This is a genomic window from Pseudomonas sp. Z18(2022), from assembly GCF_036346535.1.
Lineage (GTDB): Bacteria > Pseudomonadota > Gammaproteobacteria > Pseudomonadales > Pseudomonadaceae > Aquipseudomonas > Aquipseudomonas yamanorum_A.
On record NZ_JAOTOA010000008.1, the window covers coordinates 112,527 to 165,803 of the forward strand.

Sequence of the window (53,277 nt, forward strand, 5' to 3'; positions counted from 1 at the left end):
CTCAGGCGCCAGGCGAGGGCGGCCTGGCGCATCACGGGCCAATCTTTTTCGGCGGCGATGCTTTGTTCGCGGATGCCATGATTGGGCAGCGTGCCCTCGGTGTGCAGATGGGGCAGGGCGCCGGGCTGGTCGCCGAGGTGGCGTTGGGCGGCGGCCAGCAGCGACTTGGAAGTCGGGTTCGACGTAGCGGGCTGGCAGGCGCTCAGCATTTGGGGCGCGGCAAGGGCGGCTTGGGCGACCGAGGCGAGCAGCGCGGTCAGAACCACGGTTTTCAACGGGCGTTGTAGCATGCGGTTTCTCAGGAATGGGTTGACCGGATCGGGGCGCAACCACGCTACCATGGCCGTGATGAGTATTTGATGAAATACCCGCCGGCCCTCTATCCTGGCCGGCCTTGCCCGGTCGAGAACAGGACGCCCCATGACCTTGCAGTTCGTGAAGATGCACGCCCACGGCGATGACTTCATCGTGATCGACCGGCGCGGCCAGGCTGACCCGATCACCGCGCCAATCGCCCGCCGCCTGGGTGACCGCCATCGTGGCATCGGCTTCAATCAGCTGGCCGTGGTGCTCGATTGCGAGGATGCCGCCGCCCGCGTCAAATTCTGGAACCCCAATGGCACCCCGCTCGACACCTGCGGCAGCGCCACTCGCGGGGTGGCGGACATGTTGATGCGCGAAGCCGGCACCGCCTCTGTGCTGCTGCGCACCAACCGTGGCCTGCTGACCTGCGTGCGCGCATCGGGCCAGCGGGTTTCGGTGGACATGGGGCCGCCGTCATTGGGCTGGGCAGCCATTCCGCTGGCGCAGGCCGTCGACACCGAACGCTTGCCCCTGGAAGGCAACCCGGCGGCGTGCAGCATGGGCAACCCGCACTGCACGTTCTTCGTCGAGAATCTGGCGGCCATCGACATCGCAGCCATCGGCCCGGCGCTGGAAACCCATCCGCTGTTCCCCAGCAAGACCAACGTGCATTTTGTGCAGGTACTCGACCGCGGCCACATCCGCCTGCGCATCTGGGAACGTGGCGGCGGCATCCCCCAAGGCTCGGGTTCGTGCTGCTGTGGTGCGGTGGTCAACGGGATTCGTCGCGGGCTGCTGGATGACGCGGTCGATGTGCAATGCGACGGCGGTACGGTGACGGTGCACTGGGACGGCATTGGTGGTGTGGTGCTGACCGGCGCCGTGCAAACGATTCTTCATGGCACGATTGCCGATCATTTTTTCCAGGCGTGATGACAAACAGGGTGGTTATCAGGACATGCTGAAGTTTCCAAGACGACAATCGCTGGGCGCGCTGCTGATCGTCCTGCTGGGATGGTTATGCCTCTCATCGGCATATGCTGAAGACACTGCGCCGCCCGACCTGGTCAAGGTCCCCCTGGACCAGCGCGTGATCGACCTGACCAACACTCTCGACTCCGCCAGCAAGTCGCGCATCACCACGCAACTCGCCGGCCTGGAGCAACGCAAGGGCGCGCAAGTGGCGGTGATGCTGCTGCCAAGCACCGGCGGCGCGAGCATCGAGGAGTTCGCCAATCAACTGTTCCGGGCCTGGAAGCTGGGGCGCAAGGACGTCAACGACGGCATCCTGCTGCTGGTGGCCAAGGACGACCGCAAGGTGCGCATCGAAGTCGGCTACGGCCTGGAGGGTGTGGTCACCGACCTGGTGGCCCACCGCATCATTGAAGAACACATCACCCCGGCGTTTCGCCAGGGCGACTATGCGGGCGGCGTGCAGCAGGCGGTGGACGACCTGACGGTGCTTGTGGATGGCGGCGACTTGCCCGACGTCGCCGGCGCCGGGTTTCCCCCTGAAGCTTACGCCGTGCTCCTGGCGTTCATGTTTGGCGGGGTTGTGGGGGTGTTGATGGGGGCTGAAAAACTCCCTTGGCGCCGTGCGCTGCTGGCGGTGGTGGTTGTCACCGTGGTGCTGGTGGCGGTAGCGGGCGGAAAAAACTGGCCGGTGTATTTGCTGTTGCTGCCACTGTGCATGTTGATTGGCGGCGCCACGTTCGGCGCGTTGTGGCAGGCGAGGGCAGCGTTTTATGCCGTGCTGGGGCTGTTGAGTTATATCGCCGGAGTGCTGTTGGCGGACCACTTCTTGGTGCGCGACCTTTCCCTGATCCACTGGCTGGCGTATCCCATGTCCGGGTTGCTGATCCTGGGCCTGTACTTCGGCCTGTTCCTGGTGATGAAGGGCATGTGGCAAGAGAGCCAGGGTGGATTTCTTGCGCGGCTGGTGGCAGTGCTGGTGGTGTATGGGGTCGCGGGGGCGTTGATCGACAACGGCACCACGGGATGGCTGCTCGCGTTTCCATTCGCGTCGTTCGCGGCGCTGTTCATCTTTGCCCACGGGATCAGCGACGGGTCGGGATCGGGGTCGGGCGGCTCGAGTTCCTCTGGTTCGAGTTCCAGTTCGAGTTCCAGCAGCAGCTCATCGGGTGGTGGCGGTTCCAGCGGCGGTGGTGGGGCGTCGGGGAGTTGGTAAGACTCCCTCGAAGGTTAGGCAATTGCGCAGATGTGCAGTTGTGTTAAAACGTTGCCCTTTCTGAATTCAAGAGCGCCTATCGAATGCTCCCCGACATCCTTATCCGCGAGGCACTGGCTGAAGACGCCCTATGTATTGGCGTGCTGGGCATGCAGGTGTTTCTCGACACCTACGCCACCGAAGGTATTCGCGACGCCATCGCCGCCGAGGCGTTGCAGGCGTTTTCGCCCCAGGCGATCTCCACGCTGATTGCCCAGCCGGGCACGGCCATTCTCGTCGCTGAATCGAACGCGCATCTGGTGGGGTTTGCCCAGGTGGCGATGGATGCCGGCCATGCGCTGATCTCCGCGCCGAACGCGGCCGAGTTGCAACGGCTCTACATCCAGGAACGGTTTACCGGCCTGGGCCTCGGCTACCGTTTGCTGCAAGCGGCAGAGCAGCGCGCCGGGGAGGGCGGTGCGTCGTTATTGTGGGCGACGGTGTGGATTGGCAACGAGCGGGCGCTGGGGTTTTATCCGCGCCGTGGCTATGAGCTGTTGGGTGCGCCGACTTACACGTTTCAGAATGAAACCCATGAAAATCGCCTGTTTGGCAAAAAGCTTGGGGTTTAGCCGTCAGAGGGTCTTGCTCAGGAACACACGGCTGCTGCCTTGCGGGTTGCAGGGGATTTCACCAAATCGCACCCAACCATTCTTCTCGTAAAACTCCGGGGCCTGGAAACTGATGGTGTACAGCACCGCCGAGCGGCAGCCTCGTTGACGGGCTTCGTCTTCGAACGCCTTCAGCAGCGTTGTACCCAGGCCTGAGCCACGCAGTGCGTCGGGCAGATGAAACAGGTCGAGGAACGCCATCCCTAGACTGGTTTTGCCGGTGATGCCGCCCAGCATTTCACCGGTGTCGGGATCCTTGATCAACACCGTCAGCGGGCGCCGATCATTGGAGCCGGTGATGTGTTCGTTGAAGGCGGCAAGGCCGCTGCCGAGGATGCGCTCGGCCTCGGCGTTCGGCTGGTCACCTACTTCAATCAGATGCGGTGTCATTAGGCTCTGTTTCCTATCACTTGGACATACCCGATTGACTCTGTCCCGGGGGGCAGACTTTATGCTTTTTCCTCAGCGAAGGAGGAGGGTTTTCTTCCCGTGAAAAGGAGAATCGGCATGTTATGCCTGGTGACTGGAGCGAATGGGCACCTTGGAAAAAATCTGGTCAGGGCGCTGCTCGAACAAGGCCACACCGTGCGCGCCGGCGTGCGCGACACAAACAATCGCGCACCGTTCGCCGGTGGCGGTTGCCTGGTTTCAGGAACGCTGGGCGCAATGGACGGGAAGGCCGGCGCAGTTGCTGCTGAGCCAGATTCGTAGGTTTTGGGGTATTCGCCAGGAGTACAGCATCCTCAAGGCAAAAGCCGAGTTGGGCTTCAACCCTCGGCCGGCTGAGGCAGCATTGCGGTCGGCGTTTGCTTACCTGCAACGTCGAGCGGATCAAACGCGAGGCGCCCGCTAGCGAATAACCTGTGGTGAGGGAGCTTGCTGTGATGGGGAGCTTGCTGTGGCGAGGGAGCTTGCTCCCGCTGGGCTGCGAAGCGGCCCCAATCACGACACCGCGGTTCTCCAGATGTAAACCGCCGCCAGGTTTTGGGGCCGCTACGCGACTCAGCGGGAGCAAGCTCCCTCGCCACTGCTACTGCGCGATCTTTTCCTGTCAGCTTGGCGAGTCGTCCGATGAACATCCTTGAAATCCTTTTGAAAAAGTGAGCGCTGGGCAAAGGCTCAAAGCCGTTCCCGCACCATCCGCATCAGCCGTTCACCTACCTGATCCACGCCTTTGTTTTGCGCAACCACCTGGGCACCTTCCATCAAAAACGTCAGCTCTTGGGCCAGCTCCTCGGGCTTGATCGCCTTGAGCTGCGTGCACAGCAGCTTCACGCGCTCAAACTGACGTTTTTTATGCGCCTGGATCAACGCCCGCGCCGGGTGATCCACCTCGGGAATCTCGGCCAAGGTATTGGTAAATGGGCAACCGCGATAACCCGCGCGCTCCAGGTCTTCGACGATAAAACCGGTAAATCCCAACAGCTGTTCCCTGGGGCACTCGGGATATTGCTGCGCGAAGTCGTCCAGCACGTCGCTGTAGCTTTCCGTCAGCCGCTCCAGCCATTCCAGCACCAGCGCATCTTTATTCTCGAAATGCCGATACACGGTCATCTTGGTCGATGCGGCCAGGGCAGCAATGGCATCCACGCTGACACGGGTGATGCCCTGTTCGACAAACAGCGTCTGCGCCGCATCGACAATCCGTTCGCGCGGCGGCAATTGAGGTGTCCGTTGCGCACGCATGCACATTCTCCACTTGACAGTGATACCCATGAGTATCGCATGATACTTAACGGTATCGTTCGATACCGAAGAGTATTCATCATACCCGTTTGGAGAGTTTCATGTACCTGTCTGAATACGCCGATCAGGACGCTACCGGCCTGGCACGCCTGATCCACACCCACGCTGTCAGTGTCGACGAGGTGCGCGCGGTGGCCTTGCAAGCCATTGCAGCCATCAACCCGCGAATCAACGCCCTGGTGGAAACCTGGGACGACGAGCCGGTGGCGGCCCAAGGCCCATTCCATGGGGTGCCGCTGCTGCTCAAAGACCTTGGCATCAGCGCCGCGGGACGCCGCAATGAACTGGGCAGCGCGCTCGCACAGGGCTGCACCGCCGATGCCGACTCAGAGCTGATGACCCGTTTGCGCCGCGCCGGCCTTATGCCGCTGGGCCGCACCACCACACCCGAGTTCGCCGCCAGCACCACCACCGAAAGCCGCGTGTCGGGCCCCACTCGCAACCCGTGGGACGTACAGCGCAGTGCCGGTGGCTCCAGCGGTGGCTCGGCAGCGGCGGTGGCGGCGGGGCTGGTGCCGGTGGCTCACGCGACAGATGGCGGCGGCTCAATCCGCGCGCCCGCGTCGATGTGCGGCCTGTTCGGCCTCAAGCCCAGCCGTGGTCGCGTGCCGATGGGGCCGGAGGTCGACGAGGTCTGGAGTGGTTTGGCGGTGCACGGTGTATTGACCCGTTCGGTACGCGACAGCGCCGCCATGCTCGACGCGATCCATCGCGCAGCACCCGGAGATCCGTTCCATATTGCACCGCCCGAAGGCAGCTTTTCGGCCCTTGCCCAGCGGGAGCCCGGCTCGTTGCGCATTGCGCTCCAGCGTCTGCCTTTAAACGGGCAAGCGCTGCATCCGGCAGTGGAACAGGCGCTGCTCAATAGCGCCAAACAGCTGGAAGCACTGGGTCATCAGGTTGAGGAAGTCCAGCCGGATATTGGCGTGAGCTGGGAGGCGTTTGTCGAACTCAATGCGCGCTTCTGGTCATCGAACACGGCGGCCTGGATAGAGGCGATTGCCGGCGCGACAGGCCGCTCGATCAGCGCCCAATACCTGGAACCGGCGACACTGGCGCTGTATCGCCTGGGCAAGTCATTGCAAGCGACAGACCTGTTGGGCGCCCTGTGGGAGCGCAACATCGTCGCACGCCATATGGGCAGCCTGTTCCAGCGTTATGACGTGCTGCTGTCCCCTACGTTGCCCGGGCTGGCACCGCTGATCGGCGACTACAACCAGGGCCAGGCGCAACTGGACGGGCGAGGGTGGATGAATCGTGTGTTTGCGCATTCGCCGTTTACCGCGCTGGCCAACGTCATCGGCGCGCCCGCGATGTCGGTGCCGCTGGCTCACGATTCACCGAGCGGGTTGCCGATCGGCCTGCAGTTCATGGGCGCGTTTGGGCAGGAGGGAATGTTGCTTGGTCTGGCGACGCAACTGGAGCTGGCGATGCCCTGGGCGGCACGTCGCCCGGATGTGTGGGCCGGGGCAAACCGATGACCCAAGGCAACTGGGTGAGTGTGATGGCTAGATATCCATCACCATCTCATGCCACGCCATACCGCCATGGTCAGATGCTGACGGCTGCACATAGCGATAGCCCATGCGCGTGTACAACGCCACATGCTGGTCCTTGCACATCAGGTGAAGGGTCTTCTTGCCCATCGCCTGCATGCGCTGCACGAACTCCGTCATCAAACGCGTGGAGTAGCCCTTGCCTTGCTGGGCGGGGTCCACCACCACCGACATGATCACCCCATTCGGCGCGTCGGCTGAATGCCCCACCAACTCCTTGAAGGCCTCATCCGACATCACCACTTTGTCGGCGCAACCGCAGTTGATGAAACCCACCACAACGCCATCCGCCTCCAGGATCAGAAAACCTTGCGGGTACAGCGCGATGCGCGTGGCGATCTTTTCCAGGGTGGCGGCTTCGTCGCCTTCGTAGGCCGAGATTTCGATCTCGTAGCAACGGTTGGCGTCTGCGGGGTTGGCGTTACGGAAGGTGAAGGCGGGCATTGGGTTACCAGGGAAATTGAACGACAGCCCCCATGATAAAGAAAGAACACCCCGACAGCACCGCCGAACACAAACCCCACCAACCCCGCCGATCCCCTGTGGGAGCCGTCGAGCTTCAGCGAGGCCGCGATGGCGGCCGCATTAACAACACCAATACCCGCTACTCACCCACTTCGTAGCAGCTGTCGAGCCCCGGCGAGGCTGCGTCGGCCCCAACTTGGTCCGTCGTCCGGCTCGATAGTGGTGGTGCGCCCCACGTAGCCTCGCTGGCGCTCGACAACTGCTACGGCAGGCCTGTTTTCGTGCGGATACAAAAACCAGAAAACCCGCCAAGGCGGGTTTTCTCATAACCGGGCCAGGCTTTACTCAAACCCCACCCACCAACTTCCCCCCCTCCAACCGACGCTTATACGCACTGTCCCGACTCGCCAACCAGAAATACAGCGGCGACGTCACCACCAACCCCACCAACCAGGACAAATCCGCCCCATTGATGTGTGCCGAAATCGGCCCGACATACAGCGGCGTATTCATAAACGGAATCTGCACCACAATCCCCACCGCATACGCCAACAGCGCCTGTGGGTTGTAGCGCCCGTAGATCCCGCCATCCACCCGAAAGATCGAACCGATGTCGTACTTGCCCTTATGGATCGCATAGAAGTCGATCAGGTTGATCGCCGTCCACGGCACCAGTACCACCAGCAGCACCAGCACCATGTCCACGAAGTGCCCGATAAAGTCTTTGGACGCAAACACCGCCGCAATCGAGCAGGCCGCCAACACCAGCACCGAGATCACCGCACGCGCCTTGGCGGTCGGGATCCAGCGGTAAGCAAAGGTCTGTACCAAGGTGATCAACGACAGCACCGCGCCGTACAGGTTGAGTGCGTTGTGGCTGATCACGCTCAGCAGGAACAGCAACAGCATCAGCGGGCCAATGGAGCCGGTCGCCAGCTTGACCGCGTCCATGGTGTCCATGCCCACTGGCGTGGCCAATACCGCAACCGCACCAAAGATGAACGACAGGCTGGAGCCCAGTACGGTGCCCAAATAGGTCGTCCAGAAGGTCGACGCCACCGGCACATCTGCCGGCAGGTAGCGCGAGTAGTCCGACACATACGGTGCAAACGCGATCTGCCACAGGGCAGCCAACGACACGGTCGCCAACCAGCCGGAGATGTTGAAGTTGCCGCGCGTCAGGAAGTCAGCGGTCTGCACATGGGTAAAGATGTAGCCGAAGCCCAGCACGATGCCCGCGCCCAGCACCCAGGTGCCGATGCGGTTGAGCACGTGGATGAAGCGGTAGCCGATGATGCCGATGATGCCCGAGCCGATGGCGCCGATGACGATGCCCACCGGCACCGGGATCACGTCCACCACGCCGTGCAGGGATTTGCCCGCCAGCACGATGTTGGAGGCGAAGAAGCCGATGTACATCACGCCGGCGATCACCACCACCAGCAGCGCACCAAGGGAGCCGAACTGGGCGCGGCTCTGGATCATTTGCGGGATGCCCATTTGCGGGCCCTGGGCCGAGTGCAGCGCCATCAGCACGCCGCCGACAAGATGCCCGACGAGGATCGCGATGATCCCCCACACCAGGTTCAGGCCGAACAGTTGCACGGCCAGGGCGCCGGTGACGATGGGCAACGGCGCGATGTTGCCGCCGAACCACAGGGTGAACAGGTCTCTTACCTTTCCGTGGCGATCTTCCGGGGGCACGTATCCAATCGTGTGTTTTTCGATAAGCGGGGCGGAGGATGTTGCAGTGGTAACCATGACGAGCTCCAAGGCAAGGTGAGTACGTTGACGTACTTCGCTGGGCGGCGCGTGTGCGTCGCCTTTGTTGTTGGAGTGATCATGTGCAATGGTCACAGGGAGGTAAATTAGTAAGTTTGTTGCTATAGACCTTAAAAATAATATCTCGCGGTGGTTTTTGCTCCGGTATGTTGCATGTACTTGAATCAGTGTGAAAAAGCCGATTTCCACGCACTTGTTTGGGGCGAAATCCCACGTTTCTGGAGGTCCCGATGGCTGCCTATAATCTGCGCCAGCTCAAATATTTTGTAACCACCGCCGAGTGCGGCAGCGTGGCGGAGGCCTCGCGCAAGCTCTATATCGCGCAACCGTCGGTGTCGACGGCCATCAAGCAGTTGGAAGACAGCTTTGGCGTGCAGCTGTTTATCCGCCATCACGCCCAAGGCGTGTCGCTGACGCCCAGTGGTGCACGCTTTTATCGCAAGGCCCTGGAGTTGCTGCGGGTAGCCCATGAATTCGAGCAGAACGCCCTGGCAGACAACGACGTGGTGGCGGGGCAGATCGATATCGGGTGCTTCGAGACGGTGGCGCCGCTGTATTTGCCGCGTTTGATTGCCGGCTTCAAGCAGCGCTGGCCAGGGGTGGAAATCCGCTTGCGGGACGGTGAGCAGCAGGAGCTGGTGCAGGCGCTGACGGCCGGCAGTATTGATGTGGCGATGCTGTTTGAGCATGACCTGGGCAGTGGCATCGAGACCACGCCGTTGATGCCGCCGCAGCAGCCGTATGCGTTGTTGCCGGCGGATCACCGCTTTGCGCAGCAGGCCAAGGTGTCGCTGACAGATCTGGTGCTGGAGCCGATGATTTTGCTGGACGTGCTGCCGAGCCGGACGTACTTCGTGAGCATCTTTGAAGAGCGCGGGCTGACGCCGAATATTGTGTTCAGCTCGCCGTCGATCGAGATGGTGCGCGGGATGGTGGGGCGCGGGTTCGGGTTTTCGATTCTGGTGACCAAGCCGTTTTCCGAATACACCTATGACGGGCAGAAGCTGGCGTGCGTGCCGCTGGCGGAGACGGTGACGGGGTCGGGGTTGTCGGCGGTGTGGTTAAGGCGGGCGCCGTTAACCAAACCGGTGCAGTTGTTTGTGGAGTATTGCCGGGAAGAACTGGCGCAGTTGTTGGGGTAGATACAGAACCAAAAATGTGGGAGCCGGGCTTGCCCGCGATGGCGGTGCATCAGTTTGCAAATTTGCTGGCTGATACACCGCCATCGCGGGCAAGCCCGGCTCCCACAGTTGATTTGAGTTGTTTGGGGAATCAGGTACGGATCGAGAGCAACATCCGCTGCAGCATATCGTCGCAGCCGTTCAGTTGCTCCATGCTCACAAACTCATCCGGCTTATGCCCCTGATCCATGCTCCCAGGCCCGCACACCACGGTCGGAATCCCCGCCGCATCAAACAACCCACCCTCAGTCCCGAACGCCACGGTGCCAAATTCCCGTGAGCCCGAAAATGCGGCAATCAACTCCGCCGCCTGGCTACGCTGGTCAGTGGCCAACCCCGGATACGCCGACAATTCACTGAAACGAATCGAACTCTGCCGGCTCACCGCCTGCATCCGCGGCAACACCTGTTGCATCGCGTAGGCTTGCAGTTCCTCAGCCACTTCACCCGGGTCCATCGAGGGCAAGGCGCGCACTTCAAAGTCGAAGCGGCAGTCCGCCGGGACGATATTCAACGCCTTGCCCCCGGAAATCACCCCGGTTTGCACGGTGCTGAACGGCGGGTCAAAGCGCTCGTCCTGATGCGCCCTGAGACGCTGGCCAATCCGTCCCAGCTCACCGATCAACTGCGCCGCATATTCGATCGCGTTCACACCCTGAGGCGCGTACGCCGAGTGGCACGCCTCGCCATGCACATCACAGCGCATCGCCAGCTTGCCCTTGTGGCCCAGCACCGGCTTCAACTCGGTGGGCTCGCCGATAATGCACAGCAACGGTTTCACCGGCCATTGCTCCAGCACCTTGAGCAACGAACGCACCCCAAGGCAGCCGACTTCTTCGTCGTAGGACAGGGCGATATGCACCGGCATGCGCAAGTCGGCTTCGACCAGCGCCGGCACCAGTGCGAGTACGCAGGCGATATAGCCCTTCATGTCCGCCGTGCCCCGGCCATACAGCTTGCCGTCGCGCTCGGTGAGCGCAAACGCCGGCAGTGTCCACGGCTGGCCGTCCACCGGCACCACATCGGTGTGCCCCGACAGCACAATCCCGGGCACCTGCGCCGGGCCGATGGTGGCGAACAGATTGGCCTTGCTGCGCTCATCGTTGTAGATCAGTTCGCTGGCGACACCGAAACCCGCCAGGTAGTCGCGCACAAACTCGATCAACATCAGGTTGGATTCGCGGCTGGTGGTATCAAACCCCACCAGCGTCTGCAGCAATTCGCGGCTGGTGCTCATCGGTCGTCTCCGGCCACGCCGTAGCCCGGCGAACGGTCCGGGGCGAGGGCGCGGTCGATGTAGTCCTGCACCTGTGGGCGGTAGGCGTCCCAAAGCTTTTGCAGCTCGGCGATCGGCTGCTCATCGGCCCAGTCCACCCGCAGGTTGATGATCGGCCAGGTCAGCTCGCCCACTACCACCAACGCGGCGGAATGCACCGGCCCGGCTTCGCCCCCGGCGGCGATGGCCGCATGCATCGCCGCCAGCAGTCGGTCTGCCAATTGGCCTTCGCCTTGTTCAAAGGCGTTGACCATCGCCTCGATCACCGCGCGGTCAGCGAGCATGTTGCCGGCGGCCACGCACTGTTCACCCGACACGGCGTTATGGGTGCCGAGGGTTTCACTGCCGCTGAAATGCACGGTGCGCCCCAGGTGATCAATCGCCGTCAGTTGTCGGTATTGGCTGTAGCCATTGCGGGTCAGGGCCTTGTCCACGGCGTCGGCCGGTGCGAGGCCTTGTTCCAGCAGGTCGAGCACCTCCGGGCCGAGGGCCGGCAGGGTGATGTTCTGGGTCGAGACCGCACCCACGCCGGGCCGCAGCCAGGGGCAACGGGCGCCCACGGCAATGCTCGATGAACTGATGGCAATGCCCATCTGGCCGGTGTCCGCGCAACGGGCGACGATTGAAAAGGTCATGTGCGGCTCCTTATTCGGGGATGACGGCGATCACATCGATTTCCATCAGCCATTGTGGCTGGCCCAGTGCCGACACCACCAGCCCGGTGGAGATCGGGAACACGCCCTTGAGCCACTTGCCGACTTCCTGGTACACCGGCTCGCGGTAGCGCGGGTCGATCAGGTAGGTGGTGGTCTTGACGATGTGGCTCAGGTCGCTGCCGGCTTCTTCCAGCAATTGCTTGACGTTTTTCATCGCCTGTTCGGCTTGCGCGCGCGGGTCGCCAAGGCCGATCAGGTTGCCGTCGAAATCGGTGCCCACCTGGCCACGTACATACACCGTGTTGCCGGCACGTACGGCCTGGCATAGGTCGTTGTCCAGGCTCTGGTTAGGGTAGGTTTCCTTGGTGTTGAACATGCGGATACGTGTATGAGTAGGCATCAAAAAAACTCCGAAAATAAGTGATCAGGCGCTGACAGGCGAGGTGTGAACAACCGGTGCGGGTTCGCGGTACTCAAGGTATTGGCGCTGGATGGCGATATGGTCGGCCACGTACTTGGCGTCATGCCACACGCCCCAGATAAACGACGAGCCCCGGCGCGACTGCCATGGCAAACCGAGGAAGTAGATGCCCGACTCGCTGGCCACGCCGCGCTGGTGCTGCGGCTTGCCGGCGGCGTCAAACGCATCGACTTTCAGCCAGCTGTAATCCACGGCAAACCCGGTGGCCCAGATGATTGACGTGATGCCGGCCTTGGCCAGGTCCAGTTCAAGGATCGGGTGCTTGATGCACTCTGCATCGGGAAACACGCGGCGCGCTTCGGGCTCTACCGGCAAGTCCAGGCCGTTGCGCTCGATATAGGCATCCGCCGCATCCAGCAGGGCCAGGTAGTTCTCGTCGCCGCGGGCCAGGTTTTCCACCAGGTTGGGTTGGAAGCTCGCAACGCTGCCGTTGAAGGATTGGGTCAGGCCGACCAGGGTCATGCCTTGCTGGGCCAGCTCACGGAAGTCGATGGTCTTGCCGCCGTGGGCGCCGCTCACCGCAATGGTCACGTGCTCGCGGCCGGGTTTCATTGCGGCCTGGTCCCATTCACCCAGCACGCCCAGCCACCAGCAGAAATCGCGGTTGCGATAGGCACGCGGTGGGCGGTCGTGGGCGCCTACCGACAGGTACACCTGGCGACCGGAGCGTTGCAGCTCATCGGCAATCTGTACCCCGGAGGAACCGGCACCCACCACCAGCACGGCGCCGGCCGGCAGTTGCGCAGGGTTACGGTAGTCGGCGGAGTGGATCTGGTGCAGCGCGGTTTCTTTAGGTGCAATCGCCGGAATCACCGGCTTCTGGAACGGCCCGGTTGCCGCCACCACGCGGTTGGCTTCGATCACGCCTTCGCTGGTGTGGATGGTAAAGCCTGGGCGACCGACATTGCGCACCACGGAAGTCACCTCCACGCCGGTGCGAATCGGCGCATTGAACTTTCGTGCATAGGCTTCGAAGTAATCCGCCACCCGCTCTTTCGGCGCAAAGCCATCGGGGGCGACGTTATCGAAGGCCAGGCCCGGAAAACGGTCATGCCAGGCCGGGCCGTTGGCGACCAGCGAATCCCAGCGCCCGGTGCGCCAGCGCTCGGCGATACGGCTGCGCTCCAGCACCAGGTGCGGCACGCCTTGCTTGCTCAGGTGCTCGCTCATGGCGACGCCAGCTTGACCTGCTCCCACCACCAGCGTGTCTGTTTTTGTTATTGCTTGAGTCATGTGTCTGTCCTTGCGTAATGCAGTTGGATTCAGCTTGGGCATGGCTTCAAGGCTAGGGGGAGGGCGGTTTTTAATAAAATATTATTAAGCTGGGAAGTGAGCATAAATAACTGATGCAGAGCGGTGCAGGATGGCCGGCGGTGCTGGTAGTCTGCCCCTCAGACCCACACACATCCTGGTTCAAACCCATGCATAACATCCGCACCATGACCCTCGACGACTACGATGCCGTCACCGACCTGATGCAAAACACCCCCGGCATCTCCCTGCGCGACGCCGATTCGCGCGAGGCCACCGAACGTTACCTGGAGCGCAATCCCGGCATGAGTTTCGTGGCCGAGGTGGAAGGGCGGCTGGTGGCGTGCGTGATGTGCGGGCACGATGGCCGGCGCGGCTATTTGCAACACTTGCTGGTGCTGCCCGATTACCGGCGCCAGGGCATTGCGAATGCCCTGGTGGAGCTCTGCCTGAACAGCCTTGCGCAGTTGGGCATCCGCAAATGCCACCTGGATGTGTTCAAGACCAACGACAGCGCTGCCCGCTATTGGCAGGGCCAGGGCTGGCAGTTGAGAACCGATATTGATCGCTATTCGTTTACCCGACCGGGTGACGAGAACGCCTGACGTCCATGGAGGGACCCATGCTCGAGATAAGACGCGCCACGCTGGACGACGCACAGGCTGCTTTTGATATTCGCCTGTTGGCGATACGTGGCCAATGCATTGGCGCCTACACGTCGGAGCAAATGATGCTGTGGACCCGGGGCTGCGCCGAGGATGGTTATGACACGCTGATGGCCAAGCATTTTTACCTGGGATGTGTCGATGGTGAGCCGGTGGCCACCGGCATGCTGGATCTGACGAACCACGAAATCGGCGCGTTGTTTGTGCTGCCCGGATCTATCGGGCGTGGGTTTGGCCAGCAGATGTTGGCGTACCTGGAGGCGTTGGCGCGGGAATTGGAGATAGAGGAAGTGATCCTCGACGCGACGTTGAATGCGGCGGATTTTTATCGGCGGTTTGGGTATGTGGGGACTGAGCAGGCGATCTACCATTCGCCGTCGGGGTTGCAGCTGGCCTGTATTCCTATGCGCAAATACCTGTGCTGACATCCCAAAAAAACGACGGCGAGGGAGCTTCCTGTGGCGAGGGAGCTTGCTCCCGCTGGGCTGCGAAGCGGCCCCAATAGGCCTGATGCAATCTGACTGAAAGAACGCGCTGACTTTCTTGGGGCTGCTGCGCAGCCCAGCGGGAGCAAGCTCCCTCGCCACAGGTTATGTGGTGTCTTACGGGTTGTGAGCAGCCAATAGTCGCTGCCCTGTATCCCGCAAATGCAGCGGATCTGTCTCTATCGTCCCGCGCACTTGATCGGTACGGTCTGCCCACACGTATTCGCAGCCGAGACCCTTATGGACCTGACCGCAATCCCCTTTGGCACCACCGACTGGTCAACCATCGAGCCGGTGCTGCACCCCGGCGAAACCGGCAGTGCGTATTGGCGCACCTGCCAGTTCGGTTCAACCCGCGTGCGCATGGTCGAATACAGCCCCGGCTACCTGGCCGATCACTGGTGTTGGCGGGGGCATATCCTGCTGTGCCTGGAAGGCGAGTTGCACACCGAACTGGAGGATGGCCGGCAATTCACGCTGACTGCCGGGATGAGTTACCAGGTGGGCAATGACATGGAAGGGCATCGGTCATCGACCACCCAGGGGGCGAAGTTGTTTGTGGTTGATTGAGGGTGTTCAACCCTTGCGATAAACCCCCGCCAACTCCCGCGCCAACCCAATGAAATTCTGCAACGGCGCCGACGGATTGAACGTGCGCCGCACCAGGGTGATCGGTGCCAGCAACCTTGGCCGCGCATCGCTGATCCGGCAGTACACCACGCTCTCGCGATGCACATCGCGCATCGACGCGGGCACCACGGAAATGCCTTCACCGGCGGCCACCAGGCTGACGTTGGTCAGCATGCGTTCCACTTCAAATGCGATCTTCGGCTCGAAGCCGGCGTTCTGGCAGGCCTTGATCAGGTTGGCGTACATCCCCGGCGCGCCGGGGCGGCGGACCAGGATGAAGCGTTCGTCCTTGAGGTCGGCCATGGTGATCCTGGGCGTGTCGCCCTTGAGCAGCGGGTGTCCGACGGGCAGGGTCAGCAGCATTTCTTCGTTGAGCAGGCGGTGGAAGGTCAGGCTCTGGTGGTCACCCACCGGGGCGCGCAGGATGCCGATGTCGATGCGTTTTTCGATGGTGTCTTCGGTGACTTCCCGGGCGCTGCCTTCGTTGATCGAGAGTTCCACGCCGGGGTATTGCTCGCGGTAGGCGCGGATGATGCGCGGGATCAGCGGATGGGCGGCGGCGGAGCTGGTGAAGGCGATGACCAGGGTGCCTTCGATGCCCTGGGCGGCACGAGAGGCTTTGAGGGAGCCTTGTTCGACACGGGCGAGGATGATCCGCGCCTCATCGAGAAACACCAGGCCGCCGGCGGTCAGGTCGACGCCCTTGGGGTGGCGCTTGAACAGGTCGAAGCCGAGCTCTTGTTCCAGGGCACGAATCTGTTGGCTGAGGGGCGGTTGCTGCATGTTCAAGCGAGCGGCGGCGCGGGTGAAATGTCGCTCTTCGGCCACCATGATGAAATAACGTAAATGGCGAAGTTCCATGGTGGTATATCCCGTGACAAGACTTTATTATTTGTGGCCTGAATGCGCCTTGGCGACCAATATGCCGAAAGTGGCCTGATACGACAATAACAATAAATAAAAAGACCACGGAGCATTGATGCCAGCCCGACTTTCCAATAATGCGACCCTGCCTATTTTGATTGCCATTGCACTTGGCATGGTGTTAGGGCTGCTTTATCCGGGTGTAGCAGTAGAAATGAAACTGCTCAGTGACGCCTTTATAAAAGTGGTCGGGCTGCTGATGCCGTTTCTGTTGTTTGTGCTGGTCTCCACCGGTGTGGCGGGGATCAAGCGCGAGCCCCATCATCGGCATGTAGTAGGGCGGATTGTCTTCTATTTCCAGCTGATGTCCCTTGCCGCGTTGCTGCTGGGGATGGCGACGGGGTTGCTGTTCAACCTCGATCATACGGCGGTGGCCAACCTGGATTTTGATCACCTGACACCGCCCGTTGTGCCCGAAACGTTGTTGCACGAACTGTCGATGACCTCGATTTGGTCCAGTCTTTACAAGGTTTTCACCCAAAGCCTGGTGTTGCAGGTGATGCTGGTGGCGGTGCTGTGCGGGCTGGTACTGGGGCGTGGCGGCGAGGTCGGCAACCGCTGCCTCGGCTGGCTGGAAGCCGCGGTCGGCGGGTTGTTCTGGCTGCTGCGGTTTATCTTGAAGTTCGCACCGCTGGCCGCCTTTGGGGCGATGGCATTTGTGGTGGGGAAGTACGGTTTAAGTTCGGTGCTGCCGCTCTTGAAGTTCATTGTTGTTATTTATCTGGCTTGCGCGGTGTTCGTTATTCTAGTGTTCGCCACGATTACCCGCCTGCTCGGCGTTAAACTGACTCGGCTAATTGTTTACTTGAAAGAAGAGTTGTTGTTGGTGACATTTACCGGCTCATCAGTGGCCGCACTTCCCGGTTGTGTCAGCAAGCTTGAGGCGCTGGGCTGTGATCGCCAATTAGTGCGCCTGGTGCTGACCACCGGCTACACCTTCAACTTGACCGGCACCAATATTTACCTGACCACCGCAATCATGTTCCTGGCGCATCTGGCCGGGGTGGAGATTGCCGTGCCCGAGTTGCTGGCGGTGCTGGTGATCTGCCTGTTTACCTCGCTCGGGTCCACCAGTGTCGCCGGCTCGGCGCTGTTTACCCTGATTGCCACCTTGAACATCCTGCAGTTGGTGCCGCTGGAAGGGGTGGGATTGTTGTTGGGGGTGGAGCGGTTGATGAAGTGTCGGTCGTTGACCAATGTGCTGGGCAATTGTGTGGCGTGCCTGGCGATTTGCGGGTGGCAGAAGTCGATTGATCGCGAGGTGTTGAAGCGGGAACTGAGCCACTGAGCCGAACACAATCTCCAGACTGACACCGAGTAAATTTGGGAGCTGGCTTGCCTGCGATGGCGGTGTGTCAGTCGATAAATCTGGTGTCTGACACACCGCCATCGCGGGCAAGCCCGGCTCCCACATTTAAAACGCATTTCAGCCCTTGGCGTTCAGCAACTTGTCGAATGCCTTGTCCAGGTTGCCTTCCGCACCTTTCAATTTCTCACGACGTTCCTTCAACCAGCTCTGGTCTGCGTCGAGGTTCTTGCGCGCCTCCACCAACATGCGCTTGACCTCTTCCGGCTGCGGCCCACCCGTGCCTTTACGGGTCTTGACCATCGTCGTCGGCGACAGCGCCGCACGGAAACCCGCCTCATCCAGCGGCAAGGTATTCGGCGTCCATTTGTATTTGTCCGCCGCTTGGGTGTACAGCTTCTGCGCGTCCGCATACGGGAAGGTCTTCGGCGTGGTGCCGTTGCTGCGCGCCTCGGTGACGATCAACGAAGCGAAGCTGTGGCCAATGCGGAACGGCACCTTGAACTGGCGCTCCAGGGTGTCGGCCAACTCCATCGAAGTCGTCCATTCCGACTCCAGCTCATCCAGGGCACGCTGCGGGTTGATTTGCAGCGCATCCAGCACGGCGTCCATGCTTTTGAACATCTCGTCGGTGGACTGGAACAGCCCCAGGGAATCAAACGCGAACTTGTAGTCGGTCATGCCGGTGGTCACGTTATGCGCACGCAACGTCACGGTTTGCGCCAGGCCCACCACATCCGAGGCCGATTCGCGGGTGCGCATCAACAAGCCCGGGTTGCGCTTCTGCGGCATCGCACTGCTGGTGTAGGTGGACTCTTCGTCCAGCAGCAGCCAAGGGCGGATCTGATGGTATTGGGTATGGATATCGCCAATCATCGCGCCAATGCGGATCGCCGAAGACGCCGCCAGGTTGGCTGCCTCGATCGGGATGTCGTAGGTCGATACCTGGCTCGAATCCAGGGAGTTTTCCCGCACGCCGTCAAAGCCCAGCAACTCGGCCAGGCGTTCGCGGTTCAGCGGGTAGGCGGAGTTCGCCAGCACCGCGGTGCCCATCGGGCTCTGGTTGAGGCGTGTGTAGAGCTCGCGGATGCGCTGGCCGTCGCGGTCAAACGCGGCTTCGAACGCCAGCAGGTAATGCGCATAGCTGATGGGCATGGCCTGCACGCCGTTGGTGTAGGCGGGCACCAGGGTGTCGATGTTCTTGTCGGCGATGTTCAGGATGCGTTGGCGGGTGGCGTTCAGCGCGTCGCTGTAGGCCAGTACCTGCGAGCGCAGTTTGGCCAGGCGGTAGGTGGCGAGCATGTCCTGGCGGCTGCGGCCGGAGTGGATCAGGGACGCTTCGGGACCGATCTTGTCGGTCATGATTTTTTCCAGCTGCAGCACGTCTTCCGGGCGCTTACCGTCGGGCTGGTCGGCCTGGTCGATGGCAAAGCGCACACCGCCGGCGATCTTGTGGCCCATGTCCGGCTTGACGATGCCCTCTTCGGTGAGCATCACGATCGAGGCTTTGTTGATGCGGTTCAGCCAGGCGAACTGGGTTTGGGTCGGGTCGCCCTTGGCTTTGTGGGCCGTTTGCGAGGAACCCGGCGTGGCGCCGACTTTGGCTGCTTGGGCCGCGCACTCTTCGGTGGTCTTGCAGGGCAGCGCACCGGTGTCGGCGGCATAGGCGCCGTAACTGCTGAACAGGGCAAAGGCGACGGCCAGGTGGATCAGGCTTTTTCTGGTATTCATGTGCAACGCTCCGGGAAAAATCACAACAAGGGCAGGGTGTAGCTGACGATAAAGCGGTTCTGGTCGATATCGCTGCCGCTGCCATTGCTGCGATACGTGCCATTGCGCCATTTCACTTCAAGGTTCTTCAGGGCTCCGCTCTGGAAGACGTAGCCGATATCGGTGTTGCGCTCCCACTCGGTGCCTTCCAGGGTTCCAGTGCGCACGAAGTTGTCACCTTTGAGGTAGCGGGTCATGAAGGTCAGGCCGGGGATGCCTATGGCGGCGAAGTCGTAGTCGTAGCGGGCCTGCCAGGACTTTTCCTCGGGGTTGGCGAAGTCCGGCGAGATCATCACGTAGTTCACGAGGTAGGAGTCGGTACCGTCCAGGTGGGGGAAGCCGGTGGTGCCTTTCATGCGCTGGTAGGCGGCGCCGAACGAGTGGCCGTGGAGGCTGTAGGTGAACTTGGCGCCGAAGGCCTGGTTGTCGATGTTGCTGTTGCCTTCCTTGCTGGAGTCGGCGTAACGCAGGTCGGTCTTGAACGACTGGGCGTCACCCAATGGCAGCGTGTGGACCAGGTTGAAGATGTGTTGCTTGTAGTTGTTCTCGAGGTTGGCGTAGTGGTAGCCGGTGACGAAGGTTTTGGTCCAGCTGTAGCTGGCACTGGCGAAGTCGAATTTATCGCTGGGCACGGCACCTTTGATGCCTTTGCCGTCGACTTCGATGTCGGCATGGCCGCTGTCGTTGCGCAGGGTGTTGCTGGTCAGGCGCCCGGCGTCGAAGGTCAGGCCGGCGATGTCCTGGCTGGTCAACTGGGTGCCGCGAAAAGTCTGTGGCAGCAGCCTGCCGTCGTTGGGCAACACAGTCGGTAGCTTGGGGATCAGCGTGCCGAATTTCAGCACGCTTTTGGAGATGCGCGCCTTGGCGGTGGCGCCCATTCGGCTGTAGCTGTCCGGGGCACCATCTTCGCCCACCGGGAGCAGGCCGGTGTTTTGGCGGTCGGGGCTGGAGTCCAGTTTCAACCCCTGCAGGCCGATGGTATCGAGGCCAAAGCCCACCAGGCCTTCGGTGTAACCCGACTGGTAATTGAGGATCAGGCCTTGGGCCCACTCGTCGCGTTTGGACTGGGTGGCGTTGGGCTGGCGGTAATCGCTGTTGAAGTAGAAGTTGCGAAATTCGAGGTCGGCCTTGCTGTCTTTGAAAAAGTCAGCTTCGGCAAAGGTGGGGAAGGCGAGGGTCAAACCCAGGGTGGCCGAAGTCAGGCCCAGGGTAATGGGGGATGTGCTCATTGTTATTCCCGTTGTCTGCTGCTTGTTTTTAGAATTATTTGGCCGGACGTCGACAGGGAGACGCGTCCGGCTTGCGCAGGCTAACGAGTTGGTTTGCAGATTGAAAATATATAGAAAGTGTTGAAGCGAGATGTTTTCAGTATGGAGACTTGCCTGGCAGATGATGAGGGAGTTGCTCCCTCATCACAGGCGTTTGATCAATGCATCTTGCTGTGATCCATCGGCTCCATCGCATTCAACGCCCGGGCCTCGGCCTTGACCTCGATCGACTGCTTTTCACCCTTGGCATTTTCCACGGTGACGGTCAGCGGCACCTGGTCGCCTTCCTTGATCTGCGCAGTGAGGTCGATCAGCATCACGTGATAACCATCCGGGTCGAGCTTGACGGGCTTGCCGGCCGGCAACGCAACCGAATCCACCGGGCCCATGCGCATCACGTCGTCTTTCATGGTCATCTCATGGATCTGCACGGTCTTGGCGACCGGCGACGCCACACTGAGCAGCTTGCTGTCGCTGTCGGCCGTCACGGTCATGAAGGCGCCGCTGGACGGCTGGCCCGGTACCGAGGCGCGTACCCAGGCGTCGGTGACCACCGCTTGTGCACTGGCGTGTGCCGCGAGGCCCAGCAGGGAGAGACCGAGGGCGATGCGCTTGAAGTGTTGAACGGCAGTCATTAGCAGACCTCCATGACGGTGAGCAGGTCTTCTGCGCACTCTTTGGCGTTAAGCGAGGCGGACAGGCCCAGGCGCAGGGTGCCCCGGGTGTCGAACACAAAGCTGGTGGCGGTGTGGGAGAGGGTGTAGCTGTCACCGGCGGGAATCTTTTCATAAAAGATCCCGAACTCTTTAGCGGCCACGGCGATTTCTTCCGGGGTACCGTACAGCGCTTTGAAGCTCGGGTCGAAGGCCTTGACGTAGGCGTCGAGAATCTCGGGGGTGTCGCGTTCCGGGTCGAGGGTGATAAACACCACCTGCATGATCTTGCCGTCGCGGCCCATCAGTTTCTTCGCCTGGGCCATGCGCGCCAGGGTGGTCGGGCACACGGCCGGGCACTGGGTGAAGCCGAAGAACACCACCGGCATCAAGCCACGGAAGGAACTCAAGGTGACGGTTTCGCCGTCAGTGTTCTTGAGCTTGAAGGTGCGGCCCATGATCTTGTCGCTCAGATCCTTGCCGTACTTGAAGTTCAGTTTCGGGCTGTTGTCACAGCCGGCCAGCAGGCCCAGGCCCAGCAATCCCATGCCGGTGAGGACCTTGCGGCGGGTGAATAACGTACTCATCAACTGTGCATCCTGTGAAGCGCCTGGGTACCACGAAGCGTTAAATCAGGCGAGGAGAGCGTGGCATTCTAACAACCCCTGCCTGCGGGCGTAATCTGCGACGTTCTGTCACAGGCCCTGCCGGGCAAGACCAAACTCTGTAGGAGCTGTCGAGCTTCAGCGAGGCTGCGAAGGGATCGCCTCGGTGCCCCTGCAAGACCGCAGCGCCTGCATCGCGGGCAAGCCCGGCTCCCACAGTTGACCGCAACCCCCTGTAGGAGCTGTCGAGCTTTGGCGAGGCTGCGATGGGATCGCCTCGGTGTTGCTGCAAGGCCATGGCGCCCGCATCGCAGCCTCGCTAAAGCTCGACAGCTCCTACAGGGGGAGTGGTAAAGTCGCCGCCATGAAACTCTCCCGCCCGGACCGTTCACTCATTGCCTGGACCCTGTATTTTTGCGTCCTGTTCAATGTGTTCGTCTGCGGTTTGGGCCATGGGCAAATGATGGGCCTGGAGCTCAACGGCCTCGGTGGGCAATTCTGTTCAAGCCTGGGCACCAAGGCGCCAGCCTCGGACTCAGGCCTCGGCAATCCGACGGCCAGCAGTTGGTCGAATTTCTTCGCGTGCCCGGTGTGCTCCGCCGTGACCCTGGGCATCGTCTTCCTGTTTTGCCTGGCCTGGCTGCTGGGGCTCGGGCAAAAGCCGCGCCCGGCCCATGAGCGGCGCAACAAGGCCCCTCCGCGTTACTCCTGGCCCTCGGCCAACCCTCGCGCTTCCCCTGCATTCTGACGTGTGCCCCGGGCTTCCTGTTACCAGGAGGCGTTCTATCGTCACGAGTGTGAGTGCGTTCCATGAGCTCTATCCTGCCTTCCGGCGCTGCCCGTCTGGTCAGCAAGGCGTCGCGCCGTCCGTCCCGCGGCGAAGTATTGTTGCCGTCTGTCGAATACCCAAGTAACGCCCGTTGTTTCGTCCACCTGGATGCACGTTTGCTGCCGTATTGGCACACCTTGTTCGACATCTGCCCCGGTTTGCTCAAGCTCGACCCGCCAGAGGGCTTGAACCTGTTTCGCAGTTTCATGACCTGGGCGTATCGCAACCGTCCGTCGCTGAACTGGACCTATCACGTGAACGTGTGCCGTTGGTTGCTCGGTTCGGTGTATCGCACGCAGATCGATGAAGAGCCCATCGAAGCGTTCATGACGGCGGCGGCGGCCCGTTGGGTCAGCGATGACATCGGCCAGGCCCGGGGCGTGGTCCTGGCCTGGCAAGGTTCGCCCGTGCCGGTGCTGGACTGGAAGCCGGGCAGTGGCGGGCAACTGCCAATGTTGCCGCCACCGCCCGAGGATTTCGCCTGGTGCGCGCTGGATGGCCAGGGGCGGTTCAGCGGGTGGTTGCCGGTGCCTTGAGGTTCTGCTCAATCCACTGGGCAACACTGGTCACGGCGATTTGCTGTTGCGCATTGAAGGTCACGGCGGGGTCCCAGGCCACGCCGTTGCCCTGGGCGAACGCCACCCGGTACTTCATCAGGTTGTCCTCGGGCTCAGCAGCCAGTTCGGCTTCCAGGTACGGCACCGACCAGCGTTCGCGTTTCAGCGTACGCGCCAGTTGCGCATCCACGGTATCTGCCAGTTCGCCATAAGTCAGGGTATCGCTGGCGGTGTACACCACCTGATTGACGATCGGCGGTTCGCTGAACAGGATGCGTGCGGTCAGCAGGCCGATGTCTTCAGGGGTGGTGACGGTGACGGCGGTGTCCCAGTCCCCCAATGCATGCACGGTATTTTGTGCCAGGTCGACGACGCCGAAGGACGGTTCAAACAGGAAACTGGTGAACATCCCGGTGGATACGATCACCCATTGCGTGCCTTGCTGGGCGCGCAGCAAGTCGCGTACGTCGAGCTGTTCATCCCACAGGTCCTGGGCCGAGCCACGGCCGATCACGTCGTAATCCACACCGAACTGCCACGGCACATACCGCTTCACGCCGCCGGCGATGGCGGCGCGGGTCAGTTTGCGCTGGGTGCCAACGCCTGCGGCGAAGCCGATGCAACTGATCACGGTGTGGTAGTCAGCGAATATCGCCGCCAGTTCGGCCTCGGAGTCGTTGGCCAAATCACCCGCCAGCAGCTCAATGCCGAGGGCGCGCAGTTCAGTGATTTCCCGTTGTTTGGCCGGGTCTTTCGAGTTCAGTGTGGCGGGGCGCAGCAACACGGTCACCGGCACATTTTTCGGGGCGGCCAGGCGTGACAATTGGCGCAGTACCGCCAGGCCCAGTTCGCCGGCGCCCAGTACAAGGATCGAAGCAGTCATAGGGTTCTCGGTTCAGGTGAAAGTCGTGCCATGCTTGCAGAATTGCCGACCGCGCATAAGAAGGCACACCAGTGATACCGGGAGTAGAAGGTGGATAACGACGAGATCATCAGGCGCTCACAGGCCGCCTGCGAAGCCCTCAGCGCCGATGAAGACGGGCTCAAGCGCCAGGTGCTGACCCACGCGGGAAACCGCTGGTCGTTGGGCATCGTGCACCTGCTGGGAGTTAACGGGCGGCTGCGTCACGCCGAGATTGGCCGGCGCATGGAAGGCGTCACCCAGCGCATGCTCACGCGCACCTTGCGCCAGCTGGAACGCGACGGCCTAGTGTTGCGCCATGACTTTCAGGAGGTGCCGCCCAAGGTCGAATACCAGTTGTCCGAGCTGGGCAAACAGCTGTTGGTGCACATGATTCCGCTGTGGACCTGGGTGGTGGAAAACGCCGACGGATTCAGGTGTTCCCGGGAACGGTTTGATGCTGATCAGGTGCTGAGTTCAGAGCTTGGGCCGCCAGTGCCGAATGTGCATGAGGCTGCCAATTAAGAAAGTATTTGCTTGTGTAATTAAGCGGGCTCTACGTATTATCCAAATGTGTTCTTGGGTATAGGCCCAAGAGCGGGTTTTCGCTTTTAGTGAGCAAGGAGCTTTGGATGAGCGTGGAGGCGTTTTTGCCGGGCGGTTCAGCGGGTCTGTTCCTGGGGACGCAAGCCCTGGGCTTGAGTGTCTGGCTGACCCTCGCCGTGGTTAACAACGGGCAGGCTTTTCGCAGCTCGGTGGGGGCGGTGGGCGCGACCATGGCCATGGCGCCGCTGCACCAAAGTCCGCCTATCGACACGCCTTTGCTGAGGCGTGCGGTGCGCTCGCCGCGCCTGCATCAGTTCGCCCTGCTGGTGGTGCTGGTCCTGCAAATCGTCGCGGCCGTCGCGGCATGGGTTGGCAGCTACCAGCTTGTCCTGGGCGATGGCCTGGCGGTGGCCCGGCCATGGCTCAACCTGGCACTCAGCGGCTTTTCTGCGTTCGTTTTCGCGATGCTGCTGGGTGGCTTGTGGTTTGGCTACTGGATTCGTCAGGAAGGCCTGCAACTGACGCACCTGGTGCTGTCGGCCTGGGCGCTGTTGGCGTTTGCGCTGTTCAACCTGCAATGGGCCTGATGTCGGCCTGAGGCTAAGGCTGCGATGGACTGCGCAGCAGGTGTGACACCTGAACCGTTGGTGTATCCGGGACACTGCGGTGATGGGGTTACGGTTGTTGCGCAGCCCATCGCAGCCTTTTTCTTACTTGCGGGGCTGAATGCTGTAGGCGCAGCGTCGGTCCCCGGAAATCAGGTGTTCGCACCGTTCTACGACGTTCTCATCCCCCAGCGCCGCCTGGAAAATCTGCAGCTCCGAGCGGCAGAACCCCTGGCATTTGCGCGCGGCCACGCAGATGGGGCAGTGGTTTTCCACCAATAGCCAGCCTTCGTCCAGTGGCTCCATCTGCGCCATGTAGCCGGCGCGCTCGCGAATCTGTACCAGGATCTCGACTTTCTCCTGCAGGGTCGACGCGGCGGAGCAGGCCTGGATGTATTCGTGCTTGGCGGTTGCCTCCATGCTGGCGATGACCTTTTCCACGCCTTCGCTGCCAAAAATGCCTTCGATGGAGTCGATCAGGTGCAGCGTCAGCACGCTGTGGGAATCCGGGAATTTGCCCTGGGCGGTTTCGGTCAGCGCCCACTTCAGCGAGGGCCGGCCGGCACCCGAGATGGGGGCCGATACGCCGACGATCAATTCCGCGACCTGTAGCTTCTGGATTTGCTGGCGAGCGGCTTCGGAGGTGATGTCCAACAGCGCAGCCAGGTCCGTGGTTTTCAGTGGGCCACGGGTCTTGAGCAGGAACAGGATGCGGTCCCCGGTGGATGCCTGGCTGTCGTCGGTGGGTGTGGCGTTCATAGATCGGGAATAACCATGGAAGTGACCGGTCCATTTGACCACAGCGGGCACGCCGGGGCACCTCTTGATCTGCATTAAGGCGCGCTGATGGCGGGTTCCAGCTGATTTGTATCGAAAGCATTCTGCTGGCCCATTCTGCATTTTCCCCTCGCTACCATCGGCCGCCTGCCAAACCCATGAGGGAAAAGGAATGAGTGAGACCTGCGAAAGCCTGACCACACCACCCGAGGGGTACAGCGACTGGCTGACCGACCTCAAGGGTCGGATCCACTGCGCCCAGCAACGCGCCACGTTGGCGGTAAACCGCGAGCTGGTGCTGCTGTACTGGCAAATCGGCCGGGATATCTTGACCCGGCAAGCACAGCAGGGCTGGGGGAGCAAGGTGATTGGGCGACTGGCGCAGGATCTGCGTTCAGCCTTTCCGGAGATGAAGGGGTTTTCGCCGCGCAACCTGAAGTACATGCGTGCATTTGCCGAGGCGTGGCCGGACAGGGAATTTGTGCAAGGGGTGCTTGCACAATTGCCGTGGTATCACCAGCTGGCGCTGCTGGATAAGCTGCCCGGGCCCGAAACCCGCCGTTGGTACGCTGCCCAGGCCATCGAACACAACTGGTCGCGCAACGTCCTGGTGATGCAAATCGAAGGTCGCCTGCTGGAGCGCAGCGGCAATGCCGTCAGCAACTTCGAGGGCCTGCTGCCCAAAGCCCAGTCCGACCTGGCGCGCGAATCGCTCAAGGATCCCTACCGTTTCGACTTTCTTGGGCTGACGCTCGATGCGCAGGAGCGTGAAATCGAAAATGCCCTGGTCAAACATGTCACCGATTTTTTGCTGGAACTGGGCGCAGGGTTTGCCTTCGTAGGCCGGCAGGTGCTGCTGGATGTGGGCGGCGAGGAGTTTTTCGTCGACCTGCTGTTTTATCACCTCAAGCTGAGGTGCTATGTGGTGATCGAACTCAAGGCCGGCAAGTTCAAACCCGACCATCTGGGGCAGTTGGGTTTTTACCTCGCGGCCGTAGACGCCCAACTGAAGCACCCGCAGGACAGCCCCACCATCGGCCTGCTGCTGTGCAAGAGCAAGAATGAGGTGGTGGCCGAATACGCCCTGCGTGACAGCTCGCGACCCATTGGGGTTGCCGAGTATCAACTGGTTGAGTCTCTGCCGGCAGAGTTGCAAACCAGCCTGCCCAGCATCGAACAGATTGAGCGTGAACTGGCGAGCAATTCGTAGCGCTGCGCCGCCAGGCTGGACATTGGCAATGGCCTCGGCACAATGGGCGCCTTGAAAGGAACTCATCCAAGGAATGCCATGGCCCGCCGTGTAAATACCGCCTGCTCACTGTTGTTGCTCACTGGACTGCTGATGGGTGCAGGCATGCCTGCCAGTGGCGCGTCCTTCGAGTGTAAAAAGGCCTCCACATCGGTGGAAAAGGCCATTTGCACCAGCCCCGAGTTGAGTGAACTCGACAGTACGCTGGGCGTTTACTACAGCCAGGCAATGGCCAAACTGGCACCCGACCAGCGGGACGAATTACGTCGCGGCCAGCGCGCCTGGCTGCAGACTCGCAACGCATGTGCGAGTGAGCCGCAAACACTGGCCGGCTGCCTGCAATCCCGACTGAGCCAGCGAGTGGTCGAGGTGGGGTCGATCAGCCACAAGGATACGGCGGCCCTCGACGCAATCATTGCCAGTATTCCTTATCACCCGGCACACGCAGCAGAAGGGCTCAGGCGCTTCCCGATGAACGACCTGGCGGCCGCCTGGCTGGTCTACCTGCAGCGCTTTGAACCCGACAGTGGTGTGACGGAGAGCGAGGCCGAGGAGAATCGCAAGCAGATCCTCGTAGCGCTCAAGGAAGACAACTTTCCCTGGTCGATCTGGCAGGACCTGCAAAACGATCCCGCCGTCAGCCGTGATCGGGTGACGTTGACCTTGCTGCGCATGATGATTGAGCGCGAGCAATACGAGCTGTTTGCCGACCAGCGCCCCTATGTGCACTGCTTTGTTTTCAGCCGTCAGGGCGAGGTTGCGTATGAGTCGTTCGGGTCGCTGTACGGCTCCACCCGGGACAGCTTTGCGCCGATTTGCGCGCCGCAGGGTGACCTGTTTGCGCAGCCGGCGTGGAAGCGGCTGGACGATAGCCTGAGCGAGCCTTTGTCCACGGCAGGGCAGAACGAGGGCACCATCCGCTTTGCCAGCTATGCCGATTGGAGCGCTCTTTCGCTCAAGGCCACCGCATCGCCTCGGCTGTTTCTCCAACCGGCCACTGCTGGGCAGAACCAGGATCCTGAACTAACCCTGCGCGACTGGGGTGTTGATAAGCAGTGGCCCGCCAGGCAACGCCAGCAGACGCTGGCGGCTGTTGAGCCGGCGCGGCAAGTGACCAGTGAGTGGTTGCAGCGCGAGCGCGGCTTTTCTGCCGCTGATGCCCGTCAAGCGGCCCGGGAAATCGTCAGGCAGTGGTTGAATCTGCGCCTGGACTTTATCGGTGGCCCAAGCGAACTCTGAACACTCAACTTCCCGATTGGGGAACGGCTTTTTTACCGGTCTTGCTGGCGGGATGCTGGGTCGAGGAACCTTTGTGGCGCGTTCCTTTCACGGTTTTTGACGGAGCTGGCGCTTTTGTTTCGGCGGCCTTGCTGCCACTGCTGTCGCCACCGGACGGGCTGCTGGGGTAGGTGCCTGGCGGCAGAGCCGAACCCGGGGCGGTGTTGTCGCCGAAGGCTGCATAGGCGGGGGCATACAGTACGAGCGTCAGGCTGGCGGCAAGTACAATCCTTTGGGAAATGCTGGTCTTCATGACTCAATCCCTCTTGTTGCGGTGAGGACCGAAGCCCGGACCACATCCAGGCTTCGGTAACGCCTCAATCAAGACTTCCTGGAGCCTGGCGCGTGGCTTTGGGCCCCGCCTTTTTTGCCGGCTTCAGATGCCTTTGCGCGGTCATTGGCGACGTTGCCGCCGGAACCCTGGCCGCCGCTTTTACGGGGAGTGTCTTGCTGGTCTTTGTGACCAGCCCCTGGGGTGGTTTTTCCGCTGTTAGCCATTTTCAAAACCCTCAATGATGAGTGAATCAATGGTGTCGCCTAATTGGGAAGCCGCCAGCCAAATCAAAGTTTGAAAAAGTTTGGCCGCAGGCGACGAATGGGCATCAAGCAGCCATTGGCTTGGCGCCGAGCGCCTTCTTGTGCGCGGCTTTCATCGCTTCCATCTCTGCACCCAATTCTTCCAGCAAGGCCTTGCCCAGCAGCTTTTTCGCCTGCGGGAACATCTCGCTTTCTTCTTCCTCGATATGGTGCTCCAACAGTTCCTTGACCACTTTGACGCGCCCGGAAAACTCGGTGGTGGACGGGGAGGTCTGCTTCAGGTCCGGCAATACCAGGGAGTCGACCGTGCGATGTTCTTCCTTGGCTTCGTGGTACATGATTTCCTGGTCCTTGCCCCCCGCCTTGCGGAAAGCCGGGTAGAGGATTTCTTCCTCAAGCCGGGTGTGAAGGCTGATTTCCATCTCCAGTTTGGCCAGTAGCTCAGTGCGCTTCTTGACGCCGCGCTCAGTGGACTCACTCAGTTGGCTCAAGATGGCTTTGACGCGTTCGTGGTCGGCCTTGAGAAGATCAATGGCATTCATGGGTGACACCTCACGGGTAGCAGAAGGGCGGGTCGGAGTGCCCGCCTGTCCAGAGCTCTGCAGCATGAGTTGTACCAAGTTGAACTGAATATTTATTTGTTTAAAAATCAATAGGTTGGTGATCGTAAGTGTCGGCTTTGGTCGTGCAGGTTGCACGGTCCCGTGGCCTCTGGCATGCATTAAACAATGCCTATCCTCCGCTGACTTTCCAGTGCTTGATGTCTTCTGCAAACACAATCTGCTCAACCTCATGGGCAATCCCGTAGGCCAGTGACTCGTGAGCGGCAATCACTTTTTCCTCGGCCGACAGGCACTTGAAAATATCCAGGTGCGTCTCTGCGGTGGCGGTTTCCAGTTCGTAGATTTTCACGTAGCGCGCCAGGTCGTTGTCCAGGCTCGACAGGTATTCGCGCAGGCGCTGGTGGTCGACGGAGTTCTGGTTGAAATACCAGTTCATGGGATGAATCAAAAATCGCGAGTGGGGCGTAGTGATCCGGCGATTGGCCGCCAGGAACATGATGATGCCCATGGACTCGATATTGCCCGCATTGATCGCACACAGCGGCACCGGCAGGGACTTGAGGAAGGTGTAGAGGGTAAAGCCGAAATTGGTGCTGCCGCCGGTGGTGGAGAGGTTAAGCAGCAACGAGCTGGCGCCTTGCTCGATCGCATCTAGACAACAATCACGAAAGCGCTCGGTGGTGCCCTGATCGATCTGGCAGTGAAAGTGGATGATGTGCTCGGTCATCCTGGGCCTCCAAGGGGTAAGAAGTGACGTTGCGTTGAGTCTAGAAGGTTCCGCCAGGCCTGCCGCAACCGTTGGGCGAGAGCCATCCGCTGCAATTTTAATGAACCCTCGGGCGTGTAGCTTGACCTAATGGATACGACCTCAGGAGGATGAATCATGCAAATCGAATATGTCTGGATTGGCTTGGCAGTGATTCTGGTACTGCTGGAACTGTGGGCGATCAACAGCGTGCTGCGCAGTGGCAGTGGCTGGGAAACCAAGGGGTTATGGCTGGTGGTGCTGATCTTCATGCCGCTGCTGGGGCTGATCCTCTGGGCGCTGTTTGGACCCAAGGGTGTGAACCGGGCGACCCATGCCACGGAGCATGGCAAAGGCTGATACGGAATTTACAAAAAACAGGCGCCCGAGGGCGCCTGTTTGCATTGGCTCGCGTCAAGCCGCCAGTGCTTTGGCAATCGCCTGGTTGAACGCCGGCAAGTCATCGGGCGTGCGGGAGGTGATCAATGTCCAGCCATTGGCCGGGCATTCCTTTACCTCTGTATCCACCCAGTTTTCCGCCCCGGCATTCACCAGGTCGGTGCGCACGCTTTTGTAGGAGGTGAGGGTCTTGCCGCCGATCACCCCGGCATCGATCAGCGCCCAGGGGCCATGGCAGATGGCAGCTACGGTTTTCCCGGCCTTGACGAAATCGTTGATCAGCCGCAAGGCGTCGCTGTCCTGGCGCAGAGTGTCGGCATTGACGGTACCGCCGGGGATGACCAGTGCATCGAAGTCGCTGCCCTTCAGCTCCGAGAGCTTGGCATCGGACTCCACGGTCCGGTCTTTCTCGGTGTCCTTGAGGAAGGTCTGGGTACTGCCACCCTTGCTGGAACCGTGGGTCACCGTGGCGCCGAAACCGCGCAGGGTTTCCAGGGGCTTGAGCAATTCGTCGCGCTCGATACCGGTGTTGGAGGTGATGATCAGAATCTTCTTGCCGTGCAGTTGCGAACTCATGGTCGAGTGTCTCCTGAGTAGGGTGTACGAATGCTGCTACCGGACTGTTGAGCGGGCGCCTGAGCAAAAGGTTTAAATTAATTTGCGCTTATTTCCCGGGGCTGCGCCCGGTTCAATTTCCTTGAACTATCGAAAAACCATGGGCTCTGCTGCATAACGGCTCCGCGCTGGAGCGTTAGCTTTTCAACAGGAGGAACACCCCATGGGCACCGCAAAAAACGCCGACAAAACTCCCGATGCAATCAGCTCCGAACAGGCACAGAAAGGGCGCCAGGTTGATGACCAGGACAGTGCCTTGCAGCGGCCCAACCCCAAGACCGAAACCGTCGATAAGGTGATCACGCCGACGTCCATCAAGGACACACAGCGGCAAACCGACCGCATCAATGAGCAGGCCGCCAAGGCCGAGCGCAAGCTGGGCGAGTGAGAGGCGGAGGCAGTCATGGGCCGATCCATCAGCGCCAGTGAATTGGGGATTGAACTGCGCCCCGGTGACGACAGCGCGCTGTTCAAGTGGTTTGTCGCCAGCTTCCTGATGGGCAAGCGCATCCAGGCGCAGATCGCCGCCCAGGCTTATCAGGTGATTGTGGTGAAGCATGGCCGGGACACGCCGCGCAAGCTGCAGCACTGCACTTCCCGCGAGTTGGTGGCGATGCTCGGCGAGGCGCATTACGTGCGTTACGACGAAACCACCGCGCAGCGGCTACTGGACCTCAGCAGCAAGTTGAACGCGGAGTACGCGGGCAAGATCAGCCATATCCACGACGCCAGCACCGACCGCCAGGCGTTCGAGAAGCGCTTGAACGAATTCGAGGGTGTCGGACCGAAGACCGTGGAGATTTTCATGAGGGATGCGGCGTCAGTGTTGTTCTGATGCCGATGCCCTTAACCTTCAAGCATTGTCTGTCGAAAGGCATGAATCTGGTCAACGATCTGCGTTGACGCCTGGATGATTGCCGTGCGTGTGTTGCCGGCAATATGCGGGGTGAGTATCGCGTTGGCAACGCCAGTCAACGGCGAGTCGAACTGATCTTTTTCCTTGGCAAAGGTATCGATGGCGACGCCCTTGATATGGCCGGGAAAGCGCTTCATGAACAGTGCCAACTGGCCCTCGTCGACGATGCCGCCACGAGCCGTATTGATCAGGATCGCCCCCGGTTTCATCCGGCTGAACGCGGTGCTGTCGAACAAGCCTTTGGTCAGCGCCGTGAGGGGTGTGTGAATGGACACCACGTCGGCTTCGTCCAGCAACTCGCCAAGGGTGGCGCGCCATTGCAGGCCCAGGCTCGCAGCGACGGATGGGGTGAAGCGCTCGGAGCCGGTGACTATCACCTTCATGCCCAGGGCCTGGGCCTTATGGGCCACCGCCTGGGCAATTCTGCCCGAGCCCACCAGCCCCAGCGTCAACTCGGCGATTTGCAAAGCAGGTGCGAGCAGGCCTTTTGACCATTGGCCTTGCTGAGTCTTGGCGTTGTAGAGATTAAGGTCTCGGGACAGGAACAGTGTTTGTGCCAGCACATATTCGGCCACAGCCGTCGCGTTGGAGCCTGGGGTATTGAGGACGGTCACGCCACGCTCGGCGGCGGCGTGCAAATCGATATGGTTGACCCCAACTCCCGCCTGGGCGATGGCCTGCAAAGGGCTGCCCAAATCAGGCGAGGCAGCGGCGTTGATCAGCGCGGCACCCAGGGGAATGTTCAAGCGGGTCTTGATGACGCTGTAGCCTCCGGCCTTTACCACGGCACTGATCAAGGCCGGTGTGTCGTGGCCGTTGATGTCCACGAACCGAATGCGCCCGGCGTAGTGGATTTTGATGCTGCCTGGGTCGGCGAAGTAGTGCAGGTTGAGGGTGATGTCCAGCCCGTATGCCAGGCACTGCTCGATTTCTGTATGGAGCAAGGGCGGGTTCGGGGCATCCAGGATCAGCACGGGAAACGCCATGGGTCTATTCCTCTGCAAAGGGCTACCGGGCTGACTGGTTACGCATCCACCTGCATCACCTCAAGCCCCAGGCACTCATAAGCCTCGACACTGCCCGGCGGCACATGCCATTCGGTAATCAACGTGTGAATGCGACTGCACGGCGCCACCACAAATGGCTCCACCGCGCCCAGCTTGTCGGCCAGGGTGACGGCCACCACGTGGGAGGCGCTGTCGAGCATAGCCTGTTTCACCGCCACCTCTTCGAAGTGCAGCGAGCTGATGCCCACCTGTGGATGCAGTGCACACACGCCGGTAAACAGCAGGTCCGCCTTGATGCCCTGGATCAGCCGCAGCGCCTCATGCCCGCTGGCGGCCATGGTCACCGGGTTGAGCTGCCCGCCGGCAAGGATCACCGTCACATTGGGATGCTCGGACAACGCGATGGCAATCATCGGTGAATGGGTGACGGCGGTCAGCTTGATGGCATGCGGCAAGGACTGGGCGATTTGCAGGGTGGTGGTGCCCGAGTCGAACAGCACGATCTGGCCGTCTTCCACGCGGTCGGCGGCGAGTTGCGCCAGGTGGCGTTTGGTCGCGGTGGTTTCGCCAAACCGGGTGAAGAAATCTTTGCCGGTGTCTTTGGGCCTCGGCAGTGCACCGCCATGCACCCGTTGCAGCAGACCGGCGGAGGCGAGCTCGCCAAGGTCGCGGCGGATGGTGTCCTGGGAGACGGCGAAATGCTCCACCAATTCCGAGGCGGTGACTTTGCCATCGCGCTCCAGCAGCAACAGGATTTTCTGTTTGCGCAACGAAGGCAGGTCGATGGCGGCATGGGTGTTTTGCATGTTTATGCTCGTTATTGCGTGTTTATGCGAGATTAATCAGGCTGTGGACTAAACGCAATGGGTGGCCGCATTTTGACGGCATGGGTGCGTTTGGAGATGCAGGAGATTTTGCCGCCCGGGACCGTTCCAGCAGGAAGTTATTGAGCAAAAAAATCGTAAAAAATTAAAAAGAGTTGTCCACGAAAACCGTGGGTATCTCTGTGGATAACTTCCCTTGAGCCCGGCGGGTATGGCGATTTAACCCGCGGTTAATATTTGATCAGTCGCGGTTTATAGCCAGTATGGGCAGGCTTTGCGCCTTGACAGGCACCGGAGAAACCGGTGCCGGAATGCAGATTTACGAGTTGTCCGGGTGCAGGTTGGAGGGCCCGGCGACCTGTGCTGGCCGCTTCGTTTGCATCAGGCTGTCCAGTGCCTGGCGATAGCGGCTGCCGGCCAGGCGCATGCTGTCGTTGTGAGTCGCCCCCGGCACCAGCAACAAGCGTTTGGGTTCTTGTGCGGCATCAAACAATTGCTGGCTGAAACGCGGTGGCACAAAGGCATCGGCAAGCCCGTGGACCACCAGCAACGGCATGTGGATGTCGGCGATCTTGTCGATGGAATCGAACTTCTGCGACAGCAGCCAGCGCACCGGCAGCGAGGTGTTAGCCACGGCAGTAGCCACATCCGCCAATGAAGTAAACGTGGATTCGATCACCAGCCCGCGCACCGGCGGCGGCTCATGGTTATCCGCCGCCTGCTTGCCCAGTTCGGCCGCCAGGTCGATGGCCACCGCGCCACCCAGGGAGTGCCCGTAGATCAGGCGCTTGGCGGGGTCGGGTTGCAGCACCTGGAAGCGTTCCCAGGCTATGCGTGCGTCTTCGTACACGCTGGTTTCGGAAGGCAGGTCGCCCTGGCTTTGGCCGAAGCCGCGGTAGTCGATGGCCAGTACCGAGAAGCCCAGGGCCCGCAGCTGTTCAATGCGAAACAACTGGCCGGTGAGATTCCAGCGTACGCCGTGCAAATAGAGAATGGCGGGCGCATCTTTCCGGGCTGCCGGCCACCACCAGCCGTGAATGTTTTGCCCGGATTTGAAACTCGACGGTTTCAGGTCGAATTCCTGTACGTCACGGGGCAAGCCGCTGTACCAACTGGCAGTGCCCGGTTCGACACGAAACAGCAATTCGCGCTCCTTGTGCTGCAGCACGGCGCAACCCACCGGCAGGCTAATGATCACGGCGGCCATGCACAACAAGGGAAACCAGCGCAGGCCGAGGCGGGACAGAAAACGTGAAAACATGGAGGTTCCAGGACAGAGGCGAAGCACGGGTTTTAACAGATGCCCCGGCCGCGCAGGAAATATTTAGACCGCCGTCACCGGGCATTGCTTGCAAAGTATTACAGCGTGCTTTCCAGCAGTGAGAAGAACTGCCTGGCTAACGGCGAAGGATTGTCGGTGTTCCAGCTCAGGTAGAGCCCGATGCTGGAAGATTCGGCGGCAAGGGGACGAAACACTACCTTGTCGCTGTTCATCGAACGGGCAATCGACGCCGGCACCAGCGCCACGCCAAACCCGCAAGCCACCAGGCCGATCAGCGTGTGCAATTGATCGGCTTCCTGCACCACGCACGGATAGAAACCCGCTGCCTCACACAAGCCGATCAACTGATGGTGATAGCCGCTGCCCAGTACTTGTGGGGTGAACACAAAGTCGGCATCGGCAAAATCCTTCAGCTCGATAACGGCATCACCGGCGTTGGGGTGGTCCATCGGCAGCGCCATCAGGATCGGCTCATCCAGTAACAGCCGGGATTCGATGTTATCCGCCTGGCCCGGCAGGTAGCGCAAAAAGGCGATATCGGCCTCTCCACTTGCCAGGGCCTTGGCCTGACTGGCCGAAGGCATTTCCTTGATCACCAACCGGACCTTGGGAAACGTCAGGCGAAACCGCCTGAGGGTATCGAGCAGCCACGGATAACCGACAATCGACACCGAGGTGAGGGTGAGTGTGCCGGCGACGCCCTCGGACACTTGCCGGGTGTGTTCAACGCCTTGCTGCAATTGACCGAGGACGGTGTACGCCGTCTCAAGAAATGCCGCCCCGGCGGGCAGCAGCTTCACCCCGCGCCGGTCACGCTCCAGCAGGGCAAACCCCAGCTTCTCCTCCAGGCGATTGATCGCCTGGCTCAACGCGGGCTGCGCCATGTGCAGGCGCAGCGCGGCCTTGTGAAAGTGCAGTTCTTCGGCCACTGCAATGAATTGGCGCAGCAGGCGGGTTTCGATCATCTGGTCTGTTCCTTCAGATAGAGGAGCTGATACGGCGCAGGTATCAACATCGCTGTTTTTCAGTATTAAACAGGACGGTCAGCGGTTGTTAGGGTGGAGTGCCTATCAGGAGAACGCAACGATGGACTTTACAGGTAAAACCGCAATCGTGACCGGCGCCGCCCGGGGCCTGGGCTTCAGCTATGCGCGGGAGTTGGCGCGTCTGGGGGCGCAAGTGGTGATCAGTGATATCGGCGCCGACACGCTGGGCGAGGGGGCCGACCCACAGGTGGTGCAGGCCGCCGCGCTGGCGCTTCAGGGCGAAGGGCTGCAGGTGGTCGGCCACGCAACCGACCTGTCGGGTGAAGCGGGTTGTCGAGCATTGATCGAGTGCGCCATCAGCCATTTCGGGCAGCTCGACATCCTGATCCACAATGCCGGCTGGGTCGGTTATCAACCCATCGAGGCCGCCGACGCGGCATTTATCCGTAGGGCCATGGACATCAATGTCTACGCGCCGATCTGGCTTGGCAAACACGCATGGCCCTACCTCAAGCAATCCGCCGCACCGCGCATCGTGCTCACCACCTCGGACCGCGCGATGTACACGCAATATGCCCAGCCGGGCCTGGTGGCCTACAGCGCCGGCAAGATGGCGCAACTGGGGATCATGAATGCGTTGAGCGGGGAAGGGGCCGAGGCGGGGATCCTGGTGAATGCCATCTCGCCCGTGGCCAAGACCCGCATGTGGGGCGTGACCGGCGAGCCGGGCAACCTCAAGCCGGAATCGGTAACCCCCGGCGTACTCTTCCTGGCCTCGGCGCAGTGCCAGGACAGCGGCTACATCCTGCGGGCCAGTAACGGGCAGTTCACTGCCACGCGTTTTGTTGAAAACCCGGGTGTCAGTTACCCGGTTGATCTGGCGCGGCCCAAGGCCTCGACCGCCGAGCAAGTAGCAGCATCCTGGACCCGGATAAAGGCGCATCCCGATCCCGGCGCACAATGATTTGCGGGTGCCCTCACACTGGCTTGAACTTGACGATGCGCAAGGCAGGAGGACATGCTCGACACCCTTCCGATTAAAGGCTCGACCATGGACAACAGCCCCGTTCGCATCCACACCGAAGAACTGCTCTCGGACAACTGGTACGTGCTGAAAAAGTACACCTTCGACCTGCGCCGCCGCGACGGCAGTTGGCAGTCCCAGACCCGCGAGATCTATGACCGGGGCAATGGCGCGACCATCCTGCTGTACAACCGCGAGCAGCGCACGGTGTTGCTGATTCGCCAGTTCCGCATGCCCACTTTCGTCAATGGCTACCACGGCTACCTGATCGAGTCCGCCGCCGGCCTGCTGGACAACGCCAGCCCCGAGGAGCGCATTCGCCTGGAGGCCGAGGAAGAGACGGGCTACCGCGTGGGCCACGTGGAAAAAATCTACTCGGCCTTCATGAGCCCGGGCTCCGTCACTGAGCGCATTCACTTTTTCATCGGCGAATATCAGCCGGGCGACCGGGTCAGTGATGGCGGCGGGCTGGAAGAAGAAGGCGAGGACATCGAGGTGCTGGAGCTGGGGTTTGAGGCCGCGTTGTCCATGGTGCAACGTGGCGAGATCGTCGACGGCAAGACCATCATGCTGTTGCAGTATCTTGAATTGCGGATGTTGAAAGAGGGCTGGTGATGTCGCGTCGGTTGTCGGTGGTGCTGGCGGTGTTGTTGGCCGGATGCGGTGGTGCGAGTGCTGCGCAAACGCCGGTCGGTGACGGTGGTGTTCCCGCGTTCTATACCTGGGCCGACAAGATGCCCGCATCGCCCGGGCAGATGCTGCGCAGCGAGCCGTTGACGGCCGTGCAAAGCCTGGCCGAGGCGGGGCAGAATATCCGGATCCTGTACACGTCCACCGATGGCATCGACCCCCGCAAACACGTGGTTGTTTCCGGTGCGCTGTTCCTGCCCAAGGGCACGCCGCCGTCGGGTGGCTGGCCGCTGATGGCGTGGGCCCATGGCACGGTGGGCAGCGCTGATGTTTGCGCGCCCTCGTTCACCCGCCGCAGCCCGCGGGACACGCGTTATCTCAACTATTGGCTGGGACAAGGCTACGCCGTCGTTGCCACCGATTACCAAGGGCTCGGGACGCCCGGCCTGCATCCATATGGGCTGACCAGCCCGCTGGCGTATGGCGTGCTCGACAGCATCCGTGCGGTGATCGCCGGTGGTTTTGATCTCTCCAAACGTGTCGTGGTGTTCGGCCAGTCCCAGGGTGGGCGTGCCGCCTTCGCCACGGCGGTCTATGCCAAGGACTATGCGCCGGAGTTGGACATCGTCGGCGTTGTCGCCACCGGTACGCCTTACGCTGCGACCCATAAAACCGGAGACAGTGCCGAGCTGGAAAAAGCCCGCAGCTCGGTGGTACCGACCTTCGCCTACAACCTGCTGCGCCTCGGCACGGTCACGTTGTTTGATCCTTCGTTCAATCCCGCCGACTATTTGAGCGCGCGCGCAATGCCGGCGTTCGGGATCAGCCAGCGCGGTTGCTTGCATGCCATCGAGCAGCGGGTGGTCGCCGACGGGCTGACCTTCAATGACAGCTTCAAGCGCTCGCCGAAAGCGGCTCTCGACAAGGTCTACCGCGAGTCGGCGTATCCGACGCTGAAGACCGATATTCCGGTTTTCATCGGCACCGGGGGCAAGGACCAGGACGTGTTTGTGCCCGGGCAGAAGGCCCTGGTCAGGGACGCGTGCAAGGCGGGGGACCGGATCGAATGGCATTTCTACCCCGAGCTTGATCACTCGGCCACGGTCAATGGTTCGCTGGCGGACTCGACGCCGTTTGTGCGCAAGGCGTTTGCCGCAGAGCGGATTCCCGGCAACTGCGGGTTGTAAAAGCAGGAGCCGCCCGGCTCCTGCGACGGCCTTCAGGCCAGCTTTACGTCCATGGTGATTCGCGCGGTAAATACCAACTTCCCCTCCGCATCGAGCATGTCCACCGGCACTATCTTGTCGCCCGCCGTCTGCCAATCAATCCCCTCGTCATTGGCCGTTGCCGTAACGCTGCTTTTGGCCTTGGCCAGGTATTGCACCGTCATCCCCTTGGGAATCCAGCGCGCGCCAGTTGGCACGGACACATCCGTCATTGTCCCTGCCGCCAGTTCCGCAGCGTTGCACATGGCGATCGCATGCACCGTCCCCAGGTGGTTGGTGACGGCCTTGCTGAACGGTACTTCAACCACCGCCAACCCCGGGCGCAACTGGGTGATCAGTGGGTTGATGGTGCTGAAGTAGGGCGCCATCTGGCACGCCAGTTTGCTGAACGCTTCGGCGCCGACGCTGTTGAACATACTCAGGTACTGACTCATGGTGCTGCCTCGCTGATGATTCGGATTTACGGAATGTTGTTCCGTTACAGAATAATATTCTGTAACGGAACAGTATTCTGCCTATGGGAAATCTGTCAAGCTGCCCCGACGTATCCCTTTCAACGATTGAGTTCGTGTTCAGCATGCAAACCCCAGATCTGCTCCAGCGCTGCTTCCCTGGCCGACGGGCCGAATTGAAGCGCGACATCTTCACGGCCGCCCTCGACCTGTTCAACGAACAAGGCCTTGAAGCCACCACCATCGAGATGATTCGCGCCCGATGCGACACCAGCGTCGGCGCCATCTACCACCACTTCGGCAACAAGGAAGGATTGGTCGCCGCGCTGTTCTTTACCGCGCTGGATGATCAGGCCGAATTGCGTGCGCGCTACCTGGAATCAGCGAGCACGGCGAAGGAGGGGGTTTACGCGCTGGTGCACAGCTATGTGGATTGGGTGGACAGCGAGCCGCAGTGGGCGCGTTTCCAATACCACGCGCGTTTCGCCGTGACCAAGGGCCCGTTCGCTGCCGAGCTGGAAAGCCGCAACCAGTCGCGCAATGGGTTGCTCAAGGAGTGGTTGGCGCTGCCCGGGCGTGGTGATCAGCTCAACCAACTGCCTGCAGAACTGTGGCCGTCACTGATCATCGGCCAGGCCGACAGCTATTGCCGCGCCTGGTTGGCCGGACGGGCGACCAGCAGCCCGCGGATTTACCGCGAGGTGCTGGCCGAGGCGGCGTGGCGTTCGGTGGGTGGCCGTTAGGCGAACCGGCGCAGCGAAAACGCCGACAAGTCGATGGCGCTTTTGCCGTCCACGCATTGCTGCGCCAATGCTTCGCCGATCGCGGCCGAGTGCTTGAAACCGTGCCCGGAGCAGGCGCTGACCACCGTCACGTTTTCCAGGTGCGGATGCTGGTCGATGATGAAACCGTAGTCCGGTGTCAGGGTGTAAGTGCAGACAGCCGTTTTCAGTACCTGAGAAGTCACACCGCCAACCTTGCCCGCGAGATGGGCGCTGAACATGGCATCAGATTCGGCAGGGCTGACCTGGCGATTGACCGCCTCGGGCGTGGTCGCGACGGCACGTTGTTCGCAGGCAACCTTCATGCTGTGTTCCCCGGCAATCGGCGGGAAGCCGTAGCAGTTGTCGTCCTCGCCCGGCCCGTGGGCAAGAATGAAGGTGGGTGAGTTCGGGGGGAATACCGATGGCTCGGCCAGCTTGAACCAGTACAGGTTCTGGCGGCACACCGTCAGCAGCGTATCGAAGGGGGCGCCGAGCAACTCGGCGCTCCACATGCCGGCGCAGACGATCACCTTGCCGGCGCGCACTGTGTGCGTCTCTGTGCTGATGGTCACCTCGCCGTTGTCCGATTGCAGCTGGCTGACCACGGCGCCGGTCAGTGTCTCAGCCCCCAGTTGGCGGGCAAGGGTCAGTTGGGCCTCAATGCAGCGCTCAGGCTTGACGTAGCCGCCACCCGGTTCGAAATAGCCCACGGCATTGTCTTCAAGCCCGGCAAATTGCGCAAAGCGCCCGCGAATCTGTTCGGCGTTCAGCACCTCATGGGGAATGCCGTAGGCCTTGCCCAGCGCGATGGTCTGGCGGGTGAAGTCCGCGATACCGTGCTGTGGCGCGGCAGGTTCGCCACTGCTCATGACCAGCACGCCGCATTGCTCGAACAGGCTCACATCAAGCTCGGCTTCCAGCTCGCGCCAGATCTGTTGCGAGCGGATCACCAGCGGCACATAGGCCGCCCCTTCGCCGACGGCTTGGCGGGTGATGCGCGTGTCGCCATGGCTGGAACCCTGGTCATGGGGTGGCGCAAAGCGGTCGATGCCAATGGCGTGAACCCCGCGCCGGGCCAGTTGATAGAGCGTGGCAGCGCCCATGGCGCCGAGTCCGATCACGGCTACGTCGTAGTGCAGCGCTGGCATATCCTGACTCCTTCAGAAGGGGGAGCCGACCGTATCACGCACACGGCACCGGCGTCGTCGCCACTTGATAGCGTTGATCAAAATCATCCGCCAACTGCTCCAGCGTCACCTCGCCCAAACGCTGCAGCAATAACGCCTGGGCGTCATCGAAGGCCTGGTTCAGCGCGGCATTCACGGCCTGTTCCACCAGGCACTGCGGGTGATCGGTAGACAGGCCGACCGCAAAGATCGACGAGGTGCCCAGGGCGTTGTGGATGTCCAGCAAGGTGATTTCGTTCAGCGGCTTGCCCAGCATCCAGCCGCCCTGGTGGCCTTTCTCCGAGCGCACATAACCCTTTTCCTTGAGCAGGCCCAAAGTGCGGCGTACCACCACCGCGTTGGTACCGAGCATCTGCGCGATGGTCTGCGAGGTGGCGCGTTCTTCGTGGCGGCCCATGTGGATCAGCACGTGGAGCATGCGTGATAGCCGGGTGTCGTTTCTCATCTGCAGGCCTCTGGATTTCCTGCCCGAAAGTATCGTTCGTAACGATTGGAGTTGCGAGACTCTTGACGAAGTATTTTTATGTAACTTATGGTGTGTCGTGATTGCCCGGCAATCGATGCAAGGGCCACCAGAGAGGTCATCTTCATGGTTTACGACGTGATTATCGTGGGCGGCAGCTACGCCGGAATGTCGGCCGGCCTGCAACTGGCACGGGCCCGGCGCAAGGTGCTGGTGATTGATGCCGGGCAGCGGCGCAACCGTTTTGCGGCCACCTCCCATGGTTTCCTCAGCCAGGATGGGCAGCCGCCGGAGCTGATCGCGGCTGAAGGGCGAGGGCAGTTGATGGAGTACCCGACGGTGACCTGGGTGCAAGACACGGCCGTCGAGGCGACTCGCAGCCAGGACGGTTTTTGGGTGCAAACCCGCTGTAATGGTGGGTTCAACGCTCGGCGCTTGATTCTCGCCACCGGCGTGGTGGATGAATTGCCCGAGATCGACGGCCTGCAAGAGCGTTGGGGCAAACATGTATTCCACTGCCCCTATTGCCACGGTTATGAGCTGGATCAGGGCCGCATCGGCGTATTGGCGACTTCACCGTTGGCGATGCATCACGCGATGCTGCTGCCGGACTGGGGCACCACCACGCTGTTCACCAACGGCGTATTTGTGCCGGATGCCGAGCAGCAGGCGCAGCTGGATCGGCGCGCAGTTCGTGTTGAAAGCCAGTGGGTGCGGCGGATTGTCGGTGAGCGGGCGGATGTCGAATTGGCAGACGGCCGGGTGATCGCCCTGGACGGCATCTTCACGATGTCCCGTACCCGCATGGCCAGCCCGTTGGCCGAGCAGTTGGGGTGTGAATGTGTCGAAGGACCGACCGGGCCTTATCTCCTCACCAACGACACGCGCCAGACCACAGTGCCCGGCGTGTATGCCTGTGGAGATGCCAACCTGGCCGGCGGCTCGGTAGCGCTGGCGGTCGGCGAGGGTGTGCGCGCCGGGGTAGGCGCGCACTTTTCGATGATTTTCAGCTGAGGTTTCAGTGCTGGGTTGAATCGGTGATATTGAATTTCCCATCGCCGATTTCTGCAGTTTGCTCATCGCCAAAACGATCAATCCATTCGAATTTGCAGTGGTTGAAGGTTCCTTCAATGTGTGGCGTGTAGGGTTTGAGTGTAAATTCGACGGTGCCTTGATGGGCTTTGACGATTACACCGCTGGTTTGGCGGATATAACGCAGTTCAACGTCGGTATTGCCTGGGCCCAAATGATGTACGCCGTTCGGGGTGCCCTCGAGAATCCTGACAGCAATGATGACCTTGGGATCATTGATGGGAGGGTCGTATTCGTCTTGTATGCCATTGAAGACCCAATACGCAGGGAACTCGGGTGATGGGGATTCTTTCCAGAGGTTGACAATCTCTGCATCGAATTTTTTGTATGACGGAACTGAGGCGTTCACCTTGGCCGTGAGTGTTCCGCGCGCAGCAGGCGTGGCGGTGTTGATCCAAGGTTGGCTGAGCTTTTCAATCTCGGCCGTGGGCGTGGGGCGATTGGTTTTCTGAGTCATGGTTGTCGCTCCTGAGGGCGGGCTCACCCTTGATGGGGGGAGATCGCCCTGATCTTAGGCGCGACAGGTGTCGTCAGATACTGTCAACGTTGACAGGTATCAAAGGCGAGAAATGCATAGAAGCAGGCTATTCAGCGCACCAGGCACGGACGCTTGTTATCGAACGTCCAGCCCGGAATCATGAACTGCATCGCCACGCTGTCATTGCGTGCACCCAGGCCCATGCCTTTGTACAGCTCATGGGCGTGGGCCACGGCATCCATGTCGATATCCACCCCCAGGCCCGGCTTGGCCGGAACCTTGATATGCCCGTCGACAATCTTCAGCGGCGCCTTGGTCAGGCGCTGGCCGTCCTGCCAGATCCAGTGGGTGTCGATGGCGGTGATTTCCCCCGGTGCGGCGGCGGCCACCTGGGTGAACATCGCCAGGGAAATGTCGAAGTGATTGTTGGAGTGCGAGCCCCAGGTCAGGCCCCATTCATGGCACATCTGCGCCACTCGCACCGAGCCCTGCATGGTCCAGAAGTGTGGGTCGGCGAGGGGAATGTCCACCGACTGCAACTGGATCGCGTGGCCCATTTCCCGCCAGTCGGTGGCGATCATGTTGGTGGCGGTGGGCAGCCCGGTGGCACGGCGGAACTCGGCCATGACTTCGCGCCCGGAGTAACCGTTTTCTGCACCGCAAGGGTCTTCGGCGTAGGCCAGCACGTGATGCTGGTCGCGGCACAGGGCGATGGCTTCTTTCAGCGACCAGGCGCCGTTGGGGTCCAGGGTGATGCGCGCATCGGGGAAGCGTTCGGCCAGTGCGGTGACCGCCTCGATTTCCTCGGCGCCGCGCAGTACGCCGCCCTTGAGTTTGAAATCGTTGAAGCCGTATTGCGCCTTGGCCGCCTCTGCCAGGCGCACGATTGCGTCGGGGGTCATGGCTTGCTCATGTCGCAGGCGGAACCAGTCTTCGGCATTGTCTTCGCTGCGATACGCCAGGTCGGTTTGCTGGCGATCACCGATGTAGAACAGGTAGCCGAGCATCTTCACCGCGTCGCGCTGCTGGCCTTCACCGAGCAATGCCGCTACCGGCACTTCAAGGAACTGGCCGAGCAAATCCAGAAGTGCTGCTTCCATCGCCGTGACGGCATGGATGGTGATGCGCAGGTCAAAGGTCTGCAAACCCCGGCCCGCCGAATCCCGTGCGGCGAAGGTCTGGCGCATGGCATTGAGAATGCTCTGGTACTGGCCGATGGGCTTGCCGATCACCAGGCTGCGGGCGTCTTCCAGGGTCTCGCGGATGCGTTCGCCGCCGGGCACTTCACCGACGCCGGTACGGCCGGCGCTGTCGGTGAGGATCACGATATTGCGCGTAAAAAATGGCCCGTGGGCGCCGCTGAGGTTGAGCAGCATGCTGTCGTGGCCGGCCACCGGGATGACTTGCAGGCCGGTAACCACCGGGGCGCCGTTGGCGTGGTGCTGGTGTTCTGTGTTCATCGTGTAGTCCTTATTTGCTCAAGACGGGGGCGGGTTGCAGCACGCTGCTGGTGGTCGGGCCGGGCAGGGTCCTGGCGAAGAACACCAGGATCGCCGCAAGGATTGACGTGCCCGCCAGGCCATACAAACCGCCCTGGATCGAACCGGTGGTCTGTTCCAGAAAGCCGAAGGTGGTGGGCGCGACAAACCCGCCGAGGTTGCCGATGGAGTTGATCAGCGCGATCACTGCGGCGGCGATCCGTGCATCCAGGTAACCCTGGGGAATCGGCCAGAACAGCGAGGACGCCGACTTGAAGCCAATCGCTGCAAAGCAGATGGCGATAAACGCAAAGATCGGCCCGCCGGTGGTGGACAGGAACATGCCGATCGCAGCGATCACCAGTGCGGCAGCGACCCACGCCTGCTGGAACTTGAACTTGCCCGCCAGTGCGGCGAAGGCGTACATCGCGATGATCGAAATCAGCCACGGGATGGAGTTGTAGAAACCCACCTGGATGTCGCTCAGGTCGCCCATCTTCTTGATGATGCTCGGCAGCCAGAAGGTGGCGGCGTAGATCGTCAGCTGGATGCAGAAGTACAGGGCGCAGAACAGCATGATCTGGCGGTCCTTGAGCAGCTTGCCCAGGGTCGGCTTGACCGTGGTGGCGGCGTCTCGCTCACGCTGTTCGCGGTCGATCTCGCCCACCAGTGCGTCCTTCTCTTCAAGGCTCAGCCACTTGGCGTCGTGGGGCTTGGAGTCGAGCCAGAACCACACGAAAAAGCACAGCAGCACCGAGGCCATGCCTTCGATGATGTACATCCATTGCCAGCCATGCAGGCCCAGCCCGGTGATTTGCAGCAGCACGCCAGACAGGGGGCCGGAGATCAGCGAGGCGAGGGCCGAGCCGCTGAGGAAGATCGCAATCGCCTTGCCGCGTTCGACGCCAGGCAGCCAGCGGGTGAAGTAGTAGATCACTCCGGGGAAGAAGCCGGCCTCGGCCACGCCCAGCAGGAAGCGCAGGATGTAGAAGTGGGTTTCGTTCTGGATGAAGGCCATCAGCGTGGCGGTGATGCCCCAGGTGAACATGATGCGGGTCAGCCAGATGCGCGCGCCGACTTTTTGCAGGAGCATGTTGGAGGGTACTTCGAACAGCGCGTAGCCGATGAAGAACAACCCGGCGCCGAAGCCGTAGGCGGCTGCACCAATGCCCAGGTCGTGTTCCATGTGGGTACGCACAAAGCCGATGTTGACGCGGTCGATGTAGTTGACGATGAACATGATCACGAACAGCGGGAGCACGTGGCTCTTCACTTTCTTGATCGCGCGGGCCAGGACCGGGTCGGTGGCAGGCGCAGCTGTCGCAGGGCTGGAAGGGGTCACGAGGTAAAACTCCCACTGATTATTGTTGTGCGGGGGATAGGCTCGGGTTGCCGGAGATGTCTGACAACTTGATAGACATCATACAACTGCAATTTCAGAGATGGCAACACTTTGTAGGAGCAAGCTTGCTCGCGATAAACGCCAACGATTACGCGGATATTTTGGGGAATTACGGGGTGGCGGGTTTTTCCGCGAGCAAACTCGCTCCTACAGGTATTTGTTTGTTGTCATACAAGTAGGTGCGCATAAAAATGCTAGTATCGCCAGGCGCCCCTGAACGGAATTCCTGATGCAAACCCCAACCTCGGCACCTCAGCGCAAGCGCTCTCCGGGCCTTGCCCATGACATCGTCACCGCCTTGACCCAGCAGATTCTCCTGGGGCAAATGGCACCGGGCGAGAAGCTGCCGTCCGAGTCGGCCATCGTTGGCGAGTACGGCGTCAGTCGCACGGTGGTACGCGAAGCACTCTCCAAACTGCAGGCTGCCGGGCTGGTGGAAACCCGCCACGGTGTCGGCACCTTCGTATTGGAACGCGATGAGCGCCACGGCCTGCACCTGACCCACGACACCGCCGCCAGCGTGCGCGGTATTCTGGAGTTGCGCATGGGCCTGGAAACCCAGGCGGCTGCGCTGGCGGCCTTGCGTCGTACCGATGAACAACTGCAGCAGATGCGCCAGGCGCTGGATGATTACCAGGACTCACTGGCCAACAACGACAGCGCCGTTGAGCCCGACGTGCGCTTCCATCGGCTGATCGCCCAGGCCACCGGCAATACCTATTTCACCGATGTGATTTATCACCTGGGCAACTCGGTGATCCCGCGCACCCGGATCAACGCCGAAGAGCGCGGCGACGCGGATTTGATGGAGCTGGGGCGGCTGGCGAACCTGGAGCACGAAGCGATCCTGAAAGCCATCCGCCGCCAGGACCCGGACGCGGCCAGAGCCGCCATGCTGCTGCATTTGAGCAACAGCCTGGAGCGGATGACCGGGGAGTAGGCGAGCTTATTTGCTGTCCAGGAAGTCCAGCAATGCGGCGTTGAACAGGGCCGGGTCCTGCAGGAATGCGAAGTGGCTGGTGTTCGGCAGAATCAGCAGGCCCGCACCCGGAATGGTCGAGGCGATGTACTCGGTGTGTTCACGCTTGATCGCCTCATCGTGGTCGCCGTCGACAATCAGGATCGGGGTCTTGATGGCCGCCAGTTGCGCGTCTGTCCAGTTAGGCTGGCTGGCCCACATATGGCTGATCTGCTCGACGAAGGCGTCGTACTCTTTCGGCGTCGGCGAGAGTTTGGCGTACTCTTTGCCGGCGCGTTCGATGAAGGCAGCGAAGGTCGGATTCTTCTCTACGCCATCCTTGACCCCGGACGTCTGGGTGTTGGCGGCAAAGGCAAACACCTTGCCGATTCGGTCCGGGTGGCGCAGGGCAAGATCGATGCCGATGATGGCGCCGTCGCTCCAGCCGACGATATCGGCACGGGGGATTTTCAGGCTGTCGAGCACAGCGACCACATCATCGGCCATCAGGTCGTAACCGTAGGGTTTTTCGTCCCGGGAGCTGCGCCCGTGGCCACGACTGTCGAGGCTGATGACCGTGTGTTTGGCGGCCAGCGCCTTGACCTGGTTGCCCCAGTAGTCGGAATTGGACAGGCCGCCGTGCAGCAGGATTACCGGCGAGCCATGCCCGGTTTTGGTGTAGTAGACCTTGATGCCGTTGACGGCTGCATAGCCGGTCTTGGCGCCCGCAATCGGTGCCGGGGTCGGCGGAAGGGCCTCCCACCGTTCTGCGGCATTAACCGCAGAGAAAGACAGCAAAAGGCAGGCGGTTGCCAATAAGCGAAGTGACATGGCGATTCCTTTTTCAGTGTGCAGCGAGAAGTCATCCCGACGGATGTGGGCTCGACTCTAGCACCCTGCGAGCTGTCGAAAACACGCATTTTTTCCTATCAAAATCCGCCGTTGAAAAGAAAAAAATAGCGTTATATCAATGGAATAAAATCGTCTTTTGCATTAGCGGAGCAAAGGTTTCAACTGGTGGTTTTGCGTCGTTTCTCTCCAGGGGCATTTTCTTCAATACCTGGATTCATCCGCCCCTTAAGGTTCAGCTCATACCGCACAACAAAAAGGAACTGCAATGAGCTTGATCATTTCCATGGCCGCCTTCGCCCTGGCCACGTCCATCACCCCGGGACCCGTGAACGTGGTGGCCATCAGCTCTGGGGCGCGCTTCGGGTTTGCCGCCAGCCAAAAGCATGTGGCCGGCGCCGCGCTGGGATTTACCTTGCTGCTGGTATTGATTGGCCTGGGACTGCATGAGGTGCTGGTGCGCTGGCCGCTGCTGACCCAATTGATTCAATGGGGCGGGGTGGCGTTCCTGTTGTACATGGCCTGGAAGCTGGCGGTGGACGATGGGCGACTGGAGGCAGACGGCACGGCCACGGCACCGTCGATGCTCTATGGCGCGATTATGCAGTGGCTCAATCCCAAGGCCTGGCTGGCGTGTGTGGCGGGGATGGGCTTGTTCGTGGCCGATGGCGATGCGCAACAGGTCTGGCTGTTTGCGACGATCTATCTGGTGATTTGCTACCTGTCGGTGGCGTGCTGGGCTTACGCCGGGACGTTCCTGCGACGCTACCTGAGCAACCCTCGGGGCATGCGCCTGTTCAATCGCTCGATGGCGGGGTTGCTGGTGGCCAGCGTGGGGTATCTGTTACTGGCCTGAGTCAGCCGCGATATTGACCCGGTGTTGCCGCCAGGTGCTGCTTGAACGTGCGCTGGAAGTGCGCCTGATCGGCAAACCCGGCGGCCAGTGCCACGTCGGCGATCAGCCCGCCATTGCGTAGCTGGGTGCGCGCAAACTGGATGCGCCGGTTGACCAGGAACGCATGGGGCGTCATGCCGTAATACTGTTTGAATGCGCGGATCAGGTACGACGGTGACAACTCGGCCGCCTGGCAAATGTCCTCAAGCTTCAAGGCCTCGGTGCAATGCTCGCGTATGTAGTCGGCGGCCCGTTCCAGCTTGTGATTGACCTCGCGCACCGGTGTTGCCGACGGGTTGAGGCGTTGTTGCACCTCAGTGAAAAAACTCACCACCGCGCTCTGCTTGTGCAGGTGCTCGGCCTGCTCGTCCAGCAGCACTTCATACAACTCGATCAGGCCGTCATACAGCACGACGTCACGGGTATGGGTGGCGGTAAAGGCGCGAAAGCCTTCGTCGGTGCTGAACCCGAGTTGGTGCTGCAGGTCCGTCAGCCAGGCCGTGTCGATGTACAGCATGTGATACGACCAGGGCTGGTCGTAAATCGGATTGCAGGCGTGGACATCGCCAGGGTTCATCAGCACCACGGTGCCGGCGCTGATCTGGAAGGTGCACGCCCCGTGGATATACAGGCTCTGCCCGGCGGTGATCGCGCCGATCGAGAAATGCTCGTGGGAGTGGCGGGTGTAGCAGACCTTGCGCCCGTCGGCGATGGTCCGTGCCTCGATAAACGGCAGGTGTTCATCGCGCCAGAAAGAGGGGGCAGGGTGGTGAGGATTCAGTGACATGATCGACCGTTCACAAGGGGATGCGCGGGGCACGACAATGATTTTTGCATAAAAATCGCCATTGGGCTGCACCGATCGATGCAGCGTGAGCCAGCCTTCATGGTGGGCACGATGGCGCTGCAGCGTTAGAACCCGCGCTTCTCGGCAATCCAGGCGGTAGCCAGGTCGATAAAGGCCCGCAGTTTCGGCTGGCTCTGGGTTCTGGCGGGAAAATACAGGTACAGCCCGCTGCTGGGCGGCACGAAGGGTTGCAGCACTTGCACCAGTGCGCCCGAGGCCAGGTCCTCCATCACTTCAAAATCACTCACATAGGCCAGGCCTTGGCCGGCCCGCGCCGCGGCGATCATCAGGTTGCGGTCATTGACGATCAGCCCGCCCTGGACGCCGACCGTGAACTCCCGGCCCGCGCGTTCGAATTCCCAGCGGTGCGCCACGCCCGAGGTCAGGAAGCGATAGCCGATGGTTTGATGGGCGGTCAGTTCTTCCGGTGTTTGCGGCTGGCCAGCCTTGGCGAAGTAGCCGGGGGAGCCCACCACCGACCAGTTCAAGTCCGGTGTGAGGCGCACGGCGACCATGTCCTTGTCGATGGATTCTCCCAGCCGAATCCCGGCGTCGAAGCCTTCTGTCACCAGGTCGACGGTGGCATCGTCGAGGGAAATATCCAGCACCACCTCTGGAAACGCCTCGCGAAAGCGCGGGATCAACGGCTCGATCAGCAACTTGCCCGACAGGCGCGGCACGGTCAGGCGCAGGGTGCCCATGGGCCGGTCGCGGTAGCCACTGAGGGCCGCCAGGGCTTCGTCGATTTCCCCGGCGGCGGGGCGCAAACGGCTATACAGCGTCATGCCGGCCTCGGTCAGTGCCACTCGCCGTGTGGTGCGCTGGAACAACACCACGCCCGTGCGCTTCTCCAGGGTTTTCACCGCGTGGCTGACGGCCGTCGGCGTGACGCCAAGGCGTGCGGCGGCCTGGGTGAAACTCTTCAGTTCGGCCACGGCGAGAAATTCGGTCAGGCCATTGAACGGATCAGGGTTCATCGGTGTTCCATTATGAAATTCAGTTTCATAGTGCTTGTAGCACGAGCGGGTTTTTCAGGCTAATGCGGCGGCGTACCTTTACCTCACTTTCACTCCAACAGGTACGGATCATGACAACGGCACATTCCTTCAAGCGTGTTTGGCTGGTAACCGGGGCTTCCCGGGGTATCGGCGCGAAAATCGTCGCGGCGGCGCTGGCCCATGGCGATGCGGTAGTGGCCACGGCCCGCAATGCTCAAACGGTCGTTGAGCGATTTGGCGAGCAGCCCGGCCTGCTGGCGGTGCAACTGGATGTGACCAACGAATCCCAGGCCGCTGACGTGGCCCGCGCCGCAGTCGAACACTTCGGGCGTATCGATGTGCTGGTCAATAACGCCGGTTTTGGCGTGTTGGGCGCGGTCGAGGAAGCGTCTGCCGACGAGGTTCGGCGCTTGTATGAAACCAACGTCTTTGGCCTGCTCAACGTCACGCGGGGTGTATTGCCGTTCATGCGCCAGGCGCGCCGTGGGCATGTGATCAATATCTCGTCGGTGGGGGGCTTCCGTTCCGGTGCGGGATTTGGCGCCTATTGCTCGACCAAGTTTGCCGTCGAGGGCTTGAGTGAGGCGCTGCATGCAGAGCTTGCACCCTTGGGCGTCAAGGTCACCGTGGTGGAGCCGGGCTACTTCCGTACCGACTTCCTGGACAGCAACTCCCTGGTGGAGTCGCCGCGGGTCATTGACGATTACGCGGCCACCTCCGGCGAGGTGCGCAAGCTGGCCAAGGTCTACAACCAGCAGCAACCGGGTAACCCGGAGCTACTCGCGGTGGCCATGATCAAGCTGGTAGAGGCGCCGAATCCGCCGATGCGCCTGGCACTGGGCACCGACACTTTGCAGGCGATTGAAGCCAAGCTGGCTTACGTCAAGGAAGAGACCGACGCCTGGCGCGAGTTGTCGGCCTCAACCGATTTCTGACACCCAATGGCGTAGCAGCTGTCGAGCGCCAGCGAGGCTGCGTCAGGCGCACCTCGTTGCAATGCCTGGCTCGATCACAGCGGTGCGGCCAACGCAGCCTCGCTGGCGCTCGACAGCTGCTACGGTGAATCGGCTGAAGGCACCAGGAACGCCGCCTCCAGCAATTGCCGCGTGTAGGCATGCTGGGGGTTGGCGAAGATCGCCGGGGCATCGCCCTGTTCCACCACCTGCCCATGCTTGACCACCATCAACTGGTGACTCAGGGCCTTGACCACTGCCAGGTCATGGCTGATGAACAGGTAGGTAAGGTTGTACTTGGCCTGCAGGTTACGCAGCAATTCCACCACCTGGCGCTGCACCGTGCGGTCGAGGGCCGAGGTGGGTTCATCCAGCAAAATCAGGCGCGGCTTGAGCACCAGGGCTCGGGCAATGGCGATGCGCTGGCGCTGGCCGCCGGAGAATTCGTGGGGGTAGCGGTTGCGGCTTTCCGGGTCCAGCCCCACTTCCTTGAGCGCGGCAATGATCGCCGCTTCCTGTTCGGCCGCAGTGCCCATCTTGTGGATGCGCAGGCCTTCGCCGACGATTTCGCTCACGCACATGCGCGGGCTCAGGCTGCCGAACGGGTCCTGGAACACCACCTGCATTTCCCGGCGCAGCGGGCGCACCTGTTGCTGGCTCAGTTTGTCCATCTGGTGGCCTTCGAAGCGGATGCCGCCCTTGCTGGCGATCAGTCGCAAAATCGCCAGGCCCAGGGTGGATTTGCCCGAGCCGCTTTCGCCGACGATGCCCAGGGTCTGGCCCTGTGGAAGGCTGAAGTTGATGCCATCCACCGCCTTGACGTAGTCGATGGTATTGCGCAGGAAGCCTTTCTTGATCGGAAACCAGACGCGCAGGTCCTCGACTTCCAGCAATGGCGGGCCGATTTCATTGGTGGCCGGCTGGCCGCTGGGTTCTGCAGCCAGCAGCTCCTGGGTGTAAGGGTGCTGCGGTGACTGGAACAGGGTTTCGCATTCTGCCTGCTCGACGATGCAGCCTTGTTGCATCACGCATACCCGGTGGGCGATGCGCCGCACCAGGTTCAAGTCGTGGCTGATCAACAGCAAGGCCATACCCAGGCGCGCCTGCAATTCCTTGAGCAGCTC

General features: G+C 61.2%; 62 protein-coding genes (2 of these 62 running past the window's edge). 27 read left to right on the plus strand and 35 right to left on the minus strand.

What is annotated here, in order from left to right; translation table 11 throughout:
* Nucleotides 1–290: the start of an alginate lyase family protein gene (locus V3W39_RS18045; RefSeq protein ID WP_330213052.1), read on the minus strand. Its footprint begins 769 nt before the window's first position; only the first 290 of its 1,059 coding nucleotides appear in the window; its start codon is at nt 288–290; its stop codon lies off the left edge, out of view.
* A gap of 130 nt (nt 291–420) precedes the next feature.
* Between V3W39_RS18045 and dapF the strand changes: the two genes are divergently transcribed.
* From dapF to V3W39_RS18060, 3 genes are all read left to right on the plus strand, one after another.
* Nucleotides 421–1,236, plus strand: coding sequence for a diaminopimelate epimerase (gene dapF / locus V3W39_RS18050; protein WP_330213053.1), 816 nt, complete (start codon nt 421–423; stop codon nt 1,234–1,236).
* 25 nt (nt 1,237–1,261) lie between these two features.
* Nucleotides 1,262–2,491 carry a TPM domain-containing protein gene (locus tag V3W39_RS18055; protein WP_330213099.1) on the plus strand — a complete coding sequence of 410 codons (1,230 nt, stop codon included), beginning with the start codon at nt 1,262–1,264 and terminating at the stop codon, nt 2,489–2,491.
* An 83-nt stretch (nt 2,492–2,574) separates the two neighbouring features.
* Nucleotides 2,575–3,102, plus strand: a complete 528-nt coding sequence (locus V3W39_RS18060) for a GNAT family N-acetyltransferase (protein WP_330213054.1) — start codon at nt 2,575–2,577, stop codon at nt 3,100–3,102.
* A 3-nt stretch (nt 3,103–3,105) separates the two neighbouring features.
* Here the strand turns inward: V3W39_RS18060 and V3W39_RS18065 are convergent, their stop codons facing one another.
* Entirely contained in the window at nt 3,106–3,531 is a 426-nt protein-coding gene (locus V3W39_RS18065) for a GNAT family N-acetyltransferase (RefSeq protein WP_330213055.1), read from the minus strand.
* 117 nt (nt 3,532–3,648) lie between these two features.
* Between V3W39_RS18065 and V3W39_RS18070 the strand changes: the two genes are divergently transcribed.
* Nucleotides 3,649–3,852, plus strand: coding sequence for an NmrA family NAD(P)-binding protein (locus V3W39_RS18070; protein WP_330213056.1), 204 nt, complete (start codon nt 3,649–3,651; stop codon nt 3,850–3,852).
* Nucleotides 3,853–4,260: 408 nt separating this feature from the next.
* Here V3W39_RS18070 and V3W39_RS18075 read toward each other — a convergent pair whose 3' ends face one another.
* Complete coding sequence (locus V3W39_RS18075; protein ID WP_330213057.1) at nt 4,261–4,827, minus strand: TetR/AcrR family transcriptional regulator; 567 nt, start codon at nt 4,825–4,827, stop codon at nt 4,261–4,263.
* Nucleotides 4,828–4,928: 101 nt separating this feature from the next.
* Here V3W39_RS18075 and V3W39_RS18080 point away from each other — a divergent pair, with 101 nt between their 5' ends.
* A complete protein-coding gene (locus tag V3W39_RS18080; RefSeq protein WP_330213058.1) occupies nt 4,929–6,368 on the plus strand; it encodes an amidase in 1,440 nt (479 codons plus the stop codon).
* Between the two features lie 27 nt (nt 6,369–6,395).
* Here the strand turns inward: V3W39_RS18080 and V3W39_RS18085 are convergent, their stop codons facing one another.
* Nucleotides 6,396–6,887 (minus strand): GNAT family N-acetyltransferase, encoded by a 492-nt coding sequence (locus V3W39_RS18085; RefSeq protein ID WP_259197755.1) that lies wholly within the window; start codon nt 6,885–6,887, stop codon nt 6,396–6,398.
* Between the two features lie 366 nt (nt 6,888–7,253).
* Entirely contained in the window at nt 7,254–8,669 is a 1,416-nt protein-coding gene (locus V3W39_RS18090; RefSeq protein ID WP_010171800.1) for a purine-cytosine permease family protein, read from the minus strand.
* A gap of 251 nt (nt 8,670–8,920) precedes the next feature.
* Here V3W39_RS18090 and V3W39_RS18095 point away from each other — a divergent pair, with 251 nt between their 5' ends.
* Nucleotides 8,921–9,832 carry a LysR substrate-binding domain-containing protein gene (locus V3W39_RS18095; protein WP_330213059.1) on the plus strand — a complete coding sequence of 304 codons (912 nt, stop codon included), beginning with the start codon at nt 8,921–8,923 and terminating at the stop codon, nt 9,830–9,832.
* Nucleotides 9,833–9,962: 130 nt separating this feature from the next.
* Here V3W39_RS18095 and argE read toward each other — a convergent pair whose 3' ends face one another.
* The 4 genes from argE to V3W39_RS18115 are packed head-to-tail and all read right to left on the minus strand — an operon-like array spanning nt 9,963 to nt 13,559.
* Nucleotides 9,963–11,108: an acetylornithine deacetylase gene (argE, locus tag V3W39_RS18100; RefSeq protein WP_177121584.1), complete on the minus strand. Its 1,146-nt coding sequence runs from the start codon at nt 11,106–11,108 to the stop codon at nt 9,963–9,965.
* Entirely contained in the window at nt 11,105–11,782 is a 678-nt protein-coding gene (locus V3W39_RS18105) for a DUF1028 domain-containing protein (RefSeq protein ID WP_177041617.1), read from the minus strand. The genes argE and V3W39_RS18105 overlap by 4 nt, the downstream gene beginning before the upstream one ends.
* 10 nt (nt 11,783–11,792) lie before the next feature.
* Nucleotides 11,793–12,203: a RidA family protein gene (locus V3W39_RS18110; RefSeq protein ID WP_003207327.1), complete on the minus strand. Its 411-nt coding sequence runs from the start codon at nt 12,201–12,203 to the stop codon at nt 11,793–11,795.
* A gap of 24 nt (nt 12,204–12,227) precedes the next feature.
* On the minus strand, nt 12,228–13,559 hold the full coding sequence (locus V3W39_RS18115; RefSeq protein WP_442968410.1) for a flavin-containing monooxygenase: 1,332 nt from the start codon (nt 13,557–13,559) through the stop codon (nt 12,228–12,230).
* Nucleotides 13,560–13,705: 146 nt separating this feature from the next.
* On the opposite strand from V3W39_RS18115, the gene V3W39_RS18120 reads away from it, so the two are divergent.
* The 3 genes from V3W39_RS18120 to V3W39_RS18130 all read left to right on the plus strand — a co-directional run bounded on the left by V3W39_RS18120 (nt 13,706) and on the right by V3W39_RS18130 (nt 15,255).
* Nucleotides 13,706–14,140 carry a GNAT family N-acetyltransferase gene (locus tag V3W39_RS18120; RefSeq protein ID WP_177076548.1) on the plus strand — a complete coding sequence of 145 codons (435 nt, stop codon included), beginning with the start codon at nt 13,706–13,708 and terminating at the stop codon, nt 14,138–14,140.
* A 17-nt stretch (nt 14,141–14,157) separates the two neighbouring features.
* A complete protein-coding gene (locus V3W39_RS18125) occupies nt 14,158–14,625 on the plus strand; it encodes a GNAT family N-acetyltransferase (RefSeq protein WP_330213061.1) in 468 nt (155 codons plus the stop codon).
* A 300-nt stretch (nt 14,626–14,925) separates the two neighbouring features.
* Nucleotides 14,926–15,255, plus strand: a complete 330-nt coding sequence (locus V3W39_RS18130) for a DHCW motif cupin fold protein (RefSeq protein WP_330213062.1) — start codon at nt 14,926–14,928, stop codon at nt 15,253–15,255.
* Nucleotides 15,256–15,261: 6 nt separating this feature from the next.
* On the opposite strand, the gene V3W39_RS18135 is transcribed toward V3W39_RS18130, so the two are convergent.
* Nucleotides 15,262–16,176, minus strand: coding sequence for a LysR family transcriptional regulator (locus V3W39_RS18135; RefSeq protein WP_177076540.1), 915 nt, complete (start codon nt 16,174–16,176; stop codon nt 15,262–15,264).
* Nucleotides 16,177–16,294: 118 nt separating this feature from the next.
* On the opposite strand from V3W39_RS18135, the gene V3W39_RS18140 reads away from it, so the two are divergent.
* A complete protein-coding gene (locus tag V3W39_RS18140) occupies nt 16,295–17,527 on the plus strand; it encodes a cation:dicarboxylate symporter family transporter (protein WP_330213063.1) in 1,233 nt (410 codons plus the stop codon).
* 138 nt (nt 17,528–17,665) lie between these two features.
* Here V3W39_RS18140 and V3W39_RS18145 read toward each other — a convergent pair whose 3' ends face one another.
* From V3W39_RS18145 to V3W39_RS18160, 4 genes are all read right to left on the minus strand, one after another.
* Nucleotides 17,666–19,276: an argininosuccinate lyase gene (locus tag V3W39_RS18145; protein ID WP_177041630.1), complete on the minus strand. Its 1,611-nt coding sequence runs from the start codon at nt 19,274–19,276 to the stop codon at nt 17,666–17,668.
* A 20-nt stretch (nt 19,277–19,296) separates the two neighbouring features.
* Complete coding sequence (locus tag V3W39_RS18150; RefSeq protein WP_330213064.1) at nt 19,297–20,544, minus strand: OprD family porin; 1,248 nt, start codon at nt 20,542–20,544, stop codon at nt 19,297–19,299.
* 197 nt (nt 20,545–20,741) lie between these two features.
* Nucleotides 20,742–21,218: a copper chaperone PCu(A)C gene (locus tag V3W39_RS18155; RefSeq protein WP_177041633.1), complete on the minus strand. Its 477-nt coding sequence runs from the start codon at nt 21,216–21,218 to the stop codon at nt 20,742–20,744.
* On the minus strand, nt 21,218–21,823 hold the full coding sequence (locus tag V3W39_RS18160) for an SCO family protein (RefSeq protein ID WP_010171770.1): 606 nt from the start codon (nt 21,821–21,823) through the stop codon (nt 21,218–21,220). Before V3W39_RS18160 ends, V3W39_RS18155 begins: the two co-directional genes overlap by 1 nt.
* 382 nt (nt 21,824–22,205) lie before the next feature.
* Between V3W39_RS18160 and V3W39_RS18165 the strand changes: the two genes are divergently transcribed.
* Both V3W39_RS18165 and V3W39_RS18170 read left to right on the plus strand, forming a co-directional pair.
* Nucleotides 22,206–22,589 (plus strand): DUF2946 domain-containing protein, encoded by a 384-nt coding sequence (locus V3W39_RS18165; protein WP_177041634.1) that lies wholly within the window; start codon nt 22,206–22,208, stop codon nt 22,587–22,589.
* Between the two features lie 62 nt (nt 22,590–22,651).
* Entirely contained in the window at nt 22,652–23,206 is a 555-nt protein-coding gene (locus V3W39_RS18170) for a putative natural product biosynthesis protein (protein ID WP_330213065.1), read from the plus strand.
* On the opposite strand, the gene V3W39_RS18175 is transcribed toward V3W39_RS18170, so the two are convergent.
* Nucleotides 23,181–24,110 carry an aromatic alcohol reductase gene (locus V3W39_RS18175; RefSeq protein ID WP_330213066.1) on the minus strand — a complete coding sequence of 310 codons (930 nt, stop codon included), beginning with the start codon at nt 24,108–24,110 and terminating at the stop codon, nt 23,181–23,183. The two genes, V3W39_RS18170 and V3W39_RS18175, sit on opposite strands and share 26 nt — an antisense overlap.
* 90 nt (nt 24,111–24,200) lie before the next feature.
* On the opposite strand from V3W39_RS18175, the gene V3W39_RS18180 reads away from it, so the two are divergent.
* Both V3W39_RS18180 and V3W39_RS18185 read left to right on the plus strand, forming a co-directional pair.
* A complete protein-coding gene (locus tag V3W39_RS18180) occupies nt 24,201–24,653 on the plus strand; it encodes a winged helix-turn-helix transcriptional regulator (RefSeq protein ID WP_259197800.1) in 453 nt (150 codons plus the stop codon).
* 107 nt (nt 24,654–24,760) lie between these two features.
* Nucleotides 24,761–25,261, plus strand: coding sequence for a DUF2165 domain-containing protein (locus V3W39_RS18185; RefSeq protein WP_259197801.1), 501 nt, complete (start codon nt 24,761–24,763; stop codon nt 25,259–25,261).
* Between the two features lie 123 nt (nt 25,262–25,384).
* Here the strand turns inward: V3W39_RS18185 and V3W39_RS18190 are convergent, their stop codons facing one another.
* Entirely contained in the window at nt 25,385–26,038 is a 654-nt protein-coding gene (locus V3W39_RS18190; RefSeq protein ID WP_177041637.1) for a helix-turn-helix transcriptional regulator, read from the minus strand.
* Nucleotides 26,039–26,228: 190 nt separating this feature from the next.
* Here V3W39_RS18190 and V3W39_RS18195 point away from each other — a divergent pair, with 190 nt between their 5' ends.
* Both V3W39_RS18195 and V3W39_RS18200 read left to right on the plus strand, forming a co-directional pair.
* Entirely contained in the window at nt 26,229–27,266 is a 1,038-nt protein-coding gene (locus tag V3W39_RS18195; RefSeq protein WP_330213067.1) for a PDDEXK nuclease domain-containing protein, read from the plus strand.
* Nucleotides 27,267–27,344: 78 nt separating this feature from the next.
* Nucleotides 27,345–28,544, plus strand: coding sequence for a lysozyme inhibitor LprI family protein (locus V3W39_RS18200; protein WP_330213068.1), 1,200 nt, complete (start codon nt 27,345–27,347; stop codon nt 28,542–28,544).
* A gap of 4 nt (nt 28,545–28,548) precedes the next feature.
* Here the strand turns inward: V3W39_RS18200 and V3W39_RS18205 are convergent, their stop codons facing one another.
* From V3W39_RS18205 to V3W39_RS18220, 4 genes are all read right to left on the minus strand, one after another.
* Nucleotides 28,549–28,836 (minus strand): hypothetical protein, encoded by a 288-nt coding sequence (locus V3W39_RS18205; RefSeq protein WP_177041640.1) that lies wholly within the window; start codon nt 28,834–28,836, stop codon nt 28,549–28,551.
* A gap of 68 nt (nt 28,837–28,904) precedes the next feature.
* Nucleotides 28,905–29,081 (minus strand): general stress protein, encoded by a 177-nt coding sequence (locus V3W39_RS18210; protein ID WP_256348026.1) that lies wholly within the window; start codon nt 29,079–29,081, stop codon nt 28,905–28,907.
* Nucleotides 29,082–29,185: 104 nt separating this feature from the next.
* Nucleotides 29,186–29,662, minus strand: coding sequence for a hemerythrin domain-containing protein (locus V3W39_RS18215; RefSeq protein ID WP_177041641.1), 477 nt, complete (start codon nt 29,660–29,662; stop codon nt 29,186–29,188).
* 190 nt (nt 29,663–29,852) lie between these two features.
* A complete protein-coding gene (locus V3W39_RS18220; RefSeq protein WP_177041643.1) occupies nt 29,853–30,410 on the minus strand; it encodes an ATP-dependent Clp protease proteolytic subunit in 558 nt (185 codons plus the stop codon).
* Nucleotides 30,411–30,566: 156 nt separating this feature from the next.
* On the opposite strand from V3W39_RS18220, the gene V3W39_RS18225 reads away from it, so the two are divergent.
* A complete protein-coding gene (locus V3W39_RS18225; protein WP_003207401.1) occupies nt 30,567–30,788 on the plus strand; it encodes a PLD nuclease N-terminal domain-containing protein in 222 nt (73 codons plus the stop codon).
* A 54-nt stretch (nt 30,789–30,842) separates the two neighbouring features.
* Here the strand turns inward: V3W39_RS18225 and V3W39_RS18230 are convergent, their stop codons facing one another.
* Nucleotides 30,843–31,403, minus strand: coding sequence for a type 1 glutamine amidotransferase domain-containing protein (locus tag V3W39_RS18230; protein WP_177114593.1), 561 nt, complete (start codon nt 31,401–31,403; stop codon nt 30,843–30,845).
* A gap of 202 nt (nt 31,404–31,605) precedes the next feature.
* On the opposite strand from V3W39_RS18230, the gene V3W39_RS18235 reads away from it, so the two are divergent.
* Both V3W39_RS18235 and V3W39_RS18240 read left to right on the plus strand, forming a co-directional pair.
* Entirely contained in the window at nt 31,606–31,830 is a 225-nt protein-coding gene (locus tag V3W39_RS18235; RefSeq protein WP_177114595.1) for a hypothetical protein, read from the plus strand.
* 15 nt (nt 31,831–31,845) lie between these two features.
* Complete coding sequence (locus V3W39_RS18240) at nt 31,846–32,277, plus strand: DNA methylase (protein WP_177041649.1); 432 nt, start codon at nt 31,846–31,848, stop codon at nt 32,275–32,277.
* A gap of 11 nt (nt 32,278–32,288) precedes the next feature.
* On the opposite strand, the gene V3W39_RS18245 is transcribed toward V3W39_RS18240, so the two are convergent.
* From V3W39_RS18245 to V3W39_RS18260, 4 genes are all read right to left on the minus strand, one after another.
* Nucleotides 32,289–33,344 (minus strand): NAD(P)-dependent oxidoreductase, encoded by a 1,056-nt coding sequence (locus tag V3W39_RS18245; RefSeq protein ID WP_330213069.1) that lies wholly within the window; start codon nt 33,342–33,344, stop codon nt 32,289–32,291.
* A gap of 38 nt (nt 33,345–33,382) precedes the next feature.
* Nucleotides 33,383–34,171, minus strand: a complete 789-nt coding sequence (locus V3W39_RS18250) for a DeoR/GlpR family DNA-binding transcription regulator (RefSeq protein WP_259197815.1) — start codon at nt 34,169–34,171, stop codon at nt 33,383–33,385.
* Nucleotides 34,172–34,508: 337 nt separating this feature from the next.
* Nucleotides 34,509–35,450, minus strand: coding sequence for an alpha/beta hydrolase (locus tag V3W39_RS18255; protein ID WP_330213070.1), 942 nt, complete (start codon nt 35,448–35,450; stop codon nt 34,509–34,511).
* Nucleotides 35,451–35,548: 98 nt separating this feature from the next.
* A complete protein-coding gene (locus tag V3W39_RS18260; RefSeq protein ID WP_330213071.1) occupies nt 35,549–36,436 on the minus strand; it encodes a LysR family transcriptional regulator in 888 nt (295 codons plus the stop codon).
* 121 nt (nt 36,437–36,557) lie between these two features.
* Here V3W39_RS18260 and V3W39_RS18265 point away from each other — a divergent pair, with 121 nt between their 5' ends.
* The 3 genes from V3W39_RS18265 to V3W39_RS18275 all read left to right on the plus strand — a co-directional run bounded on the left by V3W39_RS18265 (nt 36,558) and on the right by V3W39_RS18275 (nt 39,298).
* Entirely contained in the window at nt 36,558–37,421 is an 864-nt protein-coding gene (locus V3W39_RS18265) for an SDR family NAD(P)-dependent oxidoreductase (protein ID WP_330213072.1), read from the plus strand.
* 87 nt (nt 37,422–37,508) lie between these two features.
* Nucleotides 37,509–38,096: a GDP-mannose pyrophosphatase NudK gene (gene nudK, locus V3W39_RS18270; RefSeq protein WP_330213100.1), complete on the plus strand. Its 588-nt coding sequence runs from the start codon at nt 37,509–37,511 to the stop codon at nt 38,094–38,096.
* On the plus strand, nt 38,096–39,298 hold the full coding sequence (locus tag V3W39_RS18275; RefSeq protein WP_330213073.1) for an alpha/beta hydrolase: 1,203 nt from the start codon (nt 38,096–38,098) through the stop codon (nt 39,296–39,298). Before nudK ends, V3W39_RS18275 begins: the two co-directional genes overlap by 1 nt.
* Nucleotides 39,299–39,330: 32 nt before the next feature.
* Here the strand turns inward: V3W39_RS18275 and V3W39_RS18280 are convergent, their stop codons facing one another.
* Nucleotides 39,331–39,771, minus strand: coding sequence for a hotdog fold domain-containing protein (locus tag V3W39_RS18280; protein ID WP_330213074.1), 441 nt, complete (start codon nt 39,769–39,771; stop codon nt 39,331–39,333).
* 143 nt (nt 39,772–39,914) lie between these two features.
* Between V3W39_RS18280 and V3W39_RS18285 the strand changes: the two genes are divergently transcribed.
* Nucleotides 39,915–40,532, plus strand: coding sequence for a TetR/AcrR family transcriptional regulator (locus tag V3W39_RS18285; protein WP_177041956.1), 618 nt, complete (start codon nt 39,915–39,917; stop codon nt 40,530–40,532).
* Here V3W39_RS18285 and solA read toward each other — a convergent pair.
* Nucleotides 40,529–41,701: an N-methyl-L-tryptophan oxidase gene (gene solA, locus V3W39_RS18290; RefSeq protein ID WP_259197826.1), complete on the minus strand. Its 1,173-nt coding sequence runs from the start codon at nt 41,699–41,701 to the stop codon at nt 40,529–40,531. The two genes, V3W39_RS18285 and solA, sit on opposite strands and share 4 nt — an antisense overlap.
* A gap of 34 nt (nt 41,702–41,735) precedes the next feature.
* Nucleotides 41,736–42,185, minus strand: a complete 450-nt coding sequence (locus V3W39_RS18295) for an Rrf2 family transcriptional regulator (protein ID WP_330213075.1) — start codon at nt 42,183–42,185, stop codon at nt 41,736–41,738.
* A gap of 144 nt (nt 42,186–42,329) precedes the next feature.
* Here V3W39_RS18295 and V3W39_RS18300 point away from each other — a divergent pair, with 144 nt between their 5' ends.
* Entirely contained in the window at nt 42,330–43,217 is an 888-nt protein-coding gene (locus V3W39_RS18300; RefSeq protein WP_330213076.1) for an NAD(P)/FAD-dependent oxidoreductase, read from the plus strand.
* Between the two features lie 4 nt (nt 43,218–43,221).
* On the opposite strand, the gene V3W39_RS18305 is transcribed toward V3W39_RS18300, so the two are convergent.
* The 3 genes from V3W39_RS18305 to V3W39_RS18315 all read right to left on the minus strand — a co-directional run bounded on the left by V3W39_RS18305 (nt 43,222) and on the right by V3W39_RS18315 (nt 46,593).
* Entirely contained in the window at nt 43,222–43,752 is a 531-nt protein-coding gene (locus tag V3W39_RS18305) for a hypothetical protein (RefSeq protein WP_330213077.1), read from the minus strand.
* Between the two features lie 131 nt (nt 43,753–43,883).
* On the minus strand, nt 43,884–45,233 hold the full coding sequence (gudD, locus tag V3W39_RS18310) for a glucarate dehydratase (RefSeq protein ID WP_177041669.1): 1,350 nt from the start codon (nt 45,231–45,233) through the stop codon (nt 43,884–43,886).
* A gap of 10 nt (nt 45,234–45,243) precedes the next feature.
* The gene (locus V3W39_RS18315) at nt 45,244–46,593 is read right to left on the minus strand and encodes an MFS transporter (RefSeq protein WP_177076516.1); all 1,350 of its coding nucleotides are present in this window, start codon (nt 46,591–46,593) and stop codon (nt 45,244–45,246) included.
* Nucleotides 46,594–46,882: 289 nt separating this feature from the next.
* On the opposite strand from V3W39_RS18315, the gene V3W39_RS18320 reads away from it, so the two are divergent.
* The gene (locus V3W39_RS18320) at nt 46,883–47,593 is read left to right on the plus strand and encodes a FadR/GntR family transcriptional regulator (protein ID WP_177041671.1); all 711 of its coding nucleotides are present in this window, start codon (nt 46,883–46,885) and stop codon (nt 47,591–47,593) included.
* Between the two features lie 6 nt (nt 47,594–47,599).
* On the opposite strand, the gene V3W39_RS18325 is transcribed toward V3W39_RS18320, so the two are convergent.
* Entirely contained in the window at nt 47,600–48,442 is an 843-nt protein-coding gene (locus V3W39_RS18325; protein ID WP_177114609.1) for an alpha/beta fold hydrolase, read from the minus strand.
* 286 nt (nt 48,443–48,728) lie between these two features.
* Here V3W39_RS18325 and V3W39_RS18330 point away from each other — a divergent pair, with 286 nt between their 5' ends.
* Nucleotides 48,729–49,316, plus strand: a complete 588-nt coding sequence (locus V3W39_RS18330; RefSeq protein WP_177041675.1) for a LysE family translocator — start codon at nt 48,729–48,731, stop codon at nt 49,314–49,316.
* Between the two features lies 1 nt (nt 49,317).
* Here V3W39_RS18330 and V3W39_RS18335 read toward each other — a convergent pair whose 3' ends face one another.
* Together V3W39_RS18335 and V3W39_RS18340 are read right to left on the minus strand one after the other, a co-directional pair.
* Nucleotides 49,318–50,142, minus strand: coding sequence for an AraC family transcriptional regulator (locus V3W39_RS18335; RefSeq protein ID WP_330213078.1), 825 nt, complete (start codon nt 50,140–50,142; stop codon nt 49,318–49,320).
* A gap of 125 nt (nt 50,143–50,267) precedes the next feature.
* Nucleotides 50,268–51,179, minus strand: coding sequence for a LysR family transcriptional regulator (locus V3W39_RS18340; RefSeq protein WP_177131376.1), 912 nt, complete (start codon nt 51,177–51,179; stop codon nt 50,268–50,270).
* A 110-nt stretch (nt 51,180–51,289) separates the two neighbouring features.
* On the opposite strand from V3W39_RS18340, the gene V3W39_RS18345 reads away from it, so the two are divergent.
* Nucleotides 51,290–52,135, plus strand: a complete 846-nt coding sequence (locus tag V3W39_RS18345) for an oxidoreductase (RefSeq protein WP_330213079.1) — start codon at nt 51,290–51,292, stop codon at nt 52,133–52,135.
* Between the two features lie 119 nt (nt 52,136–52,254).
* Here the strand turns inward: V3W39_RS18345 and V3W39_RS18350 are convergent, their stop codons facing one another.
* Nucleotides 52,255–53,277, minus strand: partial view of an ABC transporter ATP-binding protein gene (locus tag V3W39_RS18350; RefSeq protein WP_330213080.1) — the 3' portion only. 591 nt of this gene lie beyond the right edge of the window; only the last 1,023 of its 1,614 coding nucleotides appear in the window; its start codon lies off the right edge, out of view; it ends in the stop codon at nt 52,255–52,257.

Coding starts and splice junctions, on each gene's coding strand:
- dapF (WP_330213053.1), top strand. CDS start 421: ATGACCTTGCAGTTCGTGAAGATGCACGCCCACGGCGATGACTTCATC.
- V3W39_RS18055 (WP_330213099.1), top strand. CDS start 1,262: ATGCTGAAGTTTCCAAGACGACAATCGCTGGGCGCGCTGCTGATCGTC.
- V3W39_RS18060 (WP_330213054.1), top strand. CDS start 2,575: ATGCTCCCCGACATCCTTATCCGCGAGGCACTGGCTGAAGACGCCCTA.
- V3W39_RS18065 (WP_330213055.1), bottom strand. CDS start 3,531: ATGACACCGCATCTGATTGAAGTAGGTGACCAGCCGAACGCCGAGGCC.
- V3W39_RS18070 (WP_330213056.1), top strand. CDS start 3,649: ATGTTATGCCTGGTGACTGGAGCGAATGGGCACCTTGGAAAAAATCTG.
- V3W39_RS18075 (WP_330213057.1), bottom strand. CDS start 4,827: ATGCGTGCGCAACGGACACCTCAATTGCCGCCGCGCGAACGGATTGTC.
- V3W39_RS18080 (WP_330213058.1), top strand. CDS start 4,929: ATGTACCTGTCTGAATACGCCGATCAGGACGCTACCGGCCTGGCACGC.
- V3W39_RS18085 (WP_259197755.1), bottom strand. CDS start 6,887: ATGCCCGCCTTCACCTTCCGTAACGCCAACCCCGCAGACGCCAACCGT.
- V3W39_RS18090 (WP_010171800.1), bottom strand. CDS start 8,669: ATGGTTACCACTGCAACATCCTCCGCCCCGCTTATCGAAAAACACACG.
- V3W39_RS18095 (WP_330213059.1), top strand. CDS start 8,921: ATGGCTGCCTATAATCTGCGCCAGCTCAAATATTTTGTAACCACCGCC.
- argE (WP_177121584.1), bottom strand. CDS start 11,108: ATGAGCACCAGCCGCGAATTGCTGCAGACGCTGGTGGGGTTTGATACC.
- V3W39_RS18105 (WP_177041617.1), bottom strand. CDS start 11,782: ATGACCTTTTCAATCGTCGCCCGTTGCGCGGACACCGGCCAGATGGGC.
- V3W39_RS18110 (WP_003207327.1), bottom strand. CDS start 12,203: ATGCCTACTCATACACGTATCCGCATGTTCAACACCAAGGAAACCTAC.
- V3W39_RS18115 (WP_442968410.1), bottom strand. CDS start 13,559: ATGCCCAAGCTGAATCCAACTGCATTACGCAAGGACAGACACATGACT.
- V3W39_RS18120 (WP_177076548.1), top strand. CDS start 13,706: ATGCATAACATCCGCACCATGACCCTCGACGACTACGATGCCGTCACC.
- V3W39_RS18125 (WP_330213061.1), top strand. CDS start 14,158: ATGCTCGAGATAAGACGCGCCACGCTGGACGACGCACAGGCTGCTTTT.
- V3W39_RS18130 (WP_330213062.1), top strand. CDS start 14,926: ATGGACCTGACCGCAATCCCCTTTGGCACCACCGACTGGTCAACCATC.
- V3W39_RS18135 (WP_177076540.1), bottom strand. CDS start 16,176: ATGGAACTTCGCCATTTACGTTATTTCATCATGGTGGCCGAAGAGCGA.
- V3W39_RS18140 (WP_330213063.1), top strand. CDS start 16,295: ATGCCAGCCCGACTTTCCAATAATGCGACCCTGCCTATTTTGATTGCC.
- V3W39_RS18145 (WP_177041630.1), bottom strand. CDS start 19,276: ATGAATACCAGAAAAAGCCTGATCCACCTGGCCGTCGCCTTTGCCCTG.
- V3W39_RS18150 (WP_330213064.1), bottom strand. CDS start 20,544: ATGAGCACATCCCCCATTACCCTGGGCCTGACTTCGGCCACCCTGGGT.
- V3W39_RS18155 (WP_177041633.1), bottom strand. CDS start 21,218: ATGACTGCCGTTCAACACTTCAAGCGCATCGCCCTCGGTCTCTCCCTG.
- V3W39_RS18160 (WP_010171770.1), bottom strand. CDS start 21,823: ATGAGTACGTTATTCACCCGCCGCAAGGTCCTCACCGGCATGGGATTG.
- V3W39_RS18165 (WP_177041634.1), top strand. CDS start 22,206: ATGAAACTCTCCCGCCCGGACCGTTCACTCATTGCCTGGACCCTGTAT.
- V3W39_RS18170 (WP_330213065.1), top strand. CDS start 22,652: ATGAGCTCTATCCTGCCTTCCGGCGCTGCCCGTCTGGTCAGCAAGGCG.
- V3W39_RS18175 (WP_330213066.1), bottom strand. CDS start 24,110: ATGACTGCTTCGATCCTTGTACTGGGCGCCGGCGAACTGGGCCTGGCG.
- V3W39_RS18185 (WP_259197801.1), top strand. CDS start 24,761: ATGAGCGTGGAGGCGTTTTTGCCGGGCGGTTCAGCGGGTCTGTTCCTG.
- V3W39_RS18190 (WP_177041637.1), bottom strand. CDS start 26,038: ATGAACGCCACACCCACCGACGACAGCCAGGCATCCACCGGGGACCGC.
- V3W39_RS18195 (WP_330213067.1), top strand. CDS start 26,229: ATGAGTGAGACCTGCGAAAGCCTGACCACACCACCCGAGGGGTACAGC.
- V3W39_RS18200 (WP_330213068.1), top strand. CDS start 27,345: ATGGCCCGCCGTGTAAATACCGCCTGCTCACTGTTGTTGCTCACTGGA.
- V3W39_RS18205 (WP_177041640.1), bottom strand. CDS start 28,836: ATGAAGACCAGCATTTCCCAAAGGATTGTACTTGCCGCCAGCCTGACG.
- V3W39_RS18210 (WP_256348026.1), bottom strand. CDS start 29,081: ATGGCTAACAGCGGAAAAACCACCCCAGGGGCTGGTCACAAAGACCAG.
- V3W39_RS18215 (WP_177041641.1), bottom strand. CDS start 29,662: ATGAATGCCATTGATCTTCTCAAGGCCGACCACGAACGCGTCAAAGCC.
- V3W39_RS18220 (WP_177041643.1), bottom strand. CDS start 30,410: ATGACCGAGCACATCATCCACTTTCACTGCCAGATCGATCAGGGCACC.
- V3W39_RS18225 (WP_003207401.1), top strand. CDS start 30,567: ATGCAAATCGAATATGTCTGGATTGGCTTGGCAGTGATTCTGGTACTG.
- V3W39_RS18230 (WP_177114593.1), bottom strand. CDS start 31,403: ATGAGTTCGCAACTGCACGGCAAGAAGATTCTGATCATCACCTCCAAC.
- V3W39_RS18235 (WP_177114595.1), top strand. CDS start 31,606: ATGGGCACCGCAAAAAACGCCGACAAAACTCCCGATGCAATCAGCTCC.
- V3W39_RS18240 (WP_177041649.1), top strand. CDS start 31,846: ATGGGCCGATCCATCAGCGCCAGTGAATTGGGGATTGAACTGCGCCCC.
- V3W39_RS18245 (WP_330213069.1), bottom strand. CDS start 33,344: ATGGCGTTTCCCGTGCTGATCCTGGATGCCCCGAACCCGCCCTTGCTC.
- V3W39_RS18250 (WP_259197815.1), bottom strand. CDS start 34,171: ATGCAAAACACCCATGCCGCCATCGACCTGCCTTCGTTGCGCAAACAG.
- V3W39_RS18255 (WP_330213070.1), bottom strand. CDS start 35,450: ATGTTTTCACGTTTTCTGTCCCGCCTCGGCCTGCGCTGGTTTCCCTTG.
- V3W39_RS18260 (WP_330213071.1), bottom strand. CDS start 36,436: ATGATCGAAACCCGCCTGCTGCGCCAATTCATTGCAGTGGCCGAAGAA.
- V3W39_RS18265 (WP_330213072.1), top strand. CDS start 36,558: ATGGACTTTACAGGTAAAACCGCAATCGTGACCGGCGCCGCCCGGGGC.
- nudK (WP_330213100.1), top strand. CDS start 37,509: ATGGACAACAGCCCCGTTCGCATCCACACCGAAGAACTGCTCTCGGAC.
- V3W39_RS18275 (WP_330213073.1), top strand. CDS start 38,096: ATGTCGCGTCGGTTGTCGGTGGTGCTGGCGGTGTTGTTGGCCGGATGC.
- V3W39_RS18280 (WP_330213074.1), bottom strand. CDS start 39,771: ATGAGTCAGTACCTGAGTATGTTCAACAGCGTCGGCGCCGAAGCGTTC.
- V3W39_RS18285 (WP_177041956.1), top strand. CDS start 39,915: ATGCAAACCCCAGATCTGCTCCAGCGCTGCTTCCCTGGCCGACGGGCC.
- solA (WP_259197826.1), bottom strand. CDS start 41,701: ATGCCAGCGCTGCACTACGACGTAGCCGTGATCGGACTCGGCGCCATG.
- V3W39_RS18295 (WP_330213075.1), bottom strand. CDS start 42,185: ATGAGAAACGACACCCGGCTATCACGCATGCTCCACGTGCTGATCCAC.
- V3W39_RS18300 (WP_330213076.1), top strand. CDS start 42,330: ATGGTTTACGACGTGATTATCGTGGGCGGCAGCTACGCCGGAATGTCG.
- V3W39_RS18305 (WP_330213077.1), bottom strand. CDS start 43,752: ATGACTCAGAAAACCAATCGCCCCACGCCCACGGCCGAGATTGAAAAG.
- gudD (WP_177041669.1), bottom strand. CDS start 45,233: ATGAACACAGAACACCAGCACCACGCCAACGGCGCCCCGGTGGTTACC.
- V3W39_RS18320 (WP_177041671.1), top strand. CDS start 46,883: ATGCAAACCCCAACCTCGGCACCTCAGCGCAAGCGCTCTCCGGGCCTT.
- V3W39_RS18325 (WP_177114609.1), bottom strand. CDS start 48,442: ATGTCACTTCGCTTATTGGCAACCGCCTGCCTTTTGCTGTCTTTCTCT.
- V3W39_RS18330 (WP_177041675.1), top strand. CDS start 48,729: ATGAGCTTGATCATTTCCATGGCCGCCTTCGCCCTGGCCACGTCCATC.
- V3W39_RS18335 (WP_330213078.1), bottom strand. CDS start 50,142: ATGTCACTGAATCCTCACCACCCTGCCCCCTCTTTCTGGCGCGATGAA.
- V3W39_RS18340 (WP_177131376.1), bottom strand. CDS start 51,179: ATGAACCCTGATCCGTTCAATGGCCTGACCGAATTTCTCGCCGTGGCC.
- V3W39_RS18345 (WP_330213079.1), top strand. CDS start 51,290: ATGACAACGGCACATTCCTTCAAGCGTGTTTGGCTGGTAACCGGGGCT.